This window comes from Bacillus sp. FSL P2-0069 (assembly GCF_038593315.1).
GTDB classification, from domain to species: Bacteria; Bacillota; Bacilli; order Bacillales; family Bacillaceae; genus Bacillus; species Bacillus safensis.
This window is the reverse complement of the sequence record NZ_CP151984.1, coordinates 3162725-3220395: the sequence shown is the minus strand read 5'-3', so window position 1 is coordinate 3220395 and position 57671 is coordinate 3162725. Positions and strand designations below refer to the sequence as shown.

At 41.5% G+C, this 57671-nt stretch carries 50 protein-coding genes (2 of these 50 running past the window's edge); 30 read left to right on the top strand and 20 right to left on the bottom strand.

What is annotated here, in order from left to right; all coding sequences use genetic code 11:
- Positions 1 to 86: the 3' end of an acetoin biosynthesis transcriptional regulator AlsR gene (alsR, locus tag NSQ34_RS16505; protein ID WP_065214863.1), read on the top strand. It extends 802 nt beyond the left edge of the window; 86 of the gene's 888 nt are visible here — the last part of the coding sequence; its start codon lies beyond the left edge, outside the window; it ends in the stop codon at positions 84 to 86.
- A gap of 59 nt (positions 87 to 145) precedes the next feature.
- Complete coding sequence (locus NSQ34_RS16500; RefSeq protein WP_176967152.1) at positions 146 to 763, top strand: flavin reductase family protein; 618 nt, start codon at positions 146 to 148, stop codon at positions 761 to 763.
- Positions 764 to 801: 38 nt separating this feature from the next.
- Here the strand turns inward: NSQ34_RS16500 and rbsB are convergent, their stop codons facing one another.
- The 9 genes from rbsB to NSQ34_RS16455 form a co-directional block, all read right to left on the bottom strand.
- Complete coding sequence (gene rbsB, locus NSQ34_RS16495; RefSeq protein WP_034281181.1) at positions 802 to 1719, bottom strand: ribose ABC transporter substrate-binding protein RbsB; 918 nt, start codon at positions 1717 to 1719, stop codon at positions 802 to 804.
- Positions 1720 to 1732: 13 nt separating this feature from the next.
- The gene (gene rbsC, locus NSQ34_RS16490) at positions 1733 to 2686 is read right to left on the bottom strand and encodes a ribose ABC transporter permease RbsC (protein WP_024423678.1); all 954 of its coding nucleotides are present in this window, start codon (positions 2684 to 2686) and stop codon (positions 1733 to 1735) included.
- Position 2687: 1 nt separating this feature from the next.
- Entirely contained in the window at positions 2688 to 4169 is a 1482-nt protein-coding gene (locus NSQ34_RS16485; RefSeq protein ID WP_176967153.1) for a sugar ABC transporter ATP-binding protein, read from the bottom strand.
- A gap of 15 nt (positions 4170 to 4184) precedes the next feature.
- Positions 4185 to 4577, bottom strand: a complete 393-nt coding sequence (gene rbsD, locus NSQ34_RS16480; protein WP_081124929.1) for a D-ribose pyranase — start codon at positions 4575 to 4577, stop codon at positions 4185 to 4187.
- A complete protein-coding gene (rbsK, locus tag NSQ34_RS16475) occupies positions 4574 to 5452 on the bottom strand; it encodes a ribokinase (RefSeq protein ID WP_024426306.1) in 879 nt (292 codons plus the stop codon). The genes rbsD and rbsK overlap by 4 nt, the downstream gene beginning before the upstream one ends.
- Positions 5449 to 6435 carry a LacI family DNA-binding transcriptional regulator gene (locus tag NSQ34_RS16470; protein WP_176967154.1) on the bottom strand — a complete coding sequence of 329 codons (987 nt, stop codon included), beginning with the start codon at positions 6433 to 6435 and terminating at the stop codon, positions 5449 to 5451. Before NSQ34_RS16470 ends, rbsK begins: the two co-directional genes overlap by 4 nt.
- A gap of 116 nt (positions 6436 to 6551) precedes the next feature.
- Positions 6552 to 7694: a Ger(x)C family spore germination protein gene (locus tag NSQ34_RS16465; RefSeq protein WP_034281174.1), complete on the bottom strand. Its 1143-nt coding sequence runs from the start codon at positions 7692 to 7694 to the stop codon at positions 6552 to 6554.
- Positions 7684 to 8781 (bottom strand): GerAB/ArcD/ProY family transporter, encoded by a 1098-nt coding sequence (locus tag NSQ34_RS16460; RefSeq protein ID WP_176967155.1) that lies wholly within the window; start codon positions 8779 to 8781, stop codon positions 7684 to 7686. Before NSQ34_RS16460 ends, NSQ34_RS16465 begins: the two co-directional genes overlap by 11 nt.
- Entirely contained in the window at positions 8771 to 10252 is a 1482-nt protein-coding gene (locus NSQ34_RS16455) for a spore germination protein (protein ID WP_065214856.1), read from the bottom strand. The genes NSQ34_RS16460 and NSQ34_RS16455 overlap by 11 nt, the downstream gene beginning before the upstream one ends.
- Before the next feature lie 746 nt (positions 10253 to 10998).
- On the opposite strand from NSQ34_RS16455, the gene pgsB reads away from it, so the two are divergent.
- The 5 genes from pgsB (at position 10999) to NSQ34_RS16430 (ending at position 15329) form a co-directional block, all read left to right on the top strand.
- Positions 10999 to 12180: a poly-gamma-glutamate synthase PgsB gene (pgsB, locus tag NSQ34_RS16450; RefSeq protein ID WP_024423670.1), complete on the top strand. Its 1182-nt coding sequence runs from the start codon at positions 10999 to 11001 to the stop codon at positions 12178 to 12180.
- A 15-nt stretch (positions 12181 to 12195) separates the two neighbouring features.
- The gene (pgsC, locus tag NSQ34_RS16445; protein WP_007497520.1) at positions 12196 to 12645 is read left to right on the top strand and encodes a poly-gamma-glutamate biosynthesis protein PgsC; all 450 of its coding nucleotides are present in this window, start codon (positions 12196 to 12198) and stop codon (positions 12643 to 12645) included.
- An 18-nt stretch (positions 12646 to 12663) separates the two neighbouring features.
- Positions 12664 to 13830: a CapA family protein gene (locus NSQ34_RS16440; protein WP_176967156.1), complete on the top strand. Its 1167-nt coding sequence runs from the start codon at positions 12664 to 12666 to the stop codon at positions 13828 to 13830.
- Positions 13827 to 13997, top strand: a complete 171-nt coding sequence (locus tag NSQ34_RS16435; RefSeq protein ID WP_087976066.1) for a hypothetical protein — start codon at positions 13827 to 13829, stop codon at positions 13995 to 13997. Before NSQ34_RS16440 ends, NSQ34_RS16435 begins: the two co-directional genes overlap by 4 nt.
- Before the next feature lie 108 nt (positions 13998 to 14105).
- Positions 14106 to 15329 carry a C40 family peptidase gene (locus tag NSQ34_RS16430; protein WP_176967157.1) on the top strand — a complete coding sequence of 408 codons (1224 nt, stop codon included), beginning with the start codon at positions 14106 to 14108 and terminating at the stop codon, positions 15327 to 15329.
- Positions 15330 to 15382: 53 nt separating this feature from the next.
- Here the strand turns inward: NSQ34_RS16430 and NSQ34_RS16425 are convergent, their stop codons facing one another.
- Positions 15383 to 16264: a Cof-type HAD-IIB family hydrolase gene (locus tag NSQ34_RS16425; RefSeq protein WP_025093926.1), complete on the bottom strand. Its 882-nt coding sequence runs from the start codon at positions 16262 to 16264 to the stop codon at positions 15383 to 15385.
- Positions 16265 to 16427: 163 nt separating this feature from the next.
- The gene (locus NSQ34_RS16420; RefSeq protein WP_061110165.1) at positions 16428 to 17393 is read right to left on the bottom strand and encodes an LCP family protein; all 966 of its coding nucleotides are present in this window, start codon (positions 17391 to 17393) and stop codon (positions 16428 to 16430) included.
- Between the two features lie 257 nt (positions 17394 to 17650).
- Here NSQ34_RS16420 and NSQ34_RS16415 point away from each other — a divergent pair, with 257 nt between their 5' ends.
- Both NSQ34_RS16415 and NSQ34_RS16410 read left to right on the top strand, forming a co-directional pair.
- Positions 17651 to 19015 (top strand): sugar porter family MFS transporter, encoded by a 1365-nt coding sequence (locus NSQ34_RS16415; protein ID WP_176967158.1) that lies wholly within the window; start codon positions 17651 to 17653, stop codon positions 19013 to 19015.
- 135 nt (positions 19016 to 19150) lie between these two features.
- Positions 19151 to 20548 carry a bifunctional glycosyltransferase family 2 protein/class I SAM-dependent methyltransferase gene (locus NSQ34_RS16410; protein WP_176967159.1) on the top strand — a complete coding sequence of 466 codons (1398 nt, stop codon included), beginning with the start codon at positions 19151 to 19153 and terminating at the stop codon, positions 20546 to 20548.
- Between the two features lie 13 nt (positions 20549 to 20561).
- Here NSQ34_RS16410 and NSQ34_RS16405 read toward each other — a convergent pair whose 3' ends face one another.
- The 5 genes from NSQ34_RS16405 to kduI form a co-directional block, all read right to left on the bottom strand.
- Positions 20562 to 21707, bottom strand: a complete 1146-nt coding sequence (locus NSQ34_RS16405; RefSeq protein WP_034281158.1) for a Ger(x)C family spore germination protein — start codon at positions 21705 to 21707, stop codon at positions 20562 to 20564.
- Positions 21704 to 22804 (bottom strand): GerAB/ArcD/ProY family transporter, encoded by a 1101-nt coding sequence (locus tag NSQ34_RS16400; RefSeq protein ID WP_061110162.1) that lies wholly within the window; start codon positions 22802 to 22804, stop codon positions 21704 to 21706. Before NSQ34_RS16400 ends, NSQ34_RS16405 begins: the two co-directional genes overlap by 4 nt.
- Before the next feature lie 3 nt (positions 22805 to 22807).
- Positions 22808 to 24274: a spore germination protein gene (locus tag NSQ34_RS16395; RefSeq protein WP_034281156.1), complete on the bottom strand. Its 1467-nt coding sequence runs from the start codon at positions 24272 to 24274 to the stop codon at positions 22808 to 22810.
- A 103-nt stretch (positions 24275 to 24377) separates the two neighbouring features.
- Positions 24378 to 25148 carry a 2-dehydro-3-deoxy-D-gluconate 5-dehydrogenase KduD gene (kduD, locus tag NSQ34_RS16390; protein WP_176544450.1) on the bottom strand — a complete coding sequence of 257 codons (771 nt, stop codon included), beginning with the start codon at positions 25146 to 25148 and terminating at the stop codon, positions 24378 to 24380.
- A gap of 8 nt (positions 25149 to 25156) precedes the next feature.
- Entirely contained in the window at positions 25157 to 25984 is an 828-nt protein-coding gene (gene kduI, locus NSQ34_RS16385) for a 5-dehydro-4-deoxy-D-glucuronate isomerase (protein ID WP_041115552.1), read from the bottom strand.
- A gap of 259 nt (positions 25985 to 26243) precedes the next feature.
- Between kduI and NSQ34_RS16380 the strand changes: the two genes are divergently transcribed.
- From NSQ34_RS16380 to NSQ34_RS16325, 12 genes are all read left to right on the top strand, one after another.
- Positions 26244 to 27254: a LacI family DNA-binding transcriptional regulator gene (locus tag NSQ34_RS16380; RefSeq protein WP_041115553.1), complete on the top strand. Its 1011-nt coding sequence runs from the start codon at positions 26244 to 26246 to the stop codon at positions 27252 to 27254.
- A gap of 86 nt (positions 27255 to 27340) precedes the next feature.
- Positions 27341 to 28357 carry a sugar kinase gene (locus NSQ34_RS16375; RefSeq protein ID WP_098677185.1) on the top strand — a complete coding sequence of 339 codons (1017 nt, stop codon included), beginning with the start codon at positions 27341 to 27343 and terminating at the stop codon, positions 28355 to 28357.
- On the top strand, positions 28329 to 28928 hold the full coding sequence (locus tag NSQ34_RS16370; RefSeq protein ID WP_065214849.1) for a bifunctional 4-hydroxy-2-oxoglutarate aldolase/2-dehydro-3-deoxy-phosphogluconate aldolase: 600 nt from the start codon (positions 28329 to 28331) through the stop codon (positions 28926 to 28928). Before NSQ34_RS16375 ends, NSQ34_RS16370 begins: the two co-directional genes overlap by 29 nt.
- Before the next feature lie 121 nt (positions 28929 to 29049).
- Complete coding sequence (locus NSQ34_RS16365) at positions 29050 to 29505, top strand: GNAT family N-acetyltransferase (RefSeq protein ID WP_061110157.1); 456 nt, start codon at positions 29050 to 29052, stop codon at positions 29503 to 29505.
- 68 nt (positions 29506 to 29573) lie between these two features.
- Positions 29574 to 30575, top strand: a complete 1002-nt coding sequence (locus NSQ34_RS16360; RefSeq protein ID WP_034281148.1) for a sugar-binding protein — start codon at positions 29574 to 29576, stop codon at positions 30573 to 30575.
- Complete coding sequence (locus NSQ34_RS16355; RefSeq protein WP_061110156.1) at positions 30572 to 32014, top strand: sensor histidine kinase; 1443 nt, start codon at positions 30572 to 30574, stop codon at positions 32012 to 32014. Before NSQ34_RS16360 ends, NSQ34_RS16355 begins: the two co-directional genes overlap by 4 nt.
- Complete coding sequence (locus NSQ34_RS16350; RefSeq protein WP_176967161.1) at positions 32008 to 33426, top strand: response regulator; 1419 nt, start codon at positions 32008 to 32010, stop codon at positions 33424 to 33426. The genes NSQ34_RS16355 and NSQ34_RS16350 overlap by 7 nt, the downstream gene beginning before the upstream one ends.
- A 103-nt stretch (positions 33427 to 33529) precedes the next feature.
- Positions 33530 to 34795: an ABC transporter substrate-binding protein gene (locus NSQ34_RS16345; protein ID WP_065214845.1), complete on the top strand. Its 1266-nt coding sequence runs from the start codon at positions 33530 to 33532 to the stop codon at positions 34793 to 34795.
- A 56-nt stretch (positions 34796 to 34851) separates the two neighbouring features.
- Complete coding sequence (locus tag NSQ34_RS16340) at positions 34852 to 35823, top strand: sugar ABC transporter permease (protein WP_034281144.1); 972 nt, start codon at positions 34852 to 34854, stop codon at positions 35821 to 35823.
- On the top strand, positions 35820 to 36641 hold the full coding sequence (locus tag NSQ34_RS16335) for a carbohydrate ABC transporter permease (protein WP_024426281.1): 822 nt from the start codon (positions 35820 to 35822) through the stop codon (positions 36639 to 36641). The genes NSQ34_RS16340 and NSQ34_RS16335 overlap by 4 nt, the downstream gene beginning before the upstream one ends.
- A gap of 147 nt (positions 36642 to 36788) precedes the next feature.
- Entirely contained in the window at positions 36789 to 37739 is a 951-nt protein-coding gene (gene manA, locus NSQ34_RS16330; RefSeq protein WP_254001462.1) for a mannose-6-phosphate isomerase, class I, read from the top strand.
- Positions 37740 to 37863: 124 nt separating this feature from the next.
- Positions 37864 to 40494 (top strand): N-acetylglucosaminidase, encoded by a 2631-nt coding sequence (locus NSQ34_RS16325; RefSeq protein ID WP_254001461.1) that lies wholly within the window; start codon positions 37864 to 37866, stop codon positions 40492 to 40494.
- 18 nt (positions 40495 to 40512) lie between these two features.
- Here NSQ34_RS16325 and NSQ34_RS16320 read toward each other — a convergent pair whose 3' ends face one another.
- On the bottom strand, positions 40513 to 41703 hold the full coding sequence (locus NSQ34_RS16320) for a CDP-glycerol glycerophosphotransferase family protein (RefSeq protein WP_217008708.1): 1191 nt from the start codon (positions 41701 to 41703) through the stop codon (positions 40513 to 40515).
- Between the two features lie 11 nt (positions 41704 to 41714).
- A complete protein-coding gene (locus NSQ34_RS16315) occupies positions 41715 to 42485 on the bottom strand; it encodes a WecB/TagA/CpsF family glycosyltransferase (RefSeq protein WP_024426277.1) in 771 nt (256 codons plus the stop codon).
- A gap of 359 nt (positions 42486 to 42844) precedes the next feature.
- On the opposite strand from NSQ34_RS16315, the gene tagD reads away from it, so the two are divergent.
- The 6 genes from tagD to tagH all read left to right on the top strand — a co-directional run bounded on the left by tagD (position 42845) and on the right by tagH (position 52287).
- Entirely contained in the window at positions 42845 to 43234 is a 390-nt protein-coding gene (gene tagD / locus NSQ34_RS16310; RefSeq protein WP_008343212.1) for a glycerol-3-phosphate cytidylyltransferase, read from the top strand.
- Between the two features lie 97 nt (positions 43235 to 43331).
- Positions 43332 to 44798 carry an alpha-glucosyltransferase N-terminal domain-containing protein gene (locus NSQ34_RS16305; protein ID WP_061110153.1) on the top strand — a complete coding sequence of 489 codons (1467 nt, stop codon included), beginning with the start codon at positions 43332 to 43334 and terminating at the stop codon, positions 44796 to 44798.
- 48 nt (positions 44799 to 44846) lie between these two features.
- Positions 44847 to 47117 carry a CDP-glycerol glycerophosphotransferase family protein gene (locus tag NSQ34_RS16300; RefSeq protein ID WP_254001460.1) on the top strand — a complete coding sequence of 757 codons (2271 nt, stop codon included), beginning with the start codon at positions 44847 to 44849 and terminating at the stop codon, positions 47115 to 47117.
- 183 nt (positions 47118 to 47300) lie between these two features.
- Positions 47301 to 49667, top strand: a complete 2367-nt coding sequence (locus tag NSQ34_RS16295) for a CDP-glycerol glycerophosphotransferase family protein (protein ID WP_046313055.1) — start codon at positions 47301 to 47303, stop codon at positions 49665 to 49667.
- A 171-nt stretch (positions 49668 to 49838) separates the two neighbouring features.
- On the top strand, positions 49839 to 50666 hold the full coding sequence (locus tag NSQ34_RS16290; protein ID WP_041108051.1) for an ABC transporter permease: 828 nt from the start codon (positions 49839 to 49841) through the stop codon (positions 50664 to 50666).
- 19 nt (positions 50667 to 50685) lie between these two features.
- Entirely contained in the window at positions 50686 to 52287 is a 1602-nt protein-coding gene (gene tagH, locus NSQ34_RS16285; protein ID WP_176967168.1) for a teichoic acids export ABC transporter ATP-binding subunit TagH, read from the top strand.
- Between the two features lie 27 nt (positions 52288 to 52314).
- Here tagH and galU read toward each other — a convergent pair whose 3' ends face one another.
- The gene (galU, locus tag NSQ34_RS16280; RefSeq protein ID WP_008343198.1) at positions 52315 to 53196 is read right to left on the bottom strand and encodes a UTP--glucose-1-phosphate uridylyltransferase GalU; all 882 of its coding nucleotides are present in this window, start codon (positions 53194 to 53196) and stop codon (positions 52315 to 52317) included.
- Positions 53197 to 53465: 269 nt separating this feature from the next.
- Here galU and wecB point away from each other — a divergent pair, with 269 nt between their 5' ends.
- Complete coding sequence (gene wecB, locus NSQ34_RS16275; protein ID WP_039181859.1) at positions 53466 to 54605, top strand: UDP-N-acetylglucosamine 2-epimerase (non-hydrolyzing); 1140 nt, start codon at positions 53466 to 53468, stop codon at positions 54603 to 54605.
- A gap of 33 nt (positions 54606 to 54638) precedes the next feature.
- Here the strand turns inward: wecB and NSQ34_RS16270 are convergent, their stop codons facing one another.
- Entirely contained in the window at positions 54639 to 55559 is a 921-nt protein-coding gene (locus NSQ34_RS16270) for a LytR family transcriptional regulator (protein WP_070326081.1), read from the bottom strand.
- Positions 55560 to 55741: 182 nt separating this feature from the next.
- On the opposite strand from NSQ34_RS16270, the gene NSQ34_RS16265 reads away from it, so the two are divergent.
- Both NSQ34_RS16265 and NSQ34_RS16260 read left to right on the top strand, forming a co-directional pair.
- Positions 55742 to 56065, top strand: a complete 324-nt coding sequence (locus NSQ34_RS16265; protein WP_024423640.1) for a hypothetical protein — start codon at positions 55742 to 55744, stop codon at positions 56063 to 56065.
- Between the two features lie 24 nt (positions 56066 to 56089).
- On the top strand, positions 56090 to 57671 hold the 5' portion of the coding sequence (locus tag NSQ34_RS16260; protein WP_034281125.1) for a SpoIID/LytB domain-containing protein. It continues 527 nt past the right edge of the window; the window shows 1582 of its 2109 coding nt (coding positions 1-1582); its start codon is at positions 56090 to 56092; the stop codon falls past the right edge of the window.

Genomic DNA, 57671 nt, shown 5'->3' with positions numbered 1-57671 from the left:
GGACGATTTCCTATAGACGGGAAAATCATAATCCTGCTTTATTTCATCTGGTCCACCATATCCTGCATCGCACCGAGCTGGAATAAGAGGTAGAGAGAAAGGGTTATGGTATGATGTCGTTACATTAAAAGGAGGCGTACCTGAATTGATTACATTGCTACTGGATCAGCTGTCACGAAAAGAGGCATATAAATTATTATCTGGATCTATCGTTCCAAGACCGATTGCATTTATTACAAGTCTATCTAAAGAAAATGTCGTCAATGCCGCACCATTTAGTTTCTTTAATGTCATCAGCGGACACCCGCCGCTCATTGCGGTTTCTATCGGACGACGTGATGGTCAGATGAAAGATACTGCGCAGCATATCATTGACAGGGAAGAGTTTGTCGTCCATGTGAGTGATGAAGACATGATAGAAGATATTAATGAAACAGCTGCTACATTGCCTCGGGAAGAGAGTGAGCTGGATCGCACCGGACTTCACCAAGCAGAGAGTCATGTCATTTCGGTGCCGGGGATCAAGGAAGCACGCATTCGTTTTGAATGTCAGCTGGAAAAACATCTGACCTTTCAAAATGATGAAGGGGAGATCACAGTTGATCATATCATTGGCCGGGTTGTATGTGCACATTTAGATGAGGCTGTTTATGATGCAGAAAAAGGCTATGTTTCTACTAATGAACTGAAACCAGTCGCTCGCCTAGCAGGTAATGATTATGCCCATTTAGGCACGTCATTTGTGCTGAAAAGACCACAGTAATAGAAAAATACCCCCGAGGGATATCGGGGGTTTTCTGTTTATTTCTTCTGTTCTAGTTTGAGTGGAGCTGCGATGTTCTTTTGTACTTTTTTCCCTTTTAATACGTCGTTTGCAGCACCGACTGCCAGTTGACCGATCAGCTCTGGCTGCTGCGCAACCGTTGCAGAGAGCTTTCCTGCTTTGATCGAGCTGAGTGCATCTTCGTTGCCGTCAAAGCCAACGACAAGAATGTCTTTCCCAGAGCTTTGAATCGCTTCTAGTGCGCCGAGAGCCATTTCATCATTGTGGGCAAAAACGGCTTTGATGTCAGGGTTTCCTTGAAGAAGGTTTTCCATGACATTCAGTCCTTTTGTCCGGTCGAAGTCAGCAGCTTGTTTTGCTGTCACTTTTAGATCTTTATCCGCTATTTGATGGAACCCTTTTCCACGCTCACGTGTAGCGGAAGCGCCTGGTACGCCTTCTAATTCAGCGACTTTTGCTCCTTTGCCAACCTTGTCAATGATAAATTTAGCTGCCATTTCTCCGCCTTTGACGTTATCTGAGGCGACAAGTGCTTCTACCTTTCCACTTTCGGCTGAGCGGTCTAATGTGATGACAGGTATATCTGAAGCGTTTGCTGATTCGACAGCGGTTGATATGGCAGATGAATCCGCTGGGTTGATGAGCAATGCGTCGACACCTTGCTGAATTAAATCTTCTACATCACTTGTTTGTTTAGCAGAATCATTTTGTGCATCTGCAATCACGACTTCAATGCCAAGCTTTTTTGCTTCTTTTGTCACACCGTTTTTCAGAGAAACGAAGAATGGGTTATTTAATGTCGAGATCGACAGACCGATTTTGATGTCTTTTTTCTTGCCATCCTTAGATGACTTGGCCCACTCCGGCGGTTCAAGCGAGCAGGCAGAAAGCAGAAACAAAGAGAGAGTCAGGATGAGAATAAGATATTTTTTCATAGCAGCTGCCTCCTTAAGCAGATTTCTTTCTGTCTAGCAGGACTGCAATCAAGATGACAATCCCTTTCACAACAGATTGATAGAATGATGAAACACCAAGTAAGTTCATACCATTGTTCAGGACACCGATAATGAGCACCCCGATGAGTGTGCCGACAATTCGTCCTCTTCCGCCGGACAGGCTTGTCCCGCCAAGTACGACGGCAGCAATGGCATCAAGCTCATAGGACGTACCAGCTGTTGGCTGCGCTGAATTTAGGCGAGATGTTAAGATCGCACCTGCTAAGGCAGACATGAAGCCTGCTAATGAATAGATCATAATTTTCACGCGCGGTACTTTGATTCCTGAGATGAGAGCCGCTTTTTCATTCCCGCCGATGGCATATGTTCTTCTGCCGAAAGGTGTTTTATGAAGCAGTACCCAAAGTACGATAAAGGTGAGAAGCATCGTGATCGCTGGAACAGGAATGCCTAAGAAATATCCGCGGCCGAATAACTGAAAGGCATAGTTAGAGCCAAGCCCAGTAATCGGGTTTCCGTCTGTATAAACGAGTGTCAAACCTCTGAAAATCGTCATCGTGGCAAGCGTTGCGATAAAAGGAGCCATTTTTCCTTTTGTAATTAAAAGACCGTTGATCATCCCAAGAACGGCACCGATGATACAGCCGACAATAATGGCTAAAATCGGGTCCATGCCAGAAACGATAAAGCCGGCAGTCAGGGCACTGGACAGTGCAAGAATGGCACCGACAGATAAATCAATGCCTCCAGTTAAAATAACAAATGTCATCCCAAAGGCAATGAGGGCATTAATGGAGATTTGTCTCAGTAAGTTTAAGATGTTTAATGGCTCTAAAAAGGCCGGGTTTAAAATAGAAACAATGGCGACAAGGATGATGAGTCCTAAGAATGGCCCAAGCTTTTGCATGATGTGATCAAATCGTCCATTTGAAGTAAGTGGTTTCATGTTACTTCCCTCCTGTAGCTAGTGTCATAATTCGTTCCTGCGTTGCTTCTGTTTTGTCTAATTCTCCGCTAATGGTTCCTTCATGAATGACGAGCACTCGATCGCTCATCCCGAGTATCTCTGGGAGTTCAGAGGAGACCATTAAAATGGCAACGCCTCGATCGGTCAATTCATTCATTAACTGATAGATTTCTCGTTTCGCTCCGACGTCGACACCTCGTGTCGGTTCATCTAAAATCAACACCTTTGGCTGTATGCCGATCCATTTGGCGATGACGACTTTTTGCTGATTTCCACCAGACAGGCTTCGGGCAGAGATGTCAGAGGAAGCCGTTTTAATCGTCAGTCTTTTAATGAGCAGGTCGACAAAATCCTGTTCAGTTTTCTTATCAATCAATCCCTTTGGAGAGAAGCTTTTTAAGTTTGGCAGACCGATGTTTTCTCGGATGGATGCATCAAGCATCAATCCTTCATCCTTGCGATCCTCTGTGATAAAGCCGATGCCGAGCTTGACGGCATCACTTGGTTTTTTAATAACAGCCTTTTTTCCATGAACCCATATTTCTCCTTGATCAAGAGGATCAAGACCAAACAGCGACCGCATCATTTCGGTTCGGCCAGCACCCATTAAGCCTGCAACACCGACGATTTCTCCAGCCTTAACTGAGAAATTGATATCTTGAAATTGTCCTTTTCTCGTTGCTTGTTTCACCTCAAGGATAATGTCTCCTGTAGAAAGCGTTCGCTCGGGATATCGATCTGTCAATTCACGGCCGACCATTTTCTTGACGACTTCATGGAAATTCGTTTCAGGTATGGCTTTCGTATCGACCGTTTTCCCATCACGCATGATCGTAATCCGGTCACAGATTGCAAAGATTTCCTCCATACGGTGAGAAATATAGACAATGGAAACGCCTTCTTTTTTGAGAGATTCAATGACTTGAAAGAGCTTGTCAATTTCACGTTCCGTTAGAGCTGCTGTCGGCTCATCCATGATGATGACCTTTGCATCGGTCATTAATGCTTTTGCAATCTCAATCATCTGTTTTTGTCCAACAGAACAGCTGCCTGCCTCTTGTTCAAGTGAGAGATTCACAGACAAACGGTCCAGCTGCGTTTGGGCGAGAGTCTTCATTTTCTTAGTATCTAGCAGTCCGAGTTTCGTATAGATTTCTTTCCCGATGAATAGGTTCTCCAAGACGGTCATATCCGGCCATATGTTAAGCTCCTGATGAATGAAGGCGATGCCGTGCTGTTCCGCTTCCTTCGGATTTTTGAAAGCGGTTTCTTTTCCGTCGATTTGTATCGTTCCTTGATCTAAAGAATAAAGACCTGTAAGCAGATTCATTAAAGTTGATTTTCCCGCACCATTTTCACCCATGAGTGCGTGGACTTCACCTGTGACGAGGTCAAAGGAGACCCCGGAGAGAACGGTGTTTTTTCCAAAAGCCTTATGGATGTTATGCATCTCTATGTTCATATCTGGCTCCTCCTTTTAAAAGATGACACCGGCATGAAGAATGCAGTTTGCGTATGGGGTGGCTTCACCCGTTCGAATGACTGCTTTTGCCTGTTTGGTCATGTCTTTGAACGTCTCGTGGTCTACTTCATGTAACGGTTTTGAGAGCGCTTTCTTAAGAAATAAATGATCTCGTTCATTGGCTTCTTTGATTTCACTAGCTACAGTGATGTTTTCAACGGCCATTTCCTGAAGAAGGAGGGAGGTGACCTCCTGAAATGATGGTATGCCGATTGATAACGCCAAGTCGATTTTGACTGGACCTTCTGGGATAGGGAGACCACAGTCTGCGATGACGATTGTATCTGTGTGGCCAAGATCAGCAAGCACCTTGGCGATATGGCTGTTTAGGATGCCGTTTTTTTTCATTTCTTTTTCTCCAATTCTTCTCTTGTTGGCATACCGCCTTGTGCGCCAAACTTTGTGACGGACATTGATGCGGCAAGATTGGCAAAGGCAAGTGCGTCATAGAGGGATTTGCCTTCTGTTAGAGCGACAGCCAAGGCTCCGTTAAAGGTATCGCCAGCTCCTGTTGTATCGACTGCTTCGACAGGAACGCCTGGAACCAACACGTCTTTCGTTCCATCAAAATATCGAACCCCATTTTTTCCTTCTGTGATCAATAATTTGTTAGGGTATTGACGCAAGGCCTCACTGGTTGGCAGACCATCAAACATTAGAACAGCTTCATGTTCATTCGGTGTAATGTAAGCAGCCTGCTCTAAAACCTGCTGCGATACTTTGCGGGCTGGTGCAGGGTTTAAAATGACAGGGATTTCTTTTTCACTGCAAATGGCGCAGACCGCTTCGACCGTTTCTTCAGGTATTTCCTGCTGGATGAGAACCATCCCGATATTATCAATTGTAGAAAAGGCCTCTCTTACATAGTCAGGAGTGACCTCATTATTTGCCCCTTTGACCACAACAATGCTGTTATCACCTTCTGCTAAAATGATATGAGCTGTGCCGCTCTCCATTTCAGTAACCGGTTTCATATATGAGGTGCGGACACCTTGTGTTTCTAAATTGCTGAGAATATCCTGACCATAAGCGTCATCACCAACTCGGCCGACCATGTATACATCTGCACCGAGTCTGGCGCTTGCGACTGCCTGATTGGCACCTTTCCCGCCTGGGACCGTTTTAAACGATTTGCCTAAAACCGTTTCACCGGCATTTGGCCGTTTATCTGATGTGACGACTAAATCCATTGAACAGCTTCCTACTACAACAATATGACTCATTGTGAATCCACCTTTCTTGTGGTCTCTCGTTCAATAAAAGAGACGGGCATTTGAATAACTGGTTCATCTATCGGTTGTTTCTGAATCGCTTTGATTAACAGCTGTGCCGCTTCTTTTCCCATCTCATAGGCGGGCTGCCTTATGGTCGATAAGGAAGGGAAGAGCAGCTCACTTTGCGGAATATCATCAAATCCAATGATTTGAACGTCTCCTGGAATGGCTTTTCCGATCCGAAGCGCTTCATGGATGACCGCTGTTGCGACGATATCATTGCTGGCAATGATCCCATCTGTTTCAGGGTACAGCTGGAAAAGGGCCTTGGCGCTTTTTCGGGCTTCTTGAAAGGAAAATGAAGCATTTGACATCACATGAAAGTCGACGCCTGTTTCCGTGAGAACATCGAGTGCGCCTTTGAATCGCTGCCGCGCTGTTTGCAGATGGGCAGGTCCTTTTAACAGTGTGATCTGCCGGCTGCCGCGTCTGATTAATTCCATTGCCGCCATTTTCCCGCCAGCTGCAGCATCTGCAAAAACAGAAGGTGCATGTGGGACCGTTCGATCTAAAAACACAACAGGTAAATCATCATCATTGTATATATCTGATTCAGGTTCATTTGTGACCGCAATGACACCGACTACTTGATTTTGTTTAAAGGTTTGTAAGTAAGCCATTTCCTTCGCTCGATCTTCATCACTGTTCCCGAATAATAACCGAAAACCGTGCGCATGAATCTCATCCTCAACGCCTCTAGCAAGCTGAGGAAAGAAGGGATTTGTGATATCAGGCAAGATTAAGCCGATTAAGCGTGATTCTCTTTTAAAAAGGGATCTAGCCACTTCATTGGGAAAGTAGTTCAACTCCTGCATCGCTTGTGTCACGCGAATTTTCGTATCTGAATGAACATATCCAGTATCATTGAGCACGCGTGAAACAGTGGCAACAGACACTTGTGCAGCTTTTGCAACATCTTTAATTGTAGCCAATGGAGAGCCTCCCTTCATGAATGTGTAACCGTTTACACACATAGATTATCATGAAAGCATCGAAATGACAATCTAAAAAAATAAAAAAAGAAAAGAAAGATGGCTTCTTCCTTTTCTTAACTAATGATACCTGTTTGTGTAATGTTCACTTTCACTTTTGGAATGATTTTCACCTTCGGATAATCGGTGACCCAGTTCATTTTCATATATTCATCATAGTGTCTGACCCGATATTTTCTGCCAAGGCTGAGGACGTCAGAATTCGCCTCTTGCAGGGCTGCAATGACTTTTTCGGCATCTTTTGTAAAAATAGCTGACAGCCTTTTATTTAACATTTCGATTTTCTTGTCTGTATCTAAATTGTCTTTCGGATATTCAAGAACAGAGGTGGTGAATTCATAGTCAAGAGAGAAGGTTACGTTTCGATGATCAGGATTGACGATTTTTATGTCTCTCTTTGAATCCGTTACTTGAATGGTGATGTAATTGTTCTCCTTTGATTTCATATCACTTCTTACTTTTTTCGTGAAGTTTGCATAACTGCCCATTTTTCCATCCATAATGGTGAGCAGAATGGCATCCTGTGCATACAGTTCACCTTTCTTTTTCTCATTATCAAATAAGGCAACCCCTCTCACACTCGTTAACTTTTTTGACTTATCGTAGTAGAGTAACGGCAGTGTGAAATCCTCGCCGGTTTGCAGCATTTTGGACCGGATATTTTGAATGTTCTTAGGTGCAACTTGAGAGGAGCGTGATGCGGAAGTGATCAGGTTGTTTAAATAGTCGCTCACAATGAGTTTTTCCTTGAGCAGAGAATTGATTAAGTCCACACAGCTCCCCCCTTGCACCACTGCCAAATTTGCGAGCAAAGGGCTTTTGGGATCGCGATAAAACATATCTAAGTAAGGAAGCAGCCGGTTTTGGGCAAATTCATCACCGATCAGCAGCACCCTCATTTTCGACATATCAATTTTTTGGTCTACACTCCGGCTAAAGTTGCTTCTTGCTTTTCTTAAAGTAGGCGCATCGGTTGTGAGAACAGTGGTTAAATAGCTGCCAGAATTCCCTTGCTGCATACTTTGAGACTGCTGCACCTTTCGATAGGTAATCGAATATCTCGCATTGTCATCTTCTCCTTGATCAACAGCTGAAGTTAATACGAGAGAGATGTCTTTTAATAGGTTTTGATCCCAGCAGCCAGGCATGAAAATGAGGGAAACACACATAAGCAGTGTCAACATGTACCTATGATGCATGTGATTTCACCTTCTTTTTACGGTGTTTGATCAAGATGATCACGGCCATCATGATCGGAAGTGTGTAAATAAATGAATATTGTGCAACGGTGGTAAAGTCATTGAAGCGCTGAATTCTAAAGTTATCAGTTGACAGAAAACAGCTTGCAGCATAAATCAAAATGGCAAAATAGTAGACATATTTTTTGTGATTTTTTTTCTTCAGCATACTGGACACACCATTTGCACAAAAGTACAGATAATTACTCAGTGTGGCTAAAATGACAAAGACCCAAAAGCTCAGAAAAATTAAGTCCGTGCGTTCAATGACACCGAATGTAATGGTTTTTAATAGATACAAAACAGGATTCGGGATCACATCAAGCTCAGCCGGGCTGAAAAACATAAAACAAATCAATGTAATAAATAGGTAATAAAGCGTCGTGCATATATTTGAAATGGTCATCACTTTATATCGTTCCTTAATGGTGCCCTTCATCAGTGGAGAGATGATCAAAATCATCTCAAATCCATTCATTGACAGCACTACGTCCTTCAATCCAAGCTGAAATTGAGAGATACCCGTTTGGAAAACAGGCAGGAGGTAATCAATATTGGTTCCTTTCAATGCATAGAACATCAATAGAGAGAGCATGAGCAAAAAGGGAGTTAAGATAAAGTTAAACCTGACAATGGCTGTAATTTGCTCCTTTGCGATATAGATAATGCATATCATCAGTAATAGGTTAATCACCCAGTTTGGTGTGAGCGGGAGCACCCATATGCCAAGAATCCTTGTGAATATAGAAAGGACAACGATGCAAACCGAGGCAAAGTATACCGTATAGAGCACGACCAAGGCGTGTCCAATCCATTTTCCAAAGACCTCAATCAGTGCTTGGAAGAATGACGTTTCTGGATACTTGTAGATAATATAAAGAAAAATGGTATTGATGATTTGGATGAAAAAACAAGCTAAAATAATCGCTATCCAGCCATCGTGCCCCATGTCTTTCATCAGCAAATGGGGGAGCGCTAAAATACCAACACCAATTTGAGACTGGATGATAAAAAAAACAGCTTGAGGTGGAGATATTTTATTTTTCATTTTTCTTTGTCCACCCTCTCAGTTGTTCAATTTGTTTTTTCTTTTGCGGATTTAAATAAACAGGTCGATTTTTGTACATCCACATTGGGAGTCGAATCACAGTATCTTTTAAGTCCTGCCAGTTAAATGGAGCAACAGGTGATAAATATGGCACCCCTAGTGATTCTAATCGGCATAAATTCATGAGAATAATGGCCAGTCCAAATGAAATGCCAATAAATCCAAACATCGATGCCATAAACATGAGCGGGAAACGAAGCATCCTGATGGTGGACGTCATTTCAAACGACGGAAGTACAAATGAAGCCACAGCCGTCACAGCGACTACAATGACTAGGACATTCGAGATAAGTCCTGCTTGTACAACCGCATCCCCAATAACCAAACCACCTACGATCCCAATGGTTTGCCCGATTGGTTTAGGCAGACGCACCCCAGCTTCACGTATAAGTTCAATCGTGATCTCCATCAGCATGGCCTCTATCAATGGAGGAAAGGGAATTCCGATAATAGAGTTCTTCATCGTAATGGCTAGTTCATCTGGGACAACCTCATAATGAAACGCAATAACAGCAATATAAAAAGATGGCAATATGACTGCGATGATGCAGGCAAGATAACGAAGAATACGAATAAACGTAGCAGGAATCCAGCGGCTGTTATAATCATCTGGTGACTGAAAGAAGCTAAAGAACGTGATAGGCAGAATGATGGCCATTGGACTGCCATCCATGAGTACGACGATCCTGCCTTCAAGGATCGCAGATCTCACCTTATCCGGACGTTCTGTATCAATCAGCTGCGGGAAAATAGAAAATGAATCATCCTCAATTGCCTCAACGATAGAGCCAGGACTTATCAGTGTGTCTACTTTAATAGAAGAAATCCGTCTGTTGACCTCTTCAACCTTTTCTTGATTGGCAATATCAGATATATAAACCGTCGCAAGCTTTGTTTCTGATTTTGTACCGACCTTATGATATTGAATAGCGAGCTTCCGATCATTTAAATGCGAACGCAGTAAGTAGATATTGGTATCAAGACTTTCAACAAATCCATCATGTGCGCCTGCGATAATACTTTCAGAAGAAGGTTCAGAAATAGAACGCAGCGGAGGCTGTCCGACAGCAAATAGCTTTATTTGCGAGGAGTTTTCATCAAGAAAGGCAATACTTCCTGCAATAATACTATCTGTAATGAGCGTCAAGTCGCCTGTTTCAAGTGTGCTAAGAGATTTTATATAATCCTGCTTTCCGGGAGAGCCTAACAAGTTGCCGATAATGAAATCATTTAGTTTTCCTTCATCTATTCTTGTTTTAATAAAAAACAGTGCAGATTTTGTTTCATTCACCATTAACTCTCGGTATTCAAAATCGCCGCTTTGCTGAAATGTTTTTTTTAGGATACGGATTTTTTCCTCGAAGCTGCCTGATAAAAAATGCAGGCGGGTCTGCTCATTGGTGTTTGGCATCTTTAGCCTCCTCTCACAGATTTTTTACCCATAGTGTAAGCGGAGAAGCGAATTTTATTCGTCTCCTTTGGGGAAAGCATGACATAAGCTGACAACTTTCAACTAAATTCACATTAAAAATGTTAAGAAATGATGAATCTTGATAAAAACAAATGAATAATGTTTCATTGTTTAGGTCATAAGATGCGAATCTCGTAAAGAGAAGGTACACCGAAATGATCAAATATTTACATCTTATCCCAATTTTTCGTGACCTAAAAATAAGCAGATGACTTGATTTTTTTAGAGGTGACCTTTGTCATAGGTCAACACACAGCAATCTGATCAATGAGAATGACTTTCTAACCTGTTCATTCAAAAATATAAAACATTCCAAAACACGCACTATTCATTTAAAGCGCTGATATGACTGTTGTTATAGAGAAGAGCGGGCTTTAAAACATTGATTCAAAATACATCTTAATAATTGTCAAAAAATTTAGGGAGAAAAGGACAAAAGATTTTCGGATCATTGATGGTAACGCTTTCTCATGAATTCAGCGGAAATTCAGACTGATTTTTGTCCGCCTTTTGGCCTTTTCATTTAAAGGATGGGTAGGCAAAAAAGCCTTCTGATTAGAGGAATTTGGCATACGAGGAAGTGAAAGATTATGTTACATAATACCGATTGTGATTTTATGCTGAACAGATATACTGTTGATTGAATTTACATATCACACTCATAAAAAAAGGAGATGTAGATAGCGATGTGGTTAATCGTTATAGCCTGTGTCATCATGTTAGGGATTGGCTTTATTGAAAAGAAGCGTCATCAGAAAAATATCGATGCCCTGCCGGTGCGCGTCAATATTAATGGTATTCGCGGAAAGTCTACCGTCACAAGATTGACAACCGGTATCTTAATGGAGGCAGGTTATAAAACTGTCGGTAAAACAACGGGAACGGATGCAAGAATGATTTATTGGGATACGCCAGAGGAGAAACCGATTAAAAGGAAACCGCAAGGACCGAATATCGGAGAGCAGAAAGAAGTTATGAGAGAAACAGTTGAAAGAGGAGCAAATGCTATCGTCAGTGAATGTATGGCGGTAAATCCAGATTACCAAATTATCTTTCAGGAAGAGCTGCTTCAAGCAAACATTGGCGTGATCGTAAACGTTCTTGAAGACCATATGGACGTCATGGGGCCGACACTTGATGAAATAGCAGAAGCCTTTACAGCGACAATTCCTTACAATGGACACTTGGTTATTACGGATAGTGAATATACGGATTTCTTTAAAGAGATTGCGAAAAAACGCAACACAGAAGTCATTGTTGCAGATAATTCCAAGATTTCCGATGAGTTTTTGCGGAAATTTGAGTACATGGTTTTCCCAGATAATGCTTCACTTGCACTTGGTGTTGCCCAAGCATTAGGGATTGATGAAGATACGGCATTCAGAGGAATGTTAAATGCGCCGCCTGATCCAGGAGCGATGAGAATTCTTCCATTAATGGACGCGAAAACGCCTGGACACTTTGTAAATGGATTTGCGGCAAATGACGCAGCATCTACATTGAACATTTGGAAGCGTGTGAAAGAAATTGGATATCCAACAGATGAACCGATTATTATTATGAACTGCCGTGCGGATCGGGTAGATAGAACGATCCAGTTTGCGGAGGATGTACTTCCATATATTGAAGCAAGTGATCTTGTCTTAATTGGTGAAACAACAGATCCAATTGTGAAGGCATATGAGGAAGGGAAAATTCCGGCTGACCACTTACACAACCTTGAATATCAATCTACAGAAGAAATTATGAATATGCTTGAGAAAAAGCTTCATAATCGAGTGGTTTATGGAGTCGGCAATATCCATGGTGCCGCTGAACCGTTAATCGAAAAAATTCAAGAATACAAAATTAAGCAGCTTGTCAGCTAGGAGGAAATATAGAAAATGTTCGGATCAGATCTTTATATCTCGTTAATTTTAGGTGTTCTACTTAGTTTAATCTTTGCAGAAAAAACAGGAATCGTACCAGCTGGACTTGTTGTTCCGGGTTATCTGGCGCTTGTATTTAACCAGCCAGTCTTCATTTTAGTCGTCTTATCTGTCAGCTTGCTTACGTATGTCATCGTTCGCTTTGGTCTATCAAAATTTATGATTTTATACGGACGCAGAAAGTTTGCTGCGATGCTGATTACAGGGATTGCTTTGAAACTGATATTTGATTTCTTCTATCCAGTGGTCCCATTTGAAATAGCAGAATTCCGCGGAATTGGAATCATCGTTCCTGGATTGATTGCGAATACGATTCAAAAGCAAGGTCTTACGATTACCCTTGGAAGCACGTTACTTCTAAGTGGTGCAACATTTGCCATCATGTATGTTTACTATCTATTTTAAGATAAGGTGTGTCCAATGATGAATAAAAAATTGAGCTTTCAGGAAAAGCTGCTGAAAATCACAAAGAATCAAAAGAAAAAGACGAATAAACATGTACTGATTGCTTTACCGATCGTTATTGCTTGTACATTTCTATTTACGTTTATCGGGCAAGCACAAGTGCCAACTGTACAAAAGAATCCAGAAAACATCCTGACCGCTTCGTTTGTCGGTGACATTATGTTTGGAAGAAACGTAGAGAAAGTAACAGACCGCTATGGAAAAGAGCATCTCTTTCGTTATGCCAAGCCATATTTTGATGTGTCAGATTATGTGACAGGCAACTTTGAGCATCCTATCGCATCAGATAAGGAACAGGCAGCCCAAAAGAATATTCATTTAAAAACAGATGAAGATTCTGTCCAAGCGTTGAAGGATTTAAATTTCTCTGTCTTAAACTTTGCGAATAACCATGCGGCAGACTATGGTGAAAAAGGGCTGAACAACACGATCAATGCCTTTGAACAAAATGGTATGGATTATACAGGTGCAGGCCGTAACCTCCAAGATGCGAAGCAGAACATTTCGTACAAAGAAGTAAATGGTGTCAAAATTGCTACACTTGGTTTTACAGATGTGTATGGGAAAGATTTCAAAGCAACGAATCGCCAGGCGGGTATTCTGCCAGCCGATCCATCTATCTTTATTCCGATGATTTCGCAGGCTGCTGAAAAGGCAGATCTCGTCGTTGTTCATGCTCACTGGGGACAGGAGTACAACAATGAAGTAAACGACAGACAAAGAGAATTGGCAAGAGCGATGTCTAAGGCCGGAGCTGATATCATTATCGGTGCTCACCCGCACGTCCTTGAACCAATGGAAGTCTATAACGGAACAGCGATTTTCTATAGCCTAGGCAACTTTATTTTTGATCAAGGCTGGTCAAGAACACGTGATTCTGCACTTGTTCAGTATCATCTGAATGAAGATGGAAAAGCGACATTTGAAGTTGTCCCAATGTACATCAAAGAAGCAACACCTGCTCCAGTAAAAGCAGGATCTCTAGAATCAAAAGCCATTATCCGTATGCTGACCAATGGAACGAATGCGGATTGGAAAGAAAAAGACGGACACATTTTCTTTGAAGTAGATCACGCTGATAAAGTTAAAAACTTAAAAGAAAACGGAGGGAAAGAGAAGAAATGAAATTCCTAAAAGCAAGCTGGCCGTTTGTTGCGTTAATTTTAGTCTTTGTCTTTATGTCTGCTTTTAAATTTAGTGACAGTCTGACAGATCACGAAAAACAAAAGATTTCGGTTGAAATGCAGAAAATTGAACAGCAAAAGCAGTCAAAAGCGGAAGCAGGTAAATAACCTAAAAAGGATAAAGGGCACGCACATCGCGTGCTCTTTTTTTGTCGAAATACGGTGTAAAATGAAAGGTGTCATGTCGAAACTATAGAAGAAAGGAGGGAAAGGATCATGAAATGGAAAGGAATGTTAATTGGAGGGTGTGCGCTTGTAGGGCTGATGTTCATGTCTCAAACAGCGGTTTCTGCTCAAACACCATCTCTTTTGGAGCAAGCGGAAAAGCTGATTGGAACACCTTATCATAAAGGAGGAACCGATCCAAAAACGGGCTTTGATGCATCTGGGTTTATTCAATATGTGTACAAGACATCCGAAACATTTGATTTGCCGCGGAAGGTAATCGACCAATATCAGATTGGAAAAAAGGTATCATGGGATAAAGCGCAGCCCGGTGACCTTGTGTATTTCCGAAGCCTTGAAGAAACGAAGGATATCCCAACACATGTGGCGTTATACGCTGGGAACCATCAGGTTATCCACATCACGCTTAGTCAAGGTGTGGTGAAAACAGATGTCAGCAAAAGCAAATATTGGACTGATCGATTTTATGCGGTCAAACGACTGCCCGGCACACAAGAAATTTCTGATGACCCTCTTGTGAAAGATGCGATGACCTATTTGGGAATTCCTTATGAGTTTGGAGGAGCAGATCCAAAGACTGGTTTCGACTGCTCAGGATTTTTACAGTATTTATTTGAAAAATCACTTGGAATCTATTTACCTCGAAGTGCTGAACAGCAGTGGATCGTTGGAGAAAAAGTGGCATTAGACGATATCCGCCCTGGGGATTTTGTTTTTTTTAGTAACACATATAAGCCCGGAATTTCTCATGTAGGTATGTATATTGGAGGCGACCGCTTTATTCATGCGAGCCGTTCTGAAAGTGTGACAATTTCTTATTTGTCTGAATCGTATTGGCGCGAAAAATGGACAGGTGCGAAACGATTAACAGATCTGGAGCTTGCGAAAGAGGACCCTATCGTATCAAAAGCCGCTACGTATATTGGTGAAGTCCCTTATGTCAAAGGCGGTACGAACCCAAAGGAAGGATTTGATACAGCAGGGTTCACGCAGTACGTGTATCAAGAAGTGCTTGGCATTGAGCTGCCCCGCTATGCATCAGGTCAAGTTAAAGCAGGTACACCTGTGAAACGTTCTGAGCTTCAGCCGGGAGATCTTGTCTTCTTCAGCGGAACATCATTGATGCCGGCGATATATGCAGGATCCAATCAAGTCATTCATGTGACTGTCTCAAACGGTGTTGTCTTAACCAATATGAAAACAAGTACGTACTGGAAGGACAAATATGAAACGGCTGTTAGAATCAAAAAATAAAGAAAAAGCCCGATCAATACTATCGGACTTCTGCACTTCTCTCTAGGCGCTGATCAGACAAGCGTCTTTTTTTCATGGAATTGATTTTGTAAAAGAAGATCAATAAAATAAGCGACACCATCTTCATGATTTCCTTTTGTGATGAAGGTGCTCTTTTCTTTAATGACATCAACAGCATTCCCCATTGCAATACGATGGCCTGCTTCTTCAAACATAGAAAGATCGTTTGGGCTGTCACCAATTGCATAAATATGTGAGCGGTCTACACCATAATGGGCTGCGAGCTTTTTCAGGGCATGTCCTTTTCCAGACTCTTTTGGCAGCACCTCAATAATATGTTTACCAGACGAGGTCAATGAAAGCTCGGGCATGTCTGCCAGAAGATTTCGTGCTTCGTTCAGTTTGTTCATATCAAACGAGAAGCAGAGTAATTTATAGGTCGGTTCGTTCGACTCAAAAATCTCACGGATATCATCCACTGGTTTGATGCCAAATTGTTTAAATTGCGTCATGGCTCCTTCCCATAGATCAGCGAGATCCTCATTTGGGTTTGCGCTTTTGATCAGATCAAATTCTGCTTTCAGCTTCTCTTTTCCATCAAAAGGAGAGAGGAGAGCATCATCTGTATAGACTTCAAAGTAAATGTTTCGTTCCACTAATGCCTTTGCAGCCCGCTTGCCCGCTTCTTGGTCCAATGTGATACGGCTGAAGAGCTCGTATCCTTCTGTATGGACAGTCCCGCCGTTTGCCGCAATAATGGGGATGTCCAAATCGCCAAGCAGCTCTTTTACATCAAAAGTTGCCCGCCCTGTACAGATGGTCACAATATATCCAGCTTCCTTTGCACGAATCAATGCCTCACGGTTTTGAGCGGATATTTCACTTTTTGTATTTAAGAGTGTACCGTCTAAATCAATTGCAATCATTTTTTTCATCGCTGTCAAATCCTCCTTCATTCATGCAATAGCCTCTTCAAAGTATGTACGATTTCCTTCATTCTCATAAAAAAGGAAGGTTAATTCCTCTCTATCAAGGCTAAACAAAAATGAGTGAATGATCAAGGAAATAAGAAAAAGCGCCCCATAGGGACGCTTTTATTTATGATAATTCAAGCTGCTTCTTCAATTCTGTTTTTACTTCGTTCAGCTGGGTTTGATCCAATTGGAAATAATAAACACCGTTTGGCTGGTAATCAGATCCTTTAAGCTGAATGGTATCAACCGATTTCAATGATGTCAGAAGCGGGAAAAGACCGACTAACTCCTTCATTGAAAGGGTGGTTGACACATTATCGCCGAGTGTATCAATGATATTGTCGTATGACGGAATAGATGTTAATGATTTTGATTTATCAAAAATGGCTTTTAACACTTCCATTTGACGCTGTCCACGCATTAAATCACTATCTGCTTTTCTTGTTCTCACATATGCGAGCGCTTGATCACCATCTAGTGTATGAGTTCCAGTTTGAAGCACAACCTTGCCTTTTGTATCCTTTTTAATCTGTTTCACAAGATACTCATCCTTGATGTTAATAGGAACACCGTTTAATTCGTTGACGATTTCTTTAAACGCTACGAAATTACTTTGAATGACAAAATCGACCGGAATATCTAGTAAATCTTCAACTGTGCTCACTGTTAAATCTGCACCGCCAAATGCGTGTGCGTGAGTAATTTTATCAAAACCGTGGCCTGGAATATTAACGTATGAGTCCCTAGGAATGCTTAATAATTTAACGGTTTTATTTGTGCGGTTAATGGTTGCCAAAACCATTGCGTCACTTCGTGCTTGTTTCACTGTTTCGCCCGGTCTGCTGTCAATTCCAAGCAGCAAGACAGAAAAACTGTCTTTTCCTGGATCGAATGCTTCAATTCGTTTCACAGATTGTGCGCCGCGATCAAGAGATACTTGAGCCTTTTTAGCAGCATTGGTTATTTTATAGTAGGCATAGCCTGTGACTGAAGCCGTTGTCAGTAAAAGAATACTAATGATAAAAAGAGTGACTTTCACCCATGGTTTTAAACGCTTTTTTCCTTTGCGTTTACTTCGTGATTGATCCATATATTTTAAACCCTCGCTATGATTTTATAGTAAAGATGTCCTTCTTTCTGCTTACAAACTAAAACAAATATACCTTAAAACGGGATATAGTGCGACATTTTTTTCACTAACGCTTAATTGACGTTTCCTTCTCGTAAAAAGTTTCAAAGATACACAAATGAAATATATTTGTCATAAAACATCGAAATGTTTGAAATGACAGGAAGTGAGGAAAATGACTTTTCATAGAGTACAGAGACAAAAGTGGGGTTATGTATATGAAAAATCGGAATGGATGGCTTTATTTCTTCGGCGCCCTTGGCGGTGCTTTATATGGCTATGATACAGGTGTCATCTCTGGCGCCATCTTATTTATGAAAGAAGATTTAGGTTTAAATGCGTTTACAGAGGGGCTTGTCGTCAGCTCGATTTTAATCGGGGCGATGCTTGGTTCCTCTCTTTCTGGAAAGCTGACAGACCAATTTGGGCGGAAAAAAGCCATCATCGCCGCAGCTATTTTGTTTATTATCGGTGGATTTGGTACAGCTCTTGCCCCGAATACGGAAGTGATGATCTTATTCCGAATTGTACTAGGGCTCGCTGTCGGGTGCTCGACAACGATTGTTCCATTATATTTATCTGAACTTGCGCCAAAGGAATCACGAGGGGCACTGTCCTCTTTAAACCAGCTCATGATCACATTTGGTATTCTTCTTGCCTATATTGTGAACTACGCTTTAGCGGATGCAGAGGCATGGCGCTTGATGCTTGGAATTGCGGTTGTTCCTTCTGTTCTTTTATTATTCGGGATTTTGTTTATGCCGGAAAGCCCCCGCTGGCTGTTTGTCCACGGACAGGCTGACCGTGCGAAGGAGATATTATCTAAACTCAGAAAAAGTAAGCAAGAAGTGGCAGAAGAAATTTCAGATATTCAAAAGGCGGAAAGTGAAGAGAAAGGCGGTTTTAAGGAATTATTTGAGCCATGGGTACGCCCAGCATTGATTGCTGGTGTCGGCCTTGCCTTTCTGCAGCAGTTTATCGGTACAAATACGATCATTTACTATGCACCAAAAACATTCACAAGTGTTGGCTTTGGGAATTCAGCAGCGATTTTAGGAACTGTCGGAATTGGTGCAGTGAATGTCATCATGACGTTTGTTGCCATTAAAATCATTGACCGTGTAGGGCGTAAAGCGCTGCTCCTATTTGGGAATGCAGGAATGGTCCTTAGTTTAATTGTCCTGTCAGTGGTCAACCGATTTTTTGAAGGATCAACAGCAGCAGGATGGACAACCGTTATTTGTTTGGGTCTCTTTATCGTCATCTTTGCTGTCAGCTGGGGTCCTGTCGTTTGGGTGATGCTCCCAGAGCTGTTCCCAGTACATGTCAGGGGAATCGGTACAGGTGTCTCGACCTTCCTTCTTCATACAGGAAATTTAATCATCTCGCTGACATTCCCAGCTTTATTAAGCGCGATTGGCATCAGTAATCTCTTCCTCATTTATGCGGTCATTGGCGTAGGCGCCTTCTTATTTGTGAAATACTTGGTGACCGAAACGAAGGGGAAAAGTCTTGAAGAAATTGAAGAAGATTTAAAAAAGAGAAATCGTGCCGTCGCAAGTGGCGAAGGGAAAACGGTATGAACAATGGCCAGCTGCGTGTGCAGCTGGTTTTTCTATGTTAAACAAACGTTTAATCAAGAAAGGACATTCCCTCATCTTCTGAACGTGCTGCCTATCACATACATATGGAACAGGCGGGAGAAAGGTGGAAATGAGATGAAAGGGAAAACAAGCATTGTCATGCTGACTTACAATGAACTGCAATTAACGAAAACATGTATCGAGAGCATTAAACAGCATACGAACAGCGGCCAATATGAACTCATCGTCGTCGATAATGCGTCAACTGATGGCACGAAGGAATATGTAAGAGAGCTGGATGATGTGATTTTCATTGATAATGAAGAGAATGAAGGTTTTGCAAAGGGATGTAATCAAGGGGCAAAAAAAGCTTCAGGAGACAGCATTCTCTTTTTAAATAATGACACGATCGTGACGGAAAATTGGCTTTCTCCATTAAAAGAGGCGCTATTCGCTTCAGAACGAATTGGGATGGTGGGACCCGTCTCTAATTATGTGAGCGGCCCTCAGATGGTCCAGCCATCGTATACAGATGTGAAGGAGCTCCCAGCCTTTGCTAAGGAGTATACGTCTAAGAGAAAAGGTCAGAGAACTTATGTGCACCGGCTTGTAGGGTTTTGCTTGCTCGTGAAAAGAAAGCTGATCGAGGATGTGGGATTATTTGATGAGCGGTTTATATATGGATCATTTGAGGATGACGATCTATGTTTGCGGTCATTACTAAAAGGATATCAGCTGCAAATTGTGCATGATTCCTTTGTGCATCATCATGGTCATGCTACCTTTAATGCCAATCAAGAAACAAACATCTCTACACTGTTTACTGAGAATAGACTTCGATTTTTAGATAAGTGGGGCATAGATCTAAATTTGATCACCCCTCATCCGTATTTTGCGGAATTACTCCCTGAGGACGCTGCTCGCGTGCTGGATGTTGGGTGCGGAGCGGGCGCAACTGGGCTTGAACTGATGAATCGGCAGTCGGTAGACATGTACGGGGTAGAGGCAGATACATTAAAAGCAGCGGTCGCAAAGGCGTATTATGAAGAAGTCATCGAGGCAAATGCAGATGAATACCCATGGTCAGAAAAAGAGGCCTTTTTTAATGCGGTCATTTTTTCGGATGTTTTAGAGCATGTGTCAGATCCTTGGCACATCATTGAGCAAGCGCACGCCTCTTTAAAGCCAGGCGGCGTCATCATTTGCTGCCTGCCTAACATGATGCATGCAGAGGTGCTTCTTCCTTTGATGACAGGTGATTTTACTTATCAAGATGTAGGAATCTTAGACCGAACCCATATACGGTTCTTCACACCAAACACCATGCGTGCGCTTTTCCCAGACCAATTATTTGAACGCGTGATCGAGCAGCGGATCAATGTACAGATTGATCAAAACATCCAATTGTTTTTTGACGAGGTGGCGAGGATAGGAGCATCACTTGGCTTTCAAACAAAAGCGTTGTCTGATCAAGTGACTTTGTATCAGCTTCTCATTGTCGTACGTAAAAAAGGCGGCTCTCTTTTGGGATAACCGCCTTTTTGTATTACCATTTGAAGCTTTTCGTTGCACCTTCTGCACCAAAGTTCAAGATGCTCACTTTGATGTCATACGTTATGTCTGCTTCTTGAAATAGTTTGTCCCATTCATCTCGATGCTGATCCCAATATTCAGGATACTTAATACGAAACTGCCGGCTAAAAAAAATAGGATCAACACCTACTTCATGTTGCATATGACTGACCGTTTTTTGTATGCGCTCTTTAATTTTATGAGAAAAAATCTTCTCAAATCGTTTAATGTACTGTTCATCGTATGAGTTTTCCGGGGGATATTGATCCTCTGACAATTTTCCATTTGTTTGTACACTAACGTTAAATGAAACCTTTCCGTCTTTCAGGTAGGGTTCAATCTTGGTTTTGGCTTTCTTAATTTCATACGTAATCGGAAAGCCTTTATAGGTGGCAGGTACAACGCCGCCTGCGATACGGTCCATCACCCAGTTTAAATATTGTACATCTTGTGCAGAGATGAAACCGATCAGCTTTCTTGTTTTTCCGTGAATGATACCTGCCCCATCATAAATAAGTTCACCGTCTACCGCATCTACACTTTGTACAAGGAAGCTAATGCCCATCTGAAAATAATCAGATGCCCGGCCAATACGTGTTGGCAGTGCGATCTTCCCGTTAAAGCTTCGGTTTTTGGATGTTTCGAAGATATGTTCAACCGGAACCTTTTGCTGTGATTTCAATTTTTGATTGATGACTTTTGACGCATCACCTCGTGACACGAGGAGATAGCTGCTGCGCCGAACCTCATCATCTCGAATAAAATGATTGAGTGTTCCTTGAATATCGTGATGCTCCGCCTGGGTTTTGCCGAACAAGAAGATTTTCAGGTGATCACTATAGATCGGCGGGTCCTTCAAGGCGACATTACTGACAGCCTCCAGCACATTTTTTCCCTTCGAGACGACATTCACATAGCCGGGAGAATCGGCTTCTTGTGTTCCGCCTGTTTTCGGTACAAGGTTTTGATAGGTCAGCTTAACTCCATTCTCATCTTGTTCATCAATGCCAACACCGCGTACAAACGATAGTTTTTCAATATCCTTTAAGTCCCAGCATCCTGCTGATAGAAGGAAAAGAAAGCAGGACAAAAAGAATAAAAGTACACGTCTTCCTCTCATGCAGAACGACCTCCCCATTTTTTGCGTATCATCAGCAGGACAGCTGTAATAAAAGGAATGGCTAAAACTGCGAACAATGCGTAGCCAAGTAAAGTAGAGTAGTAAAAGACTTCATTGATATTTCTTGGAAAAAGTGAGAGTGCTGATGTAATTAAAAATAACAGCCAGAGCAGTCTCGTTATATTGGTCGTTTTAAAAACGGTGAAGCAGCCTTTAATCGCAAATTGGAAAAAGCCCAGCATACAAATGAACTGCTGGCAGGTCCAGATCGTCAGTAAGAAAATATCAAATCGTTCGATAAACACCCCTTCAAGTTCAAGCGCTTGAATGAGGGAAACCGTTGGCCAGGTGAGAGATTTCGTTTCACCCACGGTCATGGAGCCAATCACTATAAAGAGTGTGAGAGAGTACACGAGAGACGTAATGCCAACGCCGATGGCAGCTGCCCATTTTGCCTTCGACCATTTGTCTTTATAAATGAGCGGAACGACAAACAAAATCACTTCAAAGCCTGTAAATTGAATAAAGGTTTGAGAGAACAGTTTACTAAAATCTTCAAAACCATGCGCCATCACAGGACGCAAATAATCAAAATCAAATATTTTCAAACAAAACAGCATGAGCGCTATGTAAATGACCATGGTGATTGGATAAATATAGGTCACCATTTTGACAACTGGAAAGATACCGCTTTTCAAATGATAGATCGCCACAAGTAGAAAAATCATAACAATCACTGCCATGGGAGTCGATTGCAGCAGGAAAAACTGGACCACTTCGCCGAGAACACGTGCCTCAAAGCCGACAATTCCTAGTAAATAGGCGACCAGCATTAAATTAAAGATCGTGCCGAAAAATGCCCCTGCTCCTTTTGTATTTGACTCAAAAATGGTGTCTGGTGCATTCTTTTCAGCAATCCAGCCCAACAAAAAAGCAACGAAAGCAAAGATGACTCCCTGTATTAATACAATGATCCAGCCATCAGGGACTCCTGAATTGGCAGAACTGCGAGGAATGGTTAAAATTCCAGCGCCTATCATTGTAGAGCTGCACAGAATGGTGACTTGTAACAATGATAGCTTTTCAGGTCTGTACATCGTTTAATCTCCTTGTCTTTTGAGATTTTTTATTTTTGCTGTTTTTGGTCTGGATTTAAATAGCCCGATTGGTAAACGAACGTACGTATCCTTTAAATCTGAAAACGGTGAAGAAAGCACTGGTGTGAAATAGTCAAAACCAAAAGTCTTTAACTGCATCAGGTGGCAAAGTACAAATAAATAACACATGATTAAGCCGTATAACCCAAACAATGCTGAACTAAAAATGGCCATAAACCGCAAAATACGCAGTGGGAAACTAAAGTCATATGACGGTGCTGTGAAGTCAGCCAGTGCGGTCAGCGACACAATAATCACCATTAAGGCGCTGACGATATTGGCTTGGACAGCCGCCTGACCAATAATAACGCCGCCAATGAGTCCAATTGTCTGTCCGATGGCTCTTGGAAGCCGTAGTCCAGCTTCCCGCAGCAACTCTATCGTAAAAGACATGAGAATGGCTTCGACAACAGGAGGGAAGGGAACATTCTGCCGGCTGCCTGCGATGGTGAGTGCCATTCTTGTCGGTAATAAACCGGGATGATAAGAGACAAGTGCAATGTAAAGGCCGGGTAAAAAAATCGTGAGCAGCACGGCAATATAACGAAGTAAACGTAAAAGAGTCGCGCTTGTCCACCTCTGATAATAATCCTCCGGAGATTGCATCAAAGCTGTAAGTGTCATAGGTAAAATGAGGGCAAAAGGAGTCCCATCGAGCAAAATCGAGACTTTGCCTTCAAGCACAGATGCAATCACCCGGTCAGGACGTTCTGTGTTTTGTATTTGTGGAAAAATGGAGATGTGACTGTCCTCAATCAGCTGTTCAATATAGCCGGTTTCAGGGATATCATCCATTTTGATTTCGGTCATGCGTGATAGCACATCTTCTACTAGTTTAGGATCAGCAATATCACGAACATACACAAGAGCAGCGGATTTTTTATTTCGAGTACCTATACTCACCTTTTGAATCACAAGGTGAGGGTCGTTTGCCCGCTCACGGAGTAAAGCCGTGTTTTTTTCAAGATTCTCAATAAATCCGATCCGCGGTCCTCTTACAAGAACTTCAGATTGTGGCTCTTCTACTTCTCTAAATTGAAAAAGATTCGTATGGAGCGCAAGCGCTTGAGCCGCTCCATCTACAAATAAAATAGCCCTGCCGCTATATAACTGCTCGATGGCAAGGTTCATATCATCCAGCACATCACTTTGAATGCCAAAGAACGTTTTTGAAAGGGAGGAAAGTGTAGCAGAACCAACCTCGGTGATGTCGAGTTCCTTTTGCATAGGTGAAATGATTTGCTTAGAAAGCATCTCAAATTCTGTGAGTCCTTCAACGTACACGAGACATGCAGAAATAGTGGAAGGACCAAATGAAAAAGAGTGGAACACGATATCATCACTTCTTCCGGCAAAGCTTTTGACACGCTTAATGACGGACGCTATATCTTGTTCAATACGACTTTTCATAATACCTCACCCTCATCACATGTTTTTTATAGAGTGACTCGGAAGGTGGAGAATTATGCAAATAGAAAAAAGAGAATCCCCTAATAGGAATTCTCTCGTATATTTATCTTGCAAGCCAGCCGCCATCAACAGCTAAAATGTGGCCGTTCATATAATCAGAAGCTGGTGAGCTAAGGAAAACAGCCGCACCGGCTAGATCCTCAGGCTTTCCCCAGCGCCCGGCTGGAATTCGTTTCAGAATCTCTTCATTTCGATTTTCGTCGTCACGAATGGCTTGTGTGTTATTGGTCGCAATATACCCAGGCGCAATCGCATTCACTTGAATATGCTGGCTCGCCCATTCGTTGGCAAAAGCTTTCGTCAGCCCTGCGACAGCATGCTTACTTGCTGTATAAGCAGGGACAAAGACGCCGCCTTGAAACGATAGAAGGGAGGCGATATTGACGATTTTCCCTTGCCCATTTTTCAGCATCTGCTGTCCAATCTTTTGCGTGAGGAAAAAGAGACTGTTGATATTCACATCCATGACCGTATGCCAATCTTCCTCTGAATAGTGAGCCGCCGGCTCTCTTTTGATCGTTCCAGCATTATTGATTAAAATATCAATCGTATGCTTCTTTAATATGGCGTCGACAGCCTGCTTTGCAAACTGAGGGTTAGAAAAGTCAACCTGAACCGCATGAAATGATCGGCCTGCCTGTTCGACAAGCGCCTTTGTTTCTTCAAGCGGTGTATGGTGATATGTGCCGATGATATCTGCTCCTGATTTGGCAAGCGCCACGGCAATGCCTTGCCCAATACCGGTTCCAGGGCCTGTCACAAGGGCTGTTTTTCCTTCAAGGGAAAAGAGGGACGCTGCATATGAAGTTGTCATCACTTTCGTTACCTCAGCTGATCCATTGGGACAAAGTCCATATCTTTGAATGTATAGTTTTCTCCCGCCATTGCCCAAATAAATGAGTAATTCGCTGTACCTGAACCTGAATGAATGGACCATGCAGGTGAAATGACTGCTTCCTCATTTGCCACAACAAGATGTCTTGTTTCAGATGGCTCCCCCATAAAATGAAAGACCCGTGCATCCTCTTCGATATCAAGATATAAGTACACTTCCATCCGGCGATCATGAATGTGAGCGGGCATCGTGTTCCATGTGTTATTGGTTTCAAGCTGAGTGATGCCCATCATGAGCTGACAGCTTTGGATGCCGTCTGCATGGATGACTTGATACAGGTTTCGAACGTTGGAAGCAGCTGCTTCCCCTAAGTGGTTTGGTGTTAATTCAGCGATGGCTGCTTTTTGCGTAGGATACGCCCTGTGAGCCGTGGCTGATACTAAATAGAACTTGGCCTGCTCGCCTGATGAACTAGCGAACTGTACATCTTCGTGACCAAGACCAATATATAAGAAATCTTTATGCTCCAGCACAAAGGCCTCACCATCAACAGTGACCGTTCCTTGTCCGCCGACATTTACAATTCCGATTTCTCGTCTTTCAAGAAAATACTCCGTCCGTAAAAAGTCTCCGGCATCTAGTGTGATCGGCTCTGCTGCCGGCATGGCTCCGCCAATCACCACGCGGTCCTCATGCGAGTAATAGAGCTTTAATTCACCACTGACAAACAGTGTAGGAATATGAAAATGACGACGAAGTTCCTCTGTTGTAAAACGTTTGACCTGCTCAGGATGTACAGCATAACGATTTTCCATTTGGATAAGCCTCCCTTTCCATCTGAAACAAATATTGATATTTATTTGGTATCGGTTTCAAGAAAAATTCTAGAGGAAAAAGAGAGCGCCGTCAACCGTTAATTTGAAATCGCTTTCTTTTTCTCTAGTTAGACAAATTTCTGCCATCATCATGCAAAAAAATCTTCTGAAATGCATTCAATTATGATATGCTTTTTTTAAGTTTATTTGAAATCGGTTTCGAACCAAATGAGAAGATCAATTGTGGGAGTTTTTTTGAATGAAAGAGAAAAAGCAAACGAAAGTCACCATTAATGAAGTTGCAGCTTATGCAGGGGTCTCAAAATCAACTGTATCCAGATATATCAATGGCAGAACAAATGAAATTTCTTCAGAAAAGGTAAAAAAAATCAAGAAAGCCATTGAGGAACTCCATTATCGTCCGAGTCAGCTTGCTCAAGGATTGAAAGTCAGAAAAAGCAAGGTCATTGGGTTTATTGTAGCCGACATTACGAATCCATTCTCTGTGGCAACACTTCGCGGGGTCGAAGAGATTTGTGATGAATATGGATACAGCATTATGGTGTGCAACACAGATAATCGTCCAGAAAAAGAACGGGAAATGCTCCTAAAGCTGAATGCACATTATATTGAAGGGCTCATCATCAATACGACAGGACAGAACAATGACATTCTGGAGGATTTTCAGAAAAATGGTGTGCCGATTGTTCTTGTGGACCGGAAGCTGCCTGAACTGAAAGTCGACACAGTGACCACGAATAACCGTGATATCACCATCCGGCTGCTTCAACAAATGTATGAGAAAGGCTATGATCATATCGCTTTCTTTACTGAGCCTGTCGATGGAATCAGCCCTCGTGAAGAACGAAAGGAAGCATATGAACAGACAGCTTTGAGTAAACAGAAGAAGCCGATCATTGCAGAGATTGATTTAAAGCAAAAGGAACAAATGCGCGAAGAGATTGTCCGTTTTTTACAATCAAACGAACAGAAAAAAGCGATTTTAGCCGGTAATGGATTACTCATGCTGAAGCTGATTAGTGAACTTGTAGAGCTTGGGGTGAAGATTCCTAAAGAGATAGGCATTGCAGGGTTTGATGATACAGAATGGTATAAGCTGATTGGACCTGGAATCACAACGGTTGCCCAGCCATCTCATGAAATGGGGAAAGCAGCCATGCAAAAAATCAAGACACGGCTAGAAGGGGATGAAAGTGCGCCCCAAACCATTCAGCTTGATGGAGAAATCATTGTGAGGAAATCTTTATAAACGATAGGCAGAGAAGAGTATACATACGTGCATGCTCTCTCTTTTTCAACTGATTTGAAACCGGTACCGAGGAAGGGGAGAAATGAGTGAAAGCATTGGATGCGGTCACATTTGGGGAATCAATGGCGATGTTTTATGCAAAGGAAGCCGGAGAGCTTCATCAAGTGCATACATTCCAAAAGGCGCTTGCTGGTGCAGAGAGTAACGTGGCTGTCGGCTTGGCGAGGCTGGGCTTTCGTGTGGGATGGATGAGCAAAGTCGGAGCAGATTCACTTGGCACATTTATTTTAGAAGAGCTTCAAAAAGAGGGAGTCGATACAAGTGCAGTACTCCGTTCAAATGATGGGTCTCAAACGGGAATCTTACTTAAATCAAAAGTGATGGATGGAGATCCTGACGTCACGTATTATCGAAAAGGCTCTGCTGCAAGCACAATGAGTCCAAGCGACTTTCCCGCCGCCTATTTCAAACAGGCAGGCCATCTTCATATGACTGGTATTCCGCCTGCCCTATCCAGTGGAATGAGAGCGTTTTCTTTTCGTGTCCTTCAAGAAATGAAAGAAGCGGGCAAAACCATTTCATTTGATCCAAATCTTCGGCTTCAGCTGTGGGAAGAGGAGGAAGATATGGTTCATACGGTGAATCATATCGCTTCGCAAGTGGATTGGTTTTTTCCAGGGCTTGCAGAAGGGCAAAGGCTCACGGGGTGTCACGAGCCAGAAGAGATTGCAGATGTTTATTTGCAAAAAGGTGTCAAGCTAGTGGTCATTAAGCTAGGGGCAGAAGGTGCCTTTTATAAAAGTGCAGCCGGTCAGGGGATTGTGAATGGATTTTATGTGCAGGATGTCGTAGACACAGTTGGAGCTGGTGATGGATTTGCAGTGGGGGTCATCAGCGGCTTGCTTGACGGCTTATCAGATGAAAAATCTGTGACAAGAGGCAATGCGGTCGGTGCACTTGCAGTGATGTCACCTGGCGATAAGGACGGACTGCCTACCAGGGAGGAGCTTCAGGCTTTTATGAAAGAAGCCAAGCGATATCAAAGGCGGGAGTACATGAAAGGGGATGAGAGATATGGGAAAGTCAGCAAGTTTGAGCGTTAAAAAGCAGCTAGCGTCTTGTAAATTGATCGCAGTGGTGAGAGCGGGTAGTGAAGCAGAAGGCATTGAAATGATTGATCGTTTAAAGAAAAAAGGAGTCCGTGCCATTGAAGTGACGTATACCACGCCAAATGCTGAACGCATCATCGCATCCTTCCAAGAGGAGCAGGACATCATTGTAGGAGCGGGAACAATTACGACGCTGGAGCAGGCACAATCAGCCATTGAGGCAGGCTCACAGTTTATCGTTAGTCCAGGATACCTTCCTATGATTGGTGAACATCTCTCATTTTACGACACACTCTATGTACCAGGTGTCCTCACCCCAAGTGAAATCATGCAGGCGAAAGCAGATGGCTACTGCTTGCTCAAGCTATTTCCAAGCGGCTCCTTCGGTTTATCCTATATGAAAAACCTGCAAGGTCCATTTCCGGAGATTGAATTTATTCCTACGGGCGGCATTCATCCAGCTGATGTTCCAAAGTGGCTCAAAGCAGGCGCGGTGGCTGTCGGTGTCGGAAGTCAGCTTGAAAGCAGTACAGCAGAGGAATTACAAGCCGTTCTTTCCTCATAAATACTTGTCAAACGAACAAACAATTAGCTCGTGGATGCCGGTTGTTTGTTCGTTTATCTGACATAACAGCAGATGAAATTTCAACTCTTCACGTACAATGTTCGTGAAGGAGTGATTGAAAATGTATATTCTACAAGATGAACTTACAGATGGACGAATTGACCAGCTGATCACCGCACATATAGAAGAGATGAAGGAGCATTCGCCGCCAGAAAGCATTCATGCCCTTCCATTAACTGATTTAAAAAAACAGGATGTCACCGTGTGGAGTGTGCGAGATGGAGAGGAGCTTCTTGGCTGCGGAGCATTAAAGGAGCTGTCAAGTGAACATGGGGAAATCAAATCGATGAGAACCGCAGCCCTCCATATGCGAAAAGGTGTAGCGAGGTATATGCTGAATTATCTTCTCCAAGAGGCAAAACGGCGCGGGTATACACGTGTCAGCTTAGAGACAGGGGCAATGGCTTTCTTTGAACCAGCAAGAAAACTATATGAGAGCGCTGGATTTCAGCATTGTCCGCCTTTTGGTACATATCAAGAAGATCCAAACAGTTTATTTATGACAAAGGAATTATAGAGGTTGAGAGAGTATGCTTATAAGCAGCTCTTTTTTTATGCGGAAATAGTGGGAAGGAGGAGGACACGGTGAAATTATCTAAGTGGATCGGAATGAGCGCATTTCTCACATTTTGTGTGGTATCTGTCATCTTCTTAACGTTATTAGGTCAAGATTTATTTAAAATTGAAAGCGCTTCCGATGAAACGGCGTCAACGTATCAATACCATTTTGTCCTTGTACCGGAGGAACTTGATAACGAATATTGGCAGCTTGTACAAAAGGGAGCTGCGGATGCGGCAGACGTTCATCACGTATATCTAGAATATTTGGGCCCAAAACAGGCGGATGTAGACGATCATCTGAAAACCATTGATATGGCGATCGCTGGGCATGTTGATGGCATTATGACGCAGGGACTTGATGCTAAGAAATACAAACCGCTTTTTCAGAAGGCGAGGGAAAAAGGCATTGATGTCGTCACCGTCGATACGGATGCAGAGGGGAGCAAGCGTCAAGTGTATGTAGGGACGGACAATTATTATTCAGGTTTTATCGCAGGACAGGCACTCATCGCAGATACAAAAGGTGAACAGTATGTAGGAATTGTCACAGGCAGGCTGGATGCCATTCATCAAAAGCTGCGCGTCAAGGGCTTTCGAGATGCCGTCTCTGCTGAAAAACGCATTCATATTGCTGGAATAGAAGAATCAGCCATTACGAAGTCAGGTGCCTCAGGTGCCGCTTATAAACTATTAAACGATCATGCAAAGCTCACCTCATTTTATGGCACAAGTGCATTAGATGGTGCAGGCATCATCCAAGCAATTGCACAGTATCGATCATCCACTGATTTTTATGTGCTTGCATTTGACACATTGCCTGATACGATTCAGGCGCTTGATGATGGGACAATTGATGCCGTCGTCGTGCAGCATCCTTATGAAATGGGCTATCAAGCGGTTGAATCGCTTGTTCGTTTGCAGAAAGGTGAAAAAGAAGAACCGCTCCAGTACACGGGAACGAGTGTGATCCGGCGCGGGGATCTGCCTCTTCAGCAAACAGACAGAAAGCAGGGGATGCAGCCATGAGAAAGATTCGAAGTAAGCTGTTATTAGCATTTTTAATCCTTGTGCTTCTTGGCAACGTAGCCGCTTTTTTTGTCTACTGGAGCAGTTCAAAAATCACATCAGAATATAGCCGGAGCTTCCGTTCTTTTCTCCTTCTCAATGATATATCAACAGAGGCGAAAATGATGTATGAAAAGGTCAATGCCTATGCCATTGAAAAGGATCGGAAGTTTGCCAAAGAATATCTTACGTCAAAACAGAAAATGAAATCATACGATCAAGCGCTGCAAAAGGATGCCGGTCTTCATGCGGCAATTCCTTCTATTGAAAAATATCAATATATGATACGGACGCTCATCAATGAAAGTGATGCGACCATGACACATGTGAAAGCAGGGAAAATCGAAGAATATGCTGCAAGTGTGAAGGAAGTGAGAACCGTCTCCTCCTATATACAAGAGCAGACGATGACCCTGCTTGATGATGAATTATCTGAGTATCAGGTACTCTATCAATCTCTTCAAAAAAGGCATCAAACCTATGCGCTCTTTACCTTATGCCTGTTTACGTTATCAATCGGGGTCGCCTTATGGATGGCGTATATGATTGCTGGCGGGATCTCAAGACCCATCGTTCATCTGTCCCGAAGTGTAAAAGAAGTATCAGAAGGAAATTTTGATGGAGCGAATTTGCATGTTACCACAAAGGATGAAATCTCTGTTTTAAATGAAGCCTTTCAGCGAATGCGGCAAGAGATGAAAATGATGATTGAAGAGATCAAACAAAAGGCAGCATTAGATCAAAAAATCAAAGACATGAAGCTAAAAACGCTGCAAAACCAAATGAACCCGCATTTTTTATTTAACACATTAAACATCGTTTCACGGATGGCTTACTTAGAATCAGCAGAAGCCACATCAAGGTTGATTCAATCCGTTTCCACGCTGATGCGGTATTCGCTGTCTGCTCTAAGTACATCCGTTACATTGGAACAAGAAGTGAAAGTGGTGAAAGAATATTTTCATATACAAGAAACGAGATTTGCCGATCGTATTACGTGCAAAATGTCCATCGATGAATCATGTTTATCTGTGCATATCCCAAGTCTTACCTTACAGCCGCTTGTCGAAAATGCCTTCATTCATGGCGTTGAACCAAAGGAGGAAGAGGGACTTGTTGAGCTCTCGATCTATCAAGAAGGCGGCTATGTGATGATTCAGATTCAGGACAATGGGATGGGCATCAATGAACAGGAGAAAAGAAGATTGCTGTCAGAAAAAGAAGAGGAAGATCCGAACATACTGAGTAAAGGCCACTCGACAGGAATCGGTCTTCGAAATGTAATGTCAAGACTGCGCTTGTTTTACGGGGTGCAAGATGCCCTTCAAATTGATTCAAAGCCAAACGAAGGCACCACCATACAATTGGCTATTCCGATAAAGGAGGGACCGGAATGCTGAACGTGCTGATTGTCGATGATGAAAAAATAGAACGGCTAGCGATGCGGAAGTTCTTAACAGAATGGCTTCCAGAGTGTCATATAGCAGGAGAAGCGGAAAATGGAAAGAAGGCGGTTGAATTCGTGCAGTCTGAGCCCATTCATCTTGTGCTCATGGATATTCAGATGCCTGGCATGGATGGACTGACAGCGATCAAACAGATCAAAGCAATCAGTCCTCATACAAAATTCATTATGCTGACAGCCTACGATACATTCGATTACGCCAAGCAAGCGATGCAGGAAGGGGTGAAACAATACCTCGTCAAACCAGCTGACAAGGATGAAACCATCGCAGCCATTCGATTTGTAGCAGCAGAGATTCAGCAGGAGGCGTCTCTGCGGCAGGAGGCAGCGGCCGATCAGCAGTCAAAGTGGCTTGAAGCGCATGTCATGAACGGTCAATCTTATACCGAAATGGAGTTTCAACAATTATTTTCCGAATATGAAGCAGGTCTTATCATTGCTGTGCAGCGGACAGAAGGAGATCAGCTGTTGATCGATTTACAGAAATCTGCACGATTTCATACGGTGCCGATTCAGATGGGGGGAGAACTGTTTACATGTCTCATTTATAGTCAGCAGGGACCAGGTCAGCTAAAGGCAGAGGTGCTGCAAGCCATTCGAGCTGCCATGACAAACGGTCAGCCTTCACCTGTCGTTGGCATAGGGCATCCAGTCTCAAACCCGCTTCATCTTCAGAAAAGTGCAGCAGAGGCGAAGCTTTCCTATTATCAGCGAAAAAAGAGTGGCGGCGTTGTTCGTTATGGCTTTTACCAAACAGAAGTGAAGCCCCGCCCATTGATTCATCTGCCGGAGCTTGCAGACAGCATGATGCAGGCGCTCGAGGAAGGGAAAAGAGAGGATGCGCTGGCTTTATTTGATGCCTTTGAATTAGAGGGGGCGGCGATTTCACAGGTAAAAGAACTGCTGATTCTCTTCAAATCACGCCTCCGTACAGATCTATCGATATTGACAATCAGCACCGCAGCTGAATGCCGCCAGTGCTGTGAACACCTATTTGACGTGTATGAAGCGAGAACACAGACCATCAATGACATCGAGCGGGCAAAACGTTACATCAAAACGCATTATTGTGAACAGATCACGCTTGAGCAAACGGCCGCTTATGTTGATTTAAGTCCCACCTATTTCACAAAACGATTTAAAGACGAGACGGGTCTGACATTTAAAGAGTATGTGACAGCCTGCCGGCTGGATAAAATCAAAAAGCTCCTCAAAGACAGCACGCTTAGCTTAAAAGAAATTACCTATCAGGCAGGATATACAGATCCTAATTACGTCAGCCGTGTGTTTAAGAAGATGGTCGGCTGTTCACCGAAGGAATATCGAAAACAGGCCGTAAAAAAATGAAGAATTTCATAAAAAAGTGAAGAAGTTTGCCTGAAAAAAAGCAAGGATCTGCCATTATACTTATTTTGATAACGCTTACAAAATGGGGATAGGGGGATCAATTATGAAGTTCAAATTAGGCTTTACACTGCTGGCACTCTGTATGCTTATCGTCACTGCCTGCAGCTCATCGACGAACTCAGAGGCAAAAAAAGAAGGCGGAGCAGAGAAGCTCGAAATTTTCTCTTGGTGGACAGGAGCGGGTGAGGAAGACGGGCTGAAGGCACTCATTCAATTGTTTGAAGAGGAGAATAAAGACATTCCAATTGAAAATGCAGCCGTCGCAGGTGGTGCTGGTACAAATGCAAAGGCTGTCCTGACTAGCCGGATGCAGGGAAATGATCCGCCTGCTACGTTTCAAGTGCATGGCGGGGCGGAGCTGAATGAGAGCTGGGTCGCGGCAGGCAAAATGGAGCCTCTGGATGATTTATATGAAAAAGAAGGCTGGAAAGACAAATTTCCAAAATCACTGATTGATCTTGTCAGCAAAGATGGGAAAATCTATTCCGTACCGGTGAACATTCACAGGGGCAATGTGCTTTGGTATAACAAGAAGGTATTTGATGATGCAGGCTTAGAGCCGCCAACGACATTTGATGAATTTTTCAAAACAGCAGATGCGTTAAAGAAAAAAGGGATCACACCACTTGCACTTGGAGATAAGGAGCCTTGGGCAGCGACTCATTTGTTTGAAAGTGTTCTGCTGGGTGTATTAGGGGCAGATGATTATCAAAAACTTTGGGCTGGCGACATGAAAATGGATGACGCAAAAGTGAAGGAAGCGGCAGACATCTTTGGACGTATGCTCGAATACGTCAATGACGATCACAGTTCACGTAACTGGCAGGATGCCTCACAGCTCGTGGCAAAAGGAGAAGCGGCAATGAATGTCATGGGCGACTGGGCGAAGGGGTACTTTGTGAATGATCTTGATTTGAAGGTGAATCAAGACTTTGGATACGCGGCGACTCCTGGAACGGAAGGAAGCTTTATGGTGATCACCGATACATTTGGACTGCCAAAGGGTGTGAAACAGCCAGAAAACGTGAAGAAATTCTTATCCGTTTTAGGATCTGTGGAAGGACAGGATGCGTTTAATCCGTTAAAAGGATCGATTCCAGCACGTGTGGATGCAGATGTATCAAAATATGATGAATACGGAAAATCGGCGATGAAGGCATTTAAAGAGTCAAAACTGGCGCCGTCTCTTGCTCATGGCTCAGCTGCTGAAGAAGGGTTTGTGACAAAAGCGAATCAAGCCGTCAATATCTTCGTGACACAAAAAGACAGCAGTCAGTTTGTTTCATCATTAAAAGATGCAATGAAATAAAGACGAAGGAGGCGGCGGCTAGGCACCGCCTCTTTTTTAAAAAGGAGTGTAGCTTCATGCGCATAGACACATCGCCGATGACAAAAACACCTGTGCCCAAAGTTAAACGTATGCGGAAAAAATGGAATGGAGACCAGCTGCTGGCGCTGCTCTTTTTAGCCCCGTCAGCGGTATTATTATTCATCTTTGTTTACGGTTTTATCGGCTGGACAGGATATGTGTCATTATCAAACTGGACCACGCTTGTTCCTGATTTCTCTTTCGCAGGTCTTCGCAATTATGTCATGCTGTTTCAAGATTTCCGCTTTCAATCAGATCTTCGAAACACGGTCTTTTTCACTTTATTTTTTATTGGGGCTGTCATTATCTCTGGTCTTGCACTTGCGATTTTACTAGATCAGAAGATCAAGGGGGAATCTCTTTTTCGGAATTTATTCTTCTTTCCGATGGCCCTTTCCTTCGTTGTCACAGGAGTCGTATGGCAATGGATTTTAAACCCGTCAACTGGGGTAAATTTATTTTTGAAAACGCTTGGTATCCAGCCTAAGTGGTATACGGATACGAATATATTGGCCGGATTTGTCTGGGGGAAAATTGAGTTTGGTGTACCTGCGGCCATGATTGCTGTTGTGATTGCAGCTGTTTGGCAAATGACAGGCTTCTCTCTGGCGATGTATTTGGCGGGTCTGCGAGGAATTCCAGAGGAAGTAAGAGAGGCTGCTAGAATGGATGGTGCAACGGAGTGGCAGATTTACTGGAAAATCATTTTCCCTCTTTTAAAACCGATTACTGCAAGTGTTGTCATCATCATGGCTCACATTTCTTTAAAGATCTTCGATTTGATTTACTCGATGACAGGGCCGGGTGCGAACTTTGTCACGGATGTTCCGGGCGTGTATATGTTTGAAATGACCTTTAGAGGAAACCATTATGCAGGCGGTGCCGCCATTGCGGTTGTCATGCTGATCTCTGTTGCGGTCTTTATCGTGCCATATCTCCTGTCGAGCCGGAAGGGGGCTTCATCATGACAGCTAGATGGTTTGTCCGTCCAGTTCTTTATGCTTTATTGATTTTGTGCAGTCTCTTTTTTCTGATGCCTGTTTATGTCATGCTCGTCACAAGCTTGAAGCCATTAGGTGAAGTCACCCTTGAGCGAATGTGGTCGCTGCCATCTACTATTGATTTTTCAAGCTATCAAATCGCGTTTGAAAAGCTAGCGCCCAATTTAATGAATTCTCTTTATCTAGTCATTCCTGCTACCTTATTGTCAGCTGTATTAGGTGCAATGAATGGCTATGTATTATCAAAATGGCGTTTCAAAGGATCAGAAGTCGTCTTTACGCTGATGCTGTTTGGGATGTTTATTCCATATCAAAGTATTCTGATCCCGCTCATTCAATTTTTGCGTGAAGTCGGATTGTATAATTCAATTCCAGGGCTTGTGCTTGTCCATGTCGTATACGGGCTTCCGATCACAACACTCATGTTCCGAAATTTCTATGTGAGCATCCCAGATGAAATGATTGAATCGGCGAAAATGGATGGCGCAGGGTTTATCGGGATTTTCAGGCATATGATTCTGCCGCTTTCGATCACAGGATTTGTTGTGGTGGCCATTTGGCAGTTCACAAATGTGTGGAATGAATTCTTATTTGCAGTCACGATGACCACTGCAGAGCATCAGCCGGTGATGGTTGCCTTGCAAAACCTATCAGGCAGTCAAATTGTGCAATGGAACGTCCAAATGGCAGGGGCGATATTGGCCGCGCTGCCGACCCTGCTCGTCTATATTCTTCTTGGAAAATACTTTGTCAAAGGGCTTCTCGCAGGCTCTGTCAAAGGGTAAAATATTTTTTGTGTTATCGTTTTCATTCGGTGTACTGAAAGGATTGACTTCTCTTTAGATAGCGTCATAATAAAAGTTGAGACTTACTAGTTTTCATCAAGCTAGGTAAGGATTATCAAAGGGTAGCAAAGGGAGGAGTCATCCTGAATGAAGCAGTCACCAATTTTTTTACTGCCTGAATTGAAGGAGAGAATATGGGGAGGTACAGCCTTAAGGGATCAATTTGGCTATGATATTCCTTCTGATCAAACGGGAGAATGCTGGGCAATTTCTGCTCATCCAAACGGGCCAAGTGTCGTGCAAGACGGTCCATATAAAGGGAAAACGCTGATCGAACTCTGGGACAATCATAGAGAATTGTTCGGGGGGATAGAAGGCGACCGCTTCCCGCTGTTAACCAAAATTTTAGATGCAAACCAAGACTTGTCCGTGCAAGTACATCCAGATGATGATTATGCGGAAAGACATGAAAATGGCGAGCTTGGAAAAACAGAGTGCTGGTATATCATTGACTGCAAAGAAGGAGCAGAAATGATCTATGGGCACAATGCAAGAACAAGAACTGAGCTTGTCACCATGATGAATAGTGGAGATTGGGAAGGTCTTTTGCGGCGGGTGAAGATTAAGCCTGGTGATTTTTATTATGTGCCAAGCGGTACCATTCATGCGCTTTGCGAAGGAACGCTTGTCCTTGAAACGCAGCAAAGCTCAGATACAACTTATCGCGTATATGATTATGAACGAAAAGACCAGGATGGCAATGAACGTGAACTTCATTTTGCGCAAGCGATTGATGTCACAACGGTTCCTCATGTAGATGGGTATGCAGATGAATCAGTTGAAACACGCCGGGGAGTGACCATTCGTACATTTGTCGAAGCAGAATATTTCTCTGTGTATAAATGGGAAATTGATCAAAAAGTAGAGCTTTCGCAGGATTATCCGTTTTTGCTATGCAGTGTGATTCATGGAGAAGGGTCTTTAGAGCATGACGGACACACATATCCACTGCCAATGGGCGCTCATTTTATTCTGCCGGCTGAAACAGGAAGCTTCTCAATTGAAGGATCTTGTGAACTGATTGTGTCGCATATATAAGGAAAAGAGGACTTCGAGGGGGTCCTCTATTTTTCTATTGCATAAATGACTTGAAAGAGTACTTGTTTTTGTCGATAAAGAGATTAGTAGACTATTATGCAAAGTTAAGAGAGGGACAGGGAACGTGAAAAAAACCATCAAGATTATGTTACTCGCAGCTGCCTTTGGTATGACATTACACACGGGTAAAGAAGCGCAAGCAGCCTCCTATGTCGATCAATCCATTTATACGATGAACACCTCAAAAGTATTTACAACAGAAGCAGAAGTGAAAAAAGCAGTGGAAACACTGAAGAAAGACAAAAAGTGGACAGCCACTTATCAAACCTCAGGAAATAAGTCGACCTATCAGCTCACTGCTTCAGGATATGATTCGCAAGCAGCAGCGAATGCAAGTGCAGCTGCATTAAAAAAAGAAGTAGGCATGAGCGGTACGGTGTCTCCAGTAGGTGACCGCCTTCCTTTACAAAAGGTCGTATCTGATCCAGTTAATGATGAAAGTCAGGCGAAAAAGCTTTCACTCGAACTAACGAAAACATCAGGGCTCAATAGCTCCTATGAAATCATCAATCAAAGCAAACCTTCTTATCAGGTCATATCAGGAGCCATTGATTCTGAAACGAAAGTGAAAAATATTCAAACCGAGCTGCAAAAGCAGGCAGGCGTCACCAGTACATACCAAACCGAAACGAAAGCTGGCACTGTGTATCAGCTGATTTCAAGCGGTATTGTTGGACAAAGTAAGGCGAATACCATTCTGCAAGGCTTTCAAAAGGCATCCGGCTTAACAGCAGTGCTTCAAACGGTGACAGCAGGTAAGCCGTATTACATCGTCACATCCGCTGCACAAGCGAGCCAGTCGAAAGCACAGACGCTCCTTACCCAGTTGCAAAAGGAAGCAAAGATCAGCGGGAAGATTCAAAAGACAGGTGCTTTAAAAAATGTCTACAGCTTGGAATCAGGCTATTTTAAAGACAACAAACAAGCAGCTTCAGCTGCAGCTCAGATTAAGAAACAAACCGGTGCTGCAGGTACTGTGCAGCGCGTGGGAAAAACAAAAAATTATATCGTGAAGCTCAATCAACTGAACGATACAGCTTACGCCAAAACGGTAGCCTTTTTCAAGAAAAAGAAATGGCGCTACACCTCCAAAAAGATCTCCTCTACACAGCCATATCAAGTCGTGACGGGAAACCTTTTAGGAGATGACCAAGTCAAAAAAGCAGCGGCTTTCTTCCAAAAGAAAAAAGTATCTGCGACAACGAAAAAAACTGGCAAGGTATCAGACAGCACGTATCGACTCGTCGTCAATCAAGCAGTGGACCAAGCGAAAGTGAATAAAGGGGCCGCCTACTTAAAAACGCATAAGCTGACAAGCAGCATAACCACAAGTAAGGGACAGGCTGTCAGCAAAACGTATAGTCTCAAGACAACACCTGTATATGAACAAAGTAAAGTGAAGCAGGCTCAAGAGATTATCAAGAAAAATGGCGTTGCCAGCAGTACAAAAACGCTGACAGAAGCGGTCAATCAATACCGTATCACGACAGAGCCGACAGTGAATCAGACAAAACTGAATCAAGCACTCAGCTATTTGACGAAACAAAAAATGAAGGCCGCTGCTCAAAAAACAGGCGCAGCCGATTATGCTCAATATCAGATCAAAACAGGTGCCATCTCAACCGCTGCACTGCGTGATCAAGGTATGGCATTTTTCAAAAAACGGAATGAAACCGCTGCGTATACAACCACAACGAAACCAGCTTACAAAATCAACATTACGCAGCAATTTACAGGATTACCAACTGTAAATGAAGCCATTGCTTTTGTGAAAAGCCAATATGGCTGGACCGCCACAGCCGTAAAAATTAAAAATGGCCCAATGGTTATGCAAACGAACTACAACCTTACTGTCAATGAGATGGTCAACAAACAAATGAAGGTGTCGCCACAGACAGATGGTGCGGCCTATGTCTATGCAGCATATGTAGACCAAGCAACATCGACAGTGAATACGGATGGCTTAAATGTCCGTTCTACACCTGATTCGAGCTCTGCAAGCAACATTGTGGCACAGCTCAATAAAGGAGCAAAAGTGAAACAGCTTGGGAAAGAAGGGAACTGGATCAGGATCAACCTCGGCTGGAGAAATGCAAGTGCAGCAGAGGTGCAAAAATATGTAGATCCAGCTAATATTGCAGAAGGCACGCAATCTTATTTTCAATTTCTGAAACTCTCTGAAGCTGCGAATCTCAATCCAGCAGAGGTCAATTCAAAGATTTTAGCAGGAAAAGGGATTCTTGCGGGTAAAGGACAGGCCTTTATTACAGCAGCAAAAACGTATCATATCAACGAAATTTATCTTATTTCTCATGCGTTGCTTGAAACGGGTAACGGAAGTTCCATTTTAGCGAATGGCACAATGTATAATGGAAAGAAAGTTTATAACATGTATGGCATTGGCGCATATGACAGCAATCCGAATTATCTTGGTGCAAAGTATGCGTATGAACAGCAATGGTTCACGCCAGAGGCTGCCATTATTGGCGGAGCAAAATTCATTGGCAACAGCTATATCAATAATGCCACATACAAGCAAGATACAATTTATAAAATGCGCTGGTCGGCTGCAGCGACTCATCAATATGCAACAGATATTGGCTGGGCTTCTAAGCAAGTCACTCGCATGTATAGTTTGTATAACCTGCTTGATGACTATACGCTGTATTACGATATCCCGGTGTATAACAAATAAAAAAAACGTCCGTGCTTCCTAATGAGAAGCCGGACGTTTTTTGTGTAGGAGCAGCTGCTGTTCAATAAATGAGAGGAGCTGCTGACTTGATTGTCCCTTTGAATATTGGTTCCATTCCTCAGCAAAGGTTTTGATTCGTTCTTTATTGTTTAATGCGTTTAGGTGCAAAAGCTCCTGCAAGAGCATGTCTTGAGTGACGCAAGCCTTACCAGGAATGATGTCTTCATACCGGTCGACTAAGCCGCGTTTCTCCCGATAAGTGTCTAAGTCATAAGTGAAGAACAAGACAGGCTTTTCGAGCAGTGCATACTCAAACACAATGGACGAATAATCTGTCACCAGGACATCACAAGCACAAAGCAATGGATAGAGCGGCTGATCGGACACATCAAATATCCATTCACCGTCTGTTTCTGCTTTCGCTAAATGTTTAACCGCAGGATGAAGCTTGACGAACAGAATGTAATCGCCATTCAGCTCAGTTTGCAGCTGCTCTTTTGAAAAAGGCAGCACAAGACCGTCCATTGCAAAGTCTCGATAGGTCGGTGCATAGAGCATGATCTTTTTCCCTTTTGGAACATCATTCAGCTTCAAGGAAGGCTGGTGCTGTTCATAGTACACATCCGTCAGTGGTACACCAGTTGGTAAAAAGTGTTCATCTTTGACCCCAAACGAGGTCTTGAAAATCTCACGCATGTGATCTGAGCCTGTCACGATGTAATCGAAAGACGCATAGACGCGTTTGAAGCGTTTGATATCACGTGGACTCCGGTCAGAATTTGAAGCATCTTCAAGCCCGAACTTTTTCAAAGCTCCATTGGCATGCCAAACTTGAATACAAGTTGTAGAAGGCCGTTTTCTGAGCACACTCGTCATGAGAAAGTAATTATCCGTCACGACAACCTTGCTTTTAAACATCGTATATATACATTGAATGAGATGGAGAGGATTTTTTTCATGAAAATAGCGAAATGACAGATGAGGCCCGTCCTTTTCTATCGCAGAAGCATGCTTCGTATAGAGGATAGTGAGCTTCATTGTCATGTTCGCCTGTTGTTGATAAGTATGAATGAGAGCAGCCGCATTCTCTTGGAATGAAACAAGCAGCGTCACCTGGTTTTCACGAGGTTTCACGCCGCTCATCAGCCATCCAATGAAAGAAATAAAAGCTGCGTAACATGAAATCATCATTGAGCGTATATTCATCATTTATCAGTCTCTCACAGCTGCTTCGTCTGATCCTTTACCTGCTCAGGATAGTAACGTTTTTTTCCTTTGCTTTCTTTCAATACGGCAAAAGCGTACTTAGGAATATTGAGCATTCGTTTCCATCTCCATGGATTCACAATCAATCTGTACAGCCATTCTGTATTTGTCTTAATCATCCAGCGTGGTGCACGCTTCACCGTTCCGCTAAATACATCAAAGCTTCCGCCTAAACCGATGCAAACAGCCTGCGGGAATAAATGGCGGTATTCGTAAATAAAGTTCTCTTGGTTTGGATAACCTAATGCAACGAACACCATATCAGGTTTCGAGCGCGCGATTTGCTTCGCTACGAAACGTTTATCGGCTTGATAGCCGTCACAGCTTCCGGCGAGGACCACATTTGGATATTCCGTATCAATTCGCTGTTTCACAGCCTCAAGCACTTCTTTTTTCGCACCATATAAAAAGATTCTTTTAGACTGCTTGTTTGCTAGGTCAAGCATAGACATGAAGACATCAAAGCCGGCAATTCTTGACTTAAGCGGACTTTGGGTCATGCGGGACATCAATACGACGCCTACGCCATCCGGCAGTACATAATCCGCAGATGAGACGACTTGATGGTACGCATGATCCTTCATGACGGCATAGCCTATCTCTGGATTGACAGTCGCAATCATGGCGCCTCTTCTCTGAGAAATATGATGCTGGTTCATATAGCTGATAAATTCATCTAAGTCGCCGTTTACATAAGAAAGGTTAGAGACCACTTCTGTTTGCATTGTTTAGACCTCCTTTTTAACTTGTTATCTATGAACGTTCATTGTAAATTCATTCTTCGCCTACTCATCATTTTATCACAGATGCTCCACGAAATATTAACAATAACTTTACAAACCTTTAAATTTCATGACATTTTCATCATTTCATCTCGACGATCCTTTGTGAAACATTGATTCTTCGGACTTTTCCTCCTGCGCCCAATAAATTGGAAATAGTTTGTCTTTACATCCGCTTAACGTTTGGTGGGCGCTGTGATATAATGAGGTTCCGAAGAGCGAATCGAATATCACAGAATTACGGATAAATTACTGCACGAATGCAGTCGAATAAGGATTGAAGAAAGGAGTTTATGTTTGCAATGAAGAAAGTTATTACTTACGGTACATTTGATTTATTACACTGGGGGCACATTAAGCTGCTAGAACGTGCAAAGCAGCTCGGAGATTACTTAGTGGTGGCCATCTCTACAGACGAGTTTAATTTACAAAAATCTAAAAAAGCTTATCACAGCTACGAGCATAGAAAGCTGATTCTTGAAACCATTCGTTATGTAGACGAAGTCATTCCAGAAAACAGCTGGGATCAAAAAGTCCGTGACGTGCAAGAGCACGATATCGATGTGTTTGTCATGGGAGATGACTGGGAAGGTAAATTCGATTTCTTAAAAGAACATTGCGAAGTCGTATACTTGAAGAGAACAGAAGGCATCTCGACAACACAAATTAAGGAAGAAATTGCGGGACTTTAATAGATCGAAAAAAAGTACTTCTTATCTTTTGGTGAGAAGTACTTTTTCATGTAAAATACAATGAGCAAGTCATCATTATTTTTAAGGAGAGCTTCCTTTGTTTCAAAATTGGATGAAGAAAAAAGTTGAAGACACATTGGATCAATCTGAACAACATGAAACAATGGCATCAATGGACGTGCCTGATATGGACTATTACTTTATTATGGGTGATGTGCCAAAACAGGATGAGAGCTTAACGAAATCTTTAAAGGCAAGAATTAAGCCTTTGGCTGATCAGCATAAACGTACTGCAATTTTAACTTTAAATTACGATGCAAATGTGAAAGAACGTATTCACAGCTTGGAGGAGACATTTCCTAACCAAGTGGACATCTTGAATGTATTTGAACACTATATCTTACCGGAAAGCGGAAGTAAAAGACGTTACTCAGAATTTATTGCCGGTGAATCATCACATCAGATCAATGAAGCTACTTTTCCAGAAGGTGCATCCACGATTCAAGTGACGAGATATGAATTTCCTTCTTCCCCCATTTGTTATATTGATCAATATAATGAAGAGCAGCAATTAGTGAAGAGGGAAGAATACAATTGGCAGGGCATTTTGTGCAGAGTACAAAGCTTTGTTCCACATTCAGGTGCTCTATACTTAGAGGAATTAATCAATGACGACGGCAGCATCTATATGGAGATCATTTATCCTGGTGATGCAAAAAAGAATCCAGTTCGGCATATTAATTGGTATAAAAAAACAGGAATTCAAACATTTACAAAGAAGACGGATATTAAACAATTATGGCTATCCAGCATTCAATCACAAAATGACCGTTTGAAACTGATGATCACAGAGGACCGTGATCAAGACCGCCACCTGTTTAAAATTGAGCAGCCTGAAACAACTTATTACGCTGCATTTGTGCATCACGCACATTATGAAGAAGATCTGCATCAAGTCAATTCTCAATATGGAGAATTATTTAAACAAATAAGAAAACAGCAAGTGGACGCTGTCTTTTTTGGGGATACTAAACATAAAGAAGATGTCGAAAAATTATTGGGAGAACAAGCCTATTTTTATCTTGTTCCTTCTGACGAAGAGACTGTTTGGAATACGGCGATTCATCATATGCTCGAAAATCGTGAGCATAAAGATGAACTGAGAGGGATCGTTGACAGCATGAAATGGGTCTTGCGTGATCTAAGCTCTGAGCATCATGTTCTTCACCTTCAACTTGAGTTAAAAGATGAAATGAGTCATGCGGATCATGTGCAAATTGATTTCGCAGGATATGATCGAGTGAATGGAGCTGAAATCATCTCTCAAACAATCGATGAGAACCATCAAGTCAGCTTCCCAATCGGCCATTTTCAAACAAAGAAAAACATTGAAATCAACCAAACGAAATTTGTGGATTTTTACATTCGTTTTAAAACAGAAGAACTTCAAGAGGTTTTGCAGCGTCTAGAAATAGAAGGTGAGCTGCTTACGAATAAACCATCATCGATCGATGGATGGTCATATCAAACGAAACAAGGAAACTATTCATGGAAAGTAAAATAGTGATATAACACAACGGTAAGATTTCTGAACAGAGGAGATTAACGATTAATGATTGAAGAGGGAATTCATAAGAAGAGTGTCGTTGAAGGGTTAAAAAATCACCATGAGAAACTAGAAATGCTGATTCGCATCAACGATGACATGCCATTAACAGATAGAGAATTTTATTTGTTTATGAGGGAGAGAGTTTCGAAACAAGAACTTTACCTTCCGCTTGTTCATCAAGAAGAGAATCTATTCAAATTGGTATTGAATGAAGCATCGCTGCCGCTTGCGTTAGAGCAAGGCCAGACATATAACTTGTATGTCACGGACTATTTGAGCACAAACAAAGAAGAGGATGAGGACGAGCTTGAGGACTCAGCTTATGATTCTGATTCCGAAGAAGAGGAAGAAGAAGTAAAAGAAGCGGATATCAATACAGATATTGAATCTGAAGAGAAAACGTCAAACTATAAACGCCGCTTAAAAATGGAAATAGAAAAGCCTGAGCTGACTTTTTTAGAAAATAAAGACGCCATGCTGTGTATCATTCCATACCGTACAGACAAAGGGAATGCTTCTTTGAAAATCAAGCGTGAGCTAAAGGTTGTGAAATTCAATCATATCGAGCTCAACAAAGGGTGTATGTTATCTTTATCCGGGTATGCAGGTGTACTAAGTGCAGAACATCCGTATGAGATCAAAGAAGCAAAGCTTCTATTGAAGAAAAATGGTGAAGAACCAATTGAACATCGTTTTCCGGTCAATATCACCCATATAAAAGACGAAGTGATCGAATACCGTGATGATCAACATGTACCACAGCTTTATCAATTTTTAGCAGAAGTCCCTTTAGAGGAATTGACCTATTCATTAAACAAACGCTTTGTATATCGCTTCTATCTTGAATTTATCTGTGATGTAAACGGAGCAGAGGAAACATTAACAACCACTTCTTTAGTGCTTGGAGACCGCTCGAACAAACTCAAAGGACTTGTTCAAATTCATAAACGAAACGATGTACCGATTCGATATGAAGTGTACCGAAAGAAAAAAAGACAAACGCTTGGCATCCGTATTAATGATTACACAATGAAAACACGTGCCAAGTATTACGTCAAAAGCAAGTGGAAGAAATTCAAAAAGAAGATCAGTAAAATCAAAAAAGTCCGTAACCGCCTTGTGACAAGAACGTTTAAAACGACCTTTAAACTGGCGAGTAAGCTGTCTGTGAAAAAGAAAACGGTTGTTTTTGAAAGCTTTAATGGAAAACAATTTAGTTGTAACCCGCGTGGGATTTATGAGTATATGAAAGAACATCACCCTGAATATACGCTGATCTGGAGCGTTAAAAAGGGTCATGAAGCACCGTTTAAGGAAAAAGGCATCTACTATATCAATCGTCTGTCATTGAAATGGATCTTTGCGATGGCAAGAGCCGAGTATTGGGTCGTAAACAGCCGTTTGCCGCTATGGGTTCCAAAGCCAGATCACACAACATACTTGCAGACTTGGCACGGTACGCCGTTAAAACGGCTGGCAATGGACATGGACGAGGTGCATATGCCTGGAACAAACACGAAGAAATACAAAAAGAATTTCACAAAAGAAGCATCGAATTGGGATTATCTCATTTCTCCAAATGCCTACTCGACTGAAATCTTTACACGTGCATTCCAATTTCAAAAGACCATGATTGAGTCAGGATATCCGAGAAATGACTTCCTTCATAATCAAAACAATGAAGAAACGATGAGAGCACTGAAACAAAAAATGAACCTGCCGCTCGATAAAAAATTGATCTTATATGCACCGACATGGAGAGACGATCAATTTTATAAAAAAGGGCAGTACAAATTTGATTTAGACCTTGACCTGCATGAGATGAGAGCTGCTATCGGAGATGAGTATATAATCATTCTGCGTATGCACTATCTAGTTGCTGAAAACTTTGATTTAGGGCCGTATGAAGGCTTTGCCTATGACTTCTCTCATTACGAAGACATTAGAGACCTTTATATGATTTCAGATCTGCTCATCACAGATTACTCCTCTGTGTTCTTTGATTATGCAAATCTCAAACGTCCGATGCTGTTCTATGTGCCAGACATTGAAACATATCGTGACAAGCTCAGAGGCTTCTACTTCGACTTTGAACAAGAAGCACCTGGACCACTTGTGAAAGAGACAGAAAGTGTCATTGACTGGGTGAGAGAAACAGAACAGCCAGACTTTACACTACCAGCTTCATTTGCACCGTTTTATGAGAAATTCTGTTACTTAGAGACTGGAGAATCTTCGAAGCGGGTCGTGGAAGTAGTGTTTTCTGAAAAATAGTTTAAAAAGTACCGTTCTTCGCTTAGTAGAACGGTACTTTTTTGTTTTTTTTATTCCATTGTACACATATTTAAATGTAATGGTAAAAATAAAAAAACATAGAAATTTAACAGTAAACATGCTAAATTTAGATAAGATTATCCGGTACTGTAAAAATGCTGAAAATAATATAGAGGTGCTTCAATGTACAAACTTTATCATAATTTTATTGAAATTCTTAATTTAGATGAACAAAAGCTAGTGTTATATATTGATGACATAGAGAAGTTATGTACTTTTGAATTTAAAGAGCTAATTGTAAACGAATCAAAGAGGATTTGTGAAATTGATGTAAAGGATCAGATGATTTTTGAATCTTCAATAGATCATTCTAATGAAATGATCTATCTTTATTCTAAGGATCAGAACTTGTATATTGTCAAAGAAAGTTCTGACATTCTTCAACCAAATCAAATACATCCTATTGACATTAACAATCAATTTGAAGATATATATGTCAAACAATTAGGGTTAGACCGCTATGGCTTATATAGAGGCGAAGAGGAACTATTATTATTCTCAGGGCTGCTGAACGTTGATGAGATCAATCGGAATTATAAAATGGATTTGAAGATTCACGGGGCAGAAAGAAGATTTGTAGACATCTCCTTTATCCAATATATTCCCTTCAACTTTGTTGTTACGTATGATTGCCAAAATAAAGAACTAAATGTAAGGAAAATTTTGTTTGATGTGATGCAGGAACATAAAGATATTGAAGTGACTGTGAATAATCGTAATCAAATCAAAATTTTAAATAAGGTGACTGAGCAAAAGAAAATCGTCAACTTTAGACTTGTTCCTAGATATCAGCCGCTCAAAGTTTTTGGTAAAGATACATTAGAGCAATTCAAAGAAGATAACATCCTTAATATTTTGGTGATTAATAAACAAAGGTATTACATATATGTAAGAACGAATGGTGTTTACTTAGTAAGAGGAAACCCTTATCTTGTTACAAAACATACATCAAGACTACGTATTTTTAGTTTGTTTAATAGCTTTTATGTTTATGGAAGACTGACACATTACGCGTATAATTCAGACCAAAAGTATGAATATCTGTACATTAGAAATTCTGATCATCAGGTGGCGAAATTTATAAGGCCATTTAGAAAGATCAAATTCTTAAAAAGATATGGTTTCTTTAAAATTTCGTTAAATGATCTTGACTTAGACAGCAGAATCCATAATAACTTATTTGTTGGAAATGATAACCGAATTATCCATAGTTTAAGGCTGAAAAAAAGAGATAAAAAGGTGAAAACATATATCACGAAAAAGAATGGGGACAAGCTTCAAGTACTAAGAACAAATCTATTTGGAAATGTGACATCTACCATTATTCCTTATTCACAGGAATATTCTTTATTTAGTAAAGTAAAAATAAAAATAGCGAGTATCTTATCATCATTCTATAAAGACAAGAATTATCGTGTGAATTTGTTTTTTGAGAAAAAGAGTGATAAAGCAGATGAATCCGCTATTAGAGTGTATGACTATGTACAAGAGAATTGTCAAACAGACTCAAGAAATTACTTTATTCTTAATAAGAAATCAAGTGCTTATCCGGCACTTAAAGCTAAGTATGGAAAGGGAATCATTCCGAAATATAGTCTGAGACATTATTTAAGTATCTTCAATGCCAGCTATTTTATTTCAAGTGAGTTATCTAACCATGTTCTGAACGATAGATTATATATTGATCATCTTAGAGAGAGAATTATGAGCGTTCCACTTGTCTTTTTGCAGCATGGAATAATGTTTGCGAAACCAGTTGATAATCCAATGGCCTTTGGATTCCATAAAGACAAGAACCAATATAATATTTATAAATCAGTCATCAGTTCTGAACTAGAGGCTGGTGAATTCTACAAAATGAAATATGACCGTGAGGATTTGATTTTGACAGGCCTCGCAACTTTTGATCATGCCAAATTAGTAGACGGTGCAGATAAGATCGCCTTTATGCCAACTTACCGCTATTGGGAAGAGGGGCTAATATATACAAATAGAATCGAAGAAACATCTTACTATAGAGTTCTGATTAAAATCATTAAAAGCTTTGAAGAAGCAGGTCTTCTTGATCGTCTGTTAATTGTACCGCATAACAAATTTTCTCAGTACGTTTATCAAAACCTGCCTCAGTATAAACATATTATTTCTGATAATCCATCAGAAGCGCTAAAAGTATCAAAGGTGTTTATCACTGATTACTCTTCTGCTATTTATGATGCACAATATAGAGGAGCATACCCTATTTTTTATTGGGAAGAAAAAGATTACTTGATTAGACAGTATAAAGCGATTCCTCCTGTTAACGAAGAAAATGCACCAGGACCGATTGCATATAATACTCAAGAGCTTATTCGTATTGTCAAACATGCGATTGAGAATGAGTATGTCGTGGAAGATGAATATAAAGAAAAATACTTGAAAATTAACAGCTTTAACGATAATCAAAATACGAAAAGAATTACAGATTTCTTAAAAGAGCATCAAATTATCTAATGTCTTATGCCCCCTGAATCTATGATTGAAAGGATTCAGGGGTTTTTTGTCTTCTAGTTTGACGTGCATGACTTTTGTTATAAGATGAAATGTGTATCGTTATCTGTTACAATTATGAGCGGTGCTTTTTAAAAAAGTAATCCCAAAAACTTATATCTAAGGAAGATTAGAATGAACGCAATGTTGACGATACTAAAGGAGCAAATCAGCTCATTTCCGCTGATTATGCGACTTGCTGTTTATGAAACAAAATCAAAATATCAGATGAATTATTTAGGTGTTTTATGGCAGTTTTTAAATCCATTGATTCAAATGCTGGCTTACTGGTTTGTTTTTGGTATGGGCATTCGCGGAGGACAGCCAATTGTCATTGGCGGTGTGGAGATTCCATTTATCATCTGGATGCTTGCCGGATTAATCCCGTGGTTTTTCATTAGTCCGACCATTCTTGATGGATCAAACAGTGTGTTTAAACGCATTAATATGGTATCGAAAATGAATTTTCCGATTAGTGCGCTGCCGTCTGTGGTGATTATGTCCAACTTGTTCAGCTACTTTGTTATGATGGGTGTCTATCTGATTGTGCTGATTTCCTATGGCATCTACCCTGACGCGCATTGGCTGCAATATATATACTATCTTATTTGTATGATCGCGTTTATGTTTTCGTTTAGTTTGTTTAATTCCACGATTAGTGTACTCGTGAGAGACTATCAATTTCTTTTACAATCCGTGACACGATTACTTTTCTTTTTGCTGCCGATTTTTTGGAATATTTCAGAGAAACTTACTGGAGATAAGGCGTGGATTGGAGATATTTTAAGACTGAATCCTCTTTTCTACATTATTGATGGTTTTAGAAATAGTTTGTTAAAGGGAGAATGGTTCTTCCATGATGTCAAATATACACTTTATTTTTGGCTGATCACGCTTCTTCTTTTAACAGTCGGTTCATTGCTTCATATGAAATTTAGGGATAAATTTGTCGATTTTCTTTAAAAAGTAAGGAGATTATACGATGAAACTAAAGGTTTCGTTTCGAAACGTATCCAAGCAATACGTCCTATATAAAAAGCAGTCAGATAAGATTAAAGGGCTGTTTTTTCCTAATAAAAATGAAAAAGGTTTTTTTGCTGTCCGTGATGTGTCCTTTGATGTCTATGAAGGCGAGACAATTGGTTTTGTAGGGATTAACGGGTCTGGAAAATCGACAATGTCGAACCTTCTAGCGAAAATCATTCCACCGACAAGTGGTGAAATTGATATGGACGGCCAGCCTTCGTTAATTGCCATTGCTGCAGGGCTGAACAACCAATTAAGCGGAAAAGACAACATTCGTTTAAAGTGCTTAATGATGGGGCTGACGAATAAAGAGATAGACGAGCTTTATGAAAAAATCATAGAGTTTGCGGATATTGGTGACTTTATTGACCAGCCGGTTAAGAGCTATTCAAGCGGAATGAAATCACGCCTCGGCTTTGCCATTTCAGCGCATATCGATCCAGATATCCTGATTATTGATGAAGCACTGTCTGTTGGAGACCAAACCTTCTATCAAAAATGTGTGGACCGCATTACAGAATTCAAGGAACAAGGAAAGACGATCTTTTTTGTCAGTCACTCCATTAGCCAAATCCAAAAAATCTGTGATCGGGTGGCTTGGATGCATTATGGTGAGCTTCGTATGTTTGATGATACGAAAAAGGTCGTGAAGGAATATAAGGAGTTTGTTGACTGGTTTAACAAGCTTTCCAAGAAAGAGAAAAAAGAATATCAATTGAAACATAAAGAAGGCCGCAAAGGCGTACAGAAGACAGAAAAGGTGTCTCGTTATCAAGAGAACGGCAAACGGCGTTCATTGTTTGGCCCCGCATTTCAAGTGACAGTTTTAGCGGTCTTAACGCTATTGCTAGCCTTATCGATGTTTTCAGATCGCCCGCTTCGTACATTGGCGACATTTGGCGCAATCCCATCAGATAAGACAGAAGCGCCTCAGTCGAAGAACCCGCAGACCAAAGGAGCACCTGATATGAAAAAGGTGGATCAACAGCTGATAGTCACGGCAGATCCACTTACGGTTTACAAAGACCAAGCCATGAAAAAAAAGGCCGATGTCACTTTGCCATTTGGACTAGAAGTACAGGCTGTGGCTGAAAATAAACAAACCGTTCAAATTAAAACAGCGTCAGAAACGTATTTTGTCAAACCCGATGCGCTTCAAAATGCAGAGGATTTAAAGTCATTATCCATTGGACCAGGACAGTTTAATTCCTATGTATCGCCTGCATCGGCAGGTTCGTATGAGTATTTACTTTCTTTCCTTGGAAAAGAAGAATCTGTGCTGAAACAGAGAATGCAAACGCTGAGTTCAGTGAAAAATGACCAAGGAGATACGATTGAGCGATTGACCACAGAGAAAACCGACTATGTCATTCAAAATGGTCATGCAAACACGATTGTGTTTCGCGGCATTATGCCAATCTCTCCTTCCACACTTGGGCTGACAGAACAAAATGTCTGGATGAATGAGAAACGAACAAAATTCGCAGTGAAGGGCGAAAACAACCTGTTTGTCATTGATAATGAACAGCATACACTGACTATTTCAGTCATTAAATAAAAAAGCTGCCGATGCCGGCAGCTTTTTTTAATTCACTTCTTCCTTTTCGAGAAGCTGTTTCATAAATGGAATGAGTTTCTTTTTCAATTCTTCATCCTGAAGAGCAAACTCAAGCGTCGTTTCAATGAAGCCTTGCTTCTCGCCGACATCGTATCGTTTTCCTTCGAAATCATAGGCGAAGACGCGCTGGATGTCATTCAGCTTTTGAATGGCATCTGTCAGTTGAATTTCTCCGCCTGCACCAATCTCTTGCTGATCGAGGTACATAAAGATCTCTGGCGTGAAAATGTAGCGCCCTAAGATGGCTAGGTTCGATGGTGCTGTTCCTTGCGGCGGCTTTTCAACAAAGTTTTTGACTTGGTAGCGGCGTCCTTCTTGTGTAAGAGGATCAATGATCCCGTAGCGATGCGTATCGCTGTCTGCTACTTGCTGAACACCGATGACAGATGAAAGGGTTTTTTCGTATTCATCCATCAGCTGGCGAAGCCCAGGCGTTTCGGCTTGCACAATGTCATCACCTAATAAAACAGCAAAAGGCTCATCACCAATAAAGTTGCGTGCACACCAAACGGCGTGTCCAAGTCCTTTCGGCTCTTTTTGACGTATGTAATGAATGTCAGCAATGTTAGAGGATTTTCTCACTTTTTCTAAAAGCTCGCTCTTTCCTTTTTCCTCAAGGTTGCGCTCTAACTCTGGTGCAAAATCAAAATGATCCTCAATGGCTCTTTTTCCTTTTCCGGTGACGATAATAATATCTTCAATTCCTGATTCAACAGCTTCTTCAATAATATATTGAATGGTTGGTTTATCAACGATTGGGAGCATTTCTTTAGGCATCGCTTTTGTTGCAGGGAGGAAACGTGTCCCAAGACCTGCAGCTGGTATAATGGCTTTACGTACTTTTTTCAATGAACTTTGCACCTTCCTTACATAGATAACCGATTTCATATTTCAATGTTTGTTCTTGGTCGTCTGTTTAAAGTGTAACTTACAAATCATAGGAAAGACAAATGATTTCACTAAAATGACTTTTAGATAATTCATATTTTATATGTTAAATGTAAAGGAAAGAGAAATTTAACGTTAATTCAATGTAAATTTCTTTTTTTATATCATTAATTTTATCCTCCCAATTGTGTATAATTGAAAGTACTATACTAGGAAAGAGGCATAAACAAGTGAAAAAACTAAATGTAATGACTATTTTCGGTACTAGACCTGAAGCAATCAAAATGGCACCACTTGTCCTTGAACTGAATAAACATCCACAGATAAATTCGATTGTTACTGTAACAGCTCAGCATAGAGAAATGCTTGATCAAGTCCTTGAGGCTTTTTCTATTACGCCAGATCATGATTTAAACATCATGAAGCAGCGTCAGACATTATCTGAAATCACATCAAATGCACTCTTGAAACTAGATCAACTATTTCAAGAGGAAAAACCTGATATTGTCCTTGTTCATGGAGACACAACAACAACCTTTGCAGGAAGCTTGGCCGCATTCTACCACCAAATTTCAGTCGGTCACGTTGAAGCGGGTTTAAGAACACACAATAAATACTCGCCGTTCCCTGAGGAATTGAACCGACAAATGACAGGTACGATTGCCGATATTCATTTTGCTCCTACAAATGAGGCAAAGCAGAATCTTTTAATTGAAAATAAAAAAGAAGAGACGATTTGTGTGACGGGGAATACTGCGATTGATGCGTTGCAAACAACGGTTACAGAGCAGTATCAACACCCTATTTTAGAGAAAATAGGCACAGATAAAATGATTTTGTTAACGGCTCATCGCAGAGAAAATCTCGGCCAGCCGATGAAAAACATGTTTAGAGCGATTAGACGTATTGTAGAAGAGTTTGAAGATGTTCAGGTTGTATATCCTGTACATTTAAACCCTGCTGTTCGTGATGCGGCTCAAACAGAATTCAGTGATCTTGATCGTGTGCACTTAATTGAGCCGCTTGAAGTCGTTGATTTCCATAACTTCGCTGCTGCCTCACACTTTATATTAACGGATTCTGGGGGTGTCCAAGAGGAGGCGCCTTCTCTAGGGAAGCCAGTATTAGTTCTGCGCGATACAACAGAACGCCCTGAAGGTGTGAAAGCTGGCACGCTGAAGCTCGCTGGTACAGATGAAGAGACCATTTACAACATGGCAAAACAGCTGTTAGTCGATCAGAAAGAGTACGACAACATGTCGAAGGCGTCTAATCCATATGGTGATGGACAAGCGTCAAAACGAATTGTCGAAGAGCTTCTCCATCGTTTTGGATTAAGTGAAGAAAAACCAGTTCCATTTCAATCATAAAAAAAGAAGACTACATTTCTGTAGTCTTCTTTTTTACTGCTCCAAACTTTCCTTCAATTCCTTCTTCACATTCGCAAGACTGTTGTCATCAAGCTGGTAGTAATAAATGTTATTGATACGTGTGCCTGATCCTTTCAGCTCGTGCTGCTCCACATGCTGTCTTGCATCACGATAATCATTCATCATCATCCACATATCGTCAAATGACATGTTTGTCTTCATATTATTTTCCACGACTTTGAACATATCGCCGAATTTCGTAATAGATGAAATGTTGGCACCTTTTGCAATGATGCCTTCAATGACCTGGCGCTGTCTTTGCTGACGTCCGAAGTCACCCTTTGGATCTTGCTTTCTCATTCTTGTGTAGGCAAGGGCTTGATCGCCATTCAGGTTAATTTCTCCTGTACCAAATGAATGGCCGTCATAGCTAAATGCAAACGTGCTATTTACTGTAATACCGCCAAGTGTATCAACAATATCCTTGAAGCTTTCCATATTGACTTTAACGAAGTAATCAACAGGTACATCAAGCAGTTCCTCTACAGTATCTGCTGCCATTTGTGTACCGCCAAATGCATAGGAGTGGTTGATTTTATCCATTGTGCCTTTTCCGACAATCTTCGTATACGTATCACGCGGGATGCTCACCATCTCGGTCGTTTTTGTTTTCGGATTTACTGTCATGTATATTAATGTATCTGCACGGCCTCGGTCATTTTTTCGTTCATCGACACCCATGACTAAAATAGAAATCGGGTCTTTCTTACTTAAATCGACATCTTTGTCACGCTTATCTGACTTCTTTAAATTTTCTTGAATGCCTGCGACGGTCGATGCTGCTGTGTTCCAAAGATGATATGCGTATCCGCCAGTTGCTAATACGAATAAGCCAATAATCGATAAAACAATCCAAAGAACCTTTTTCTTCTTTCTTTTTCTTTCAGCTCTCATAATGTCCCTCACCTTTTCTATGATTCTTCCATGATTATAGGTTTACGAATCTTGATAAACAAGTTATTTTTTTACTCTGAACCTAGATATAGACGTTGTAACAAAAAAAAGGTTTCAAAAAACCTTAAATTTACCTTAAAATAATAACTTATAAGACGATACAAAGACATGAGGTGAAAAAAATGAAGAAAATCGTCGTTTTACCGTTCTTAATACTGCTACTAGGTATCGTGCTCACAGCATGTGGAACGGCCGAGCAGTCCTCAGGAGAAAACAAGACAAGCAGTTCAACTCCTCAGGTACTGGAAGAGAAAGCTGAATTTATTGGAATGGCTGATGCACATACAGTCGAAGTGAAAAAAGTGAATACGACCCTAAGCTATGAATTTACGGATAATTTTAAAGATGTGTTAAATGAATTTAAACCAGGAGACACAGTAGAAATCTCTTACTTTATTAATGACAGTGGTCAAAAGGAAATCCAGAAGATTGAAAAACAGAAGTAAAAAAGATGGGCGGGATGAACAAAATTGAAGAAAACAGGCGTTACACTAATCGTTCTCATGATACTGACTCTACTAGTTGCACCCTTTCAGTCTGCCATGGCAAGCTCGGCAATTTCAGTGAAATTGTCTAATTATATCGGAAACAAAACAAGTATGGATATCTCAACAACTGGGGAATACAAGCTATCAGGATCAAATGTTGCTGTGACAAAAAGATATGACGGCAAAAATAGATACGAAGTAGCCAACAGCATCGCTTCTGCTGGCTGGAAAAACCCATCAACTGTTGTCATTGTCAGTCGTGATGCATTTGATCATGCAATTTCTGTATCGCCGTTAGCATACAAACTGGGCGCACCTATTTTGTATACGAATATTGAAAAACTGACGAAAACAACAGAAAACCAGCTGAAGAAAATGAAGCCGGATAACATTCTGATTGTCGGAAATACGAAAAGCATTTCAACAGCTGCTGAGAAGTCTATTAAAAAGTATGGCAAAGTCAGACGTATTAGTGGAAAAGATAAGTTTGAAATCTCCCAAAAAATCGCAAAAGAAATGGGTAACTATAAGCAAGCTGTCGTTGTCGGCGGGAACTCATTTATGAATGGGATTGCCATTGCATCCTACGCATCGAGAAAGGGATACCCTATCCTGTTAACAAAAAAAGATTCCATTCCGTCTTATAGAATGCCAAGTAAAGTGATCATCATCGGCAGTACGAAAAGTACTGGACAAAAAGTTGAAAATCAAATCAAAAAAACCTCACAGGTGACAAGAATCAGCGGGGCCAATCGTTATGAATTATCTGTGAATATTATAAAGAAATTAAATATTAATGCAGATAAAGTTTATTTGGCAAAAGCCTCTAGCTATATTTATGCGATGCCGCTGTCGCAATTGGCTGCAAAATCTAACAGTACGGTTGTGTATGTGAAACCCGATTCTGTCACAGCGTCTTTAAAAGCACTGCTGAAGGAAAAAGGTACATATGCTTATCATCTTGCTGGCAGCACAAGTGCAATTAAAGATAGCTTGAAAAACTCATTAGCCAAACAAGTCTATCTGAAAAAAAATCAAAACTACCAATTGAATATTTCTAACGGAAAAATTTCATTAAAAGGCATAAAGACGTATAACACAGTAAGAGTTGTTCCTGAGAAATATTCAACAAAAAATGTCCTTCAAATTGCAGGAAAGCCGTATTTAGGCAGCGTAAACTTTGCAATTGAATCAGGGTATATCAGGCCGACTCTCGAAAATATTCCATTTGAAGACTATTTAAAAGGTGTAGTGCCAAATGAAATGCCTGCAAGCTGGAATGTTGAAGCGTTAAAAGCACAGGCAGTTGCCGCTAGAACGTATTCGGTGAAAAGTATTGGAAAAGTCGTCCCTGATACAACAGCCTTCCAAGTATATGGAGGATATAACTGGTACACAAATTCGACAAAAGCTGTCGATGCCACAAAAGGAAAGGTTCTGAAATACAACAATCAGCTTATTTCAGCAACCTATTACTCTAGCAATGGCGGTTATACAGAGGCGAGTGAAGAAGTATGGGGAAATGCACTGCCATACTTAGTGGCCAAAAAGGATCCAAAAGATC

Coding starts and splice junctions, on each gene's coding strand:
- NSQ34_RS16430 (WP_176967157.1), top strand. CDS start 14,106: ATGAAATGGAAAGGAATGTTAATTGGAGGGTGTGCGCTTGTAGGGCTG.
- NSQ34_RS16425 (WP_025093926.1), bottom strand. CDS start 16,264: ATGAAAAAAATGATTGCAATTGATTTAGACGGTACACTCTTAAATACA.
- tagH (WP_176967168.1), top strand. CDS start 50,686: ATGAAACTAAAGGTTTCGTTTCGAAACGTATCCAAGCAATACGTCCTA.
- rbsK (WP_024426306.1), bottom strand. CDS start 5,452: ATGAGTCATATTGTTGTAGTAGGAAGCTGTTCAATGGATTTAGTCGTC.
- NSQ34_RS16395 (WP_034281156.1), bottom strand. CDS start 24,274: ATGAAAAGTCGTATTGAACAAGATATAGCGTCCGTCATTAAGCGTGTC.
- NSQ34_RS16400 (WP_061110162.1), bottom strand. CDS start 22,804: ATGTACAGACCTGAAAAGCTATCATTGTTACAAGTCACCATTCTGTGC.
- tagD (WP_008343212.1), top strand. CDS start 42,845: ATGAAGAAAGTTATTACTTACGGTACATTTGATTTATTACACTGGGGG.
- rbsD (WP_081124929.1), bottom strand. CDS start 4,577: ATGAAAAAAAACGGCATCCTAAACAGCCATATCGCCAAGGTGCTTGCT.
- NSQ34_RS16300 (WP_254001460.1), top strand. CDS start 44,847: ATGATTGAAGAGGGAATTCATAAGAAGAGTGTCGTTGAAGGGTTAAAA.
- NSQ34_RS16355 (WP_061110156.1), top strand. CDS start 30,572: ATGAGAAAGATTCGAAGTAAGCTGTTATTAGCATTTTTAATCCTTGTG.
- manA (WP_254001462.1), top strand. CDS start 36,789: ATGAAGCAGTCACCAATTTTTTTACTGCCTGAATTGAAGGAGAGAATA.
- NSQ34_RS16365 (WP_061110157.1), top strand. CDS start 29,050: ATGTATATTCTACAAGATGAACTTACAGATGGACGAATTGACCAGCTG.
- NSQ34_RS16340 (WP_034281144.1), top strand. CDS start 34,852: ATGCGCATAGACACATCGCCGATGACAAAAACACCTGTGCCCAAAGTT.
- NSQ34_RS16410 (WP_176967159.1), top strand. CDS start 19,151: ATGAAAGGGAAAACAAGCATTGTCATGCTGACTTACAATGAACTGCAA.
- NSQ34_RS16420 (WP_061110165.1), bottom strand. CDS start 17,393: ATGGATCAATCACGAAGTAAACGCAAAGGAAAAAAGCGTTTAAAACCA.
- NSQ34_RS16345 (WP_065214845.1), top strand. CDS start 33,530: ATGAAGTTCAAATTAGGCTTTACACTGCTGGCACTCTGTATGCTTATC.
- NSQ34_RS16440 (WP_176967156.1), top strand. CDS start 12,664: ATGAATAAAAAATTGAGCTTTCAGGAAAAGCTGCTGAAAATCACAAAG.
- NSQ34_RS16270 (WP_070326081.1), bottom strand. CDS start 55,559: ATGAGAGCTGAAAGAAAAAGAAAGAAGAAAAAGGTTCTTTGGATTGTT.
- NSQ34_RS16295 (WP_046313055.1), top strand. CDS start 47,301: ATGTACAAACTTTATCATAATTTTATTGAAATTCTTAATTTAGATGAA.
- NSQ34_RS16370 (WP_065214849.1), top strand. CDS start 28,329: ATGGGAAAGTCAGCAAGTTTGAGCGTTAAAAAGCAGCTAGCGTCTTGT.
- rbsB (WP_034281181.1), bottom strand. CDS start 1,719: ATGAAAAAATATCTTATTCTCATCCTGACTCTCTCTTTGTTTCTGCTT.
- NSQ34_RS16335 (WP_024426281.1), top strand. CDS start 35,820: ATGACAGCTAGATGGTTTGTCCGTCCAGTTCTTTATGCTTTATTGATT.
- NSQ34_RS16460 (WP_176967155.1), bottom strand. CDS start 8,781: ATGAAAAATAAAATATCTCCACCTCAAGCTGTTTTTTTTATCATCCAG.
- NSQ34_RS16485 (WP_176967153.1), bottom strand. CDS start 4,169: ATGAACATAGAGATGCATAACATCCATAAGGCTTTTGGAAAAAACACC.
- NSQ34_RS16465 (WP_034281174.1), bottom strand. CDS start 7,694: ATGCATCATAGGTACATGTTGACACTGCTTATGTGTGTTTCCCTCATT.
- NSQ34_RS16315 (WP_024426277.1), bottom strand. CDS start 42,485: ATGCAAACAGAAGTGGTCTCTAACCTTTCTTATGTAAACGGCGACTTA.
- kduD (WP_176544450.1), bottom strand. CDS start 25,148: ATGACAACTTCATATGCAGCGTCCCTCTTTTCCCTTGAAGGAAAAACA.
- pgsB (WP_024423670.1), top strand. CDS start 10,999: ATGTGGTTAATCGTTATAGCCTGTGTCATCATGTTAGGGATTGGCTTT.
- pgsC (WP_007497520.1), top strand. CDS start 12,196: ATGTTCGGATCAGATCTTTATATCTCGTTAATTTTAGGTGTTCTACTT.
- NSQ34_RS16405 (WP_034281158.1), bottom strand. CDS start 21,707: ATGAGAGGAAGACGTGTACTTTTATTCTTTTTGTCCTGCTTTCTTTTC.
- NSQ34_RS16290 (WP_041108051.1), top strand. CDS start 49,839: ATGAACGCAATGTTGACGATACTAAAGGAGCAAATCAGCTCATTTCCG.
- NSQ34_RS16455 (WP_065214856.1), bottom strand. CDS start 10,252: ATGCCAAACACCAATGAGCAGACCCGCCTGCATTTTTTATCAGGCAGC.
- NSQ34_RS16350 (WP_176967161.1), top strand. CDS start 32,008: ATGCTGAACGTGCTGATTGTCGATGATGAAAAAATAGAACGGCTAGCG.
- NSQ34_RS16265 (WP_024423640.1), top strand. CDS start 55,742: ATGAAGAAAATCGTCGTTTTACCGTTCTTAATACTGCTACTAGGTATC.
- kduI (WP_041115552.1), bottom strand. CDS start 25,984: ATGGAAAATCGTTATGCTGTACATCCTGAGCAGGTCAAACGTTTTACA.
- NSQ34_RS16415 (WP_176967158.1), top strand. CDS start 17,651: ATGAAAAATCGGAATGGATGGCTTTATTTCTTCGGCGCCCTTGGCGGT.
- NSQ34_RS16380 (WP_041115553.1), top strand. CDS start 26,244: ATGAAAGAGAAAAAGCAAACGAAAGTCACCATTAATGAAGTTGCAGCT.
- NSQ34_RS16320 (WP_217008708.1), bottom strand. CDS start 41,703: ATGATGAATATACGCTCAATGATGATTTCATGTTACGCAGCTTTTATT.
- rbsC (WP_024423678.1), bottom strand. CDS start 2,686: ATGAAACCACTTACTTCAAATGGACGATTTGATCACATCATGCAAAAG.
- NSQ34_RS16435 (WP_087976066.1), top strand. CDS start 13,827: ATGAAATTCCTAAAAGCAAGCTGGCCGTTTGTTGCGTTAATTTTAGTC.